This window comes from Clostridium sardiniense, from assembly GCF_050584765.1.
GTDB lineage: Bacteria > Bacillota > Clostridia > Clostridiales > Clostridiaceae > Clostridium > Clostridium sardiniense_A.
Map to the genome: position 1 here is coordinate 173015 of NZ_JBNOOR010000001.1, position 57671 is coordinate 230685.

The following is a 57671-nucleotide window of genomic DNA, read 5'->3' on the forward strand; positions in this document are numbered from 1 at the left end:
AGGACTCTATCTCAGTATAAAGTATTTTGAGATTTTATAATCATGATGTACAATAAATATATAGACCTTTAGAGAAGGGGTGGCATAAATGATTAAGTTAACCAATTACGCAAAGACTGCCGGTTGAGCAGCTAAAATAGAGCCGGGTGCTCTTTCAGATATTTTAAAAAGTATACCAAGTATGGTAGATGACAACTTATTAGTAGGAATTGATACCTCAGATGATGGGGCAGTATATAAATTAAGTGATGATATAGCACTTATTCAAACTTTAGATTTCTTTACACCAGTTGTAGATGATCCTTATACCTTTGGACAAATAGCAGCTGCAAATTCGTTAAGTGATGTGTATGCAATGGGAGGAGAGCCAAAAGTAGCATTAAATATTGTATGCTTCCCTAATTGCTTAGATAGAAGTATACTTGGAAAAATCCTTAGAGGTGGTGCAGATAAGGTATTAGAAGCTGGTGCTGTTGTAATTGGAGGTCATTCTGTTCAAGATGATGAACCAAAGTATGGGCTTTCAGTTTCAGGAGTAGTGCATCCAGACAAAATCTTAAAGAATTGTGGATCTAAACCAGGTGACATATTAATCCTTACAAAACCTTTAGGAGTAGGAATTATAAATACTGCAGCTAAAGGAGAGATGGCATCAAAGGAAGGCTTAGATGAAGCTATAAAATGGATGGCACTTCTTAATAAATATGCTGGAGAAGTTATAAGAAAATATGATATTACAGCTTGTACTGATATAACTGGATTTGGTCTTATGGGTCATGTAAATGAAATGGCTGAAGGATCAAATATTACTTTTGAGATTCACAAAGAAAGTATACCTTACATAAAAGAAGCAAAGGAATATGCAAACTTTGGGCTTATACCACAAGGTGCTTATCAAAATAAAGCTTATATTAGTAATAGCTATAAGCTTTATGATGTTCCAAATTGGCTTGAAGATATATTATTTGATCCTCAAACATCAGGAGGACTGCTTATATCCTGTAGTGAAGAGGTAGGAAATAATATTCTAAAAGAATTCAAAGAAAAAGGTATAAAATCTTGGGTAGTAGGGCGTGTAATAGAAAAAGAAGAATACAATATAGTTGTCAAATAAAAGTTTAACGGAGGAGTTTTATATGGAGCTATTAAGAAGATTACCAAAGGTTGATACTCTTTTGAAAGAAGAAGAGGTTCAAAAGTATCTTAATAGATTACCAAGGGATTTAGTTGTAGAAAAATTAAGACTCTCCATAGACATTATAAGAAAAAGAATTTTAAAAATGGAGGACACTTCCTCCATTTTTTCTTTGAAAGAAGAATGTTTAATGGAATTTCAAAGGAGTATTAGTTTATTAGATGATATGAATTTTAAAAGAGTTATAAATGGAACAGGAATAGTTATACATACAAACCTTGGGAGATCAATATTATCAGAAAGTAGTAAGGAAGCTTTAATTAAAGCAGCAAGTCATTACTCAAATTTAGAATATGATTTAGAATCAGGAAAACGTGGAAGTAGATATAAGAATGTAATTGAAGATATAAAGTATTTGACAGGTGCAGAGGATGGACTGGTTGTGAATAATAATGCAGCAGCGGTGTTACTAGTCTTGAATACAATATGTAAAGATAAGGAAGCAATAATCTCAAGAGGAGAACTAGTTGAAATTGGAGGTTCCTTTAGGATACCAGAAATAATGAAATTAAGTGGGGGAAAGCTTGTAGAGGTCGGAACTACAAATAGAACTCATCTTAAGGATTATGAGGAAGTAATAAGTGAAGATACAGGTGCAATACTTAAAGTGCATACATCAAATTATAAAATATTAGGTTTTACAAAGGAGGTAAAATCTAAAGAACTTGTAGATATTAGCTTGAAATATAATATACCTATAATCGAAGATTTAGGAAGTGGTCTTATTGAAAGGCTAGGTATATACGGAGCATCGGATGAAAAGACAGCTAGAGAATGCATAGAAGATGGCGTTGATATTCTTACCTTTAGCGGGGATAAACTTTTAGGTGGTCCGCAGTGTGGAATAATTGTAGGTAAAAAGCTGTGGATAGAAAAGATTAAGAAAAATCAATTAAATAGAGCACTTAGAGTTGATAAATTTACATTAGCTGCTCTTGAAGGAACCCTTAAGGAATATGTTAAGGGGTGTAGTTTTAATATACCAACTATAAATATGTTAACTATGCCACTTAAAGATATAGGAAATAAGATTGATTTATTAATTAAAGAATTATCATTTTTAGGGGATAAGTTTAATATAGAAAAAGGCTTGGAAAAGTCTTTAGTTGGAGGAGGTTCCCTGCCACTTTTAGAGCTTGATACATATGTTTTAAAGATTAATAGTGAGTTTTTAAAGGAACATGTAATAGAAGAAGAACTTAGAAAAAATCATATACCAATAGTTGTTAGAGTTAGCAAAGGAAAGATTATTATTGATGGAAGATGTCTTATACTTGATGATATAGAAGTAATAAAGGACGCCTTTAAAAATATAGGAGAAAAGATATGAAGACATTAATGATAGGAACTTGTGGACATATAGATCATGGAAAGACATCCTTAATTAAAGAACTTACAGGTGTTGATACTGATAGGTTAGAAGAAGAGAAAAGAAGAGGAATAACAATAGATTTAGGATTTACTGATTTAATACTTAAGTCAAATAGAAGAGTAGCATTTGTTGATGTTCCAGGTCATGAAAAGTTTATAAGAAATATGATTGCAGGTATAACTGGAGTAGATACAGTATTATTTGTAATTGCAGCTGATGAAGGGGTAATGCCCCAAACTATAGAACACTTACAAATAATAAATGGACTTAATATAAAAAATGGAGTAATAGCCTTAACAAAGTGTGATAAAAGCGATGAGGAGCTTATTCAGTTAATTATTGATGATATAAGGGAAGCCTTTAAAGGGAGCGTATTAGAAAATTCAAGAATAATAAAAACATCAACAAAAACAAAAGAAGGTATACAAGACATAATAGAGTTTTTTGAGGAAACCTTAGATAATAAGAAGGAAAATAATTTAGATAATCTCCCATTTAGAATGTGTATAGATAGAGTATTTACTGTAAAAGGTTCTGGAACTGTAGTTACTGGAACGGCTCTTGAAGGTAAAGTAAAAGAGGGAGATATATTAAAGCTATATCCATCAAAAAGAATTGTAAGAGTTCGAGAGATTCAAAGCTATGGGAAGAAGGAGATAATAGGAGGATCAGGGACAAGATGCGCAATTAATCTTACTGGAGTAGCAAAAGATGATATTAAGCGTGGCGAAGTAATAAGCAGTGAAGAAGATATGGAATCATCATTTATACTAGATTGTTCCTTTAATATAACTAATAATAAAGTACATAATATAAAGAATGGACAGAGAGTTAGAGTCTATCATGGAACAAAAGAAGTTATGGGAAGAATATATATTCTTGATGAAAATAAAAAGTATGTACAAATACGATTAGAAGAAGGGGTAGTAAGTAAAAAGGGAGATTACTATTACTTAAGAAATTATTCTCCTATGTATAATATTGGTGGAGGAAGAGTAATTGAGCCTAATGGAAATAAGATAAGAGGAAATAATCATTTATATTTAAATAATATTATATTAAAAGAAAAGGGGAGCCTTGAAGATAATATATTAGATAGATTGAGAAAAGAAGACTTTTTATATACAAGTGAACTAATTAATATGAATGATTCTAATAAAACTAATATAGAAAAGGCTATAGAAAAATTACTTTCTAGGAAAAAAATAGAAGTTATTGAAAATTGTAAGGAAAATATTATATTCTCAGTTAAGCAGTTAGGTATAATAAAAGATGAATTATTAGAGTCACTCTCAGATTATCATAATAAAAATCCATTAGAAATTGGAATGCCTAAAGAATCATTAAGGAAAATCATAATAAAAAAGGATATTAAATCTAAAGAATTCAATGAAATTTTAAAGTTATTAAATAAAGACGAAGTTATGACAATTTCCGGGGAAATAATCTCATTATCTAATTTTAAGAGAAGATTAAATTTAAATCAGAAAAACTTTAGAAGAGATTTATTAAAAGAGCTTGAAACTGGATTTATAAATGTTAATTTAGATTTTATAAAACAGAGCAATAATATTAATGAATTAGAGTACAAGAAAATTATAAATATTTTAGAGCAAGAGGGGGAGATACTTCAGTTAAATGATGATGTGATAATAAAAGTGGAAGTCTTTAATTATGGAGTATTAAAAGTAAAAGAGTATTTAGAGGATAAAGGCGAGATAACTCTTGGAGAATGTAGGGATATCTTAAAAACAAATAGAAAGATAGCTTTAGCTTTTTTAGAAGAGTTAGATTGTAGGAAAATAACAAAAAGAGTTGAAAATAGACGCGTAATGTTGTAAGAATAGCAGCAAGAATGTTATAATTAAAAAATATGAACAAATTTCAATAATAGAGGGTCTATTTAGGAGGTAAATATATGACTAAAAAGATTATAGGTCTAGTGATAACAACTACATTATTATTTTCACTAGCAGGATGTGGTAGTAATGAAAAGCAAAAGACTGCAGATGAAAGTACAAAAAAAGCAGAAGTTAATATAGATAATCAAGAGCAATTTAAAGATTTAAAAGGGGATTGGATTAGAGATTTCACTCATGATGAATTCGTTGATAAGAGTAATAGTTTAATGACTTCTATTGAAGATAAAACTAAAGAATTTGGTTTAGATTATAAAAAAGAAGATAAGGTCGAACAAATAGATGGAGTTACAGCTAATGTTAAATCAATATATCTAGATAACAAAGATCCAGAAGCGAATAAACTTGAGAGTATGCAGTTCCAATCACAACTTTTAGGAGACGCACAAGATTCAGGAAGATTACAATTAAAACTTTCACTTAAATTTGATGGTGAAGGGGCAATAAAAGATGATAAATTCAATCTAGGAGATACTTCAATAGCTCAATATGCAGCTATTATGACTGGTGCTCAAGATAGAAATTATGATGATATAAACAAGCAGATAATGGATATAATTAAGAGTGATAAAAAAGAAGGCATAATAAAAGATAATATTAATGGATTAGCTGAGGAGTTTGCAGTAAGTAAAGATTATATAGTATATACTTTATCAACTAAGGTATATAAATTCACTCAGAATACAGATGATGGAATAAAATAATAAAATAATTAAACAAATTTAATTTAGGAGGACTATCATGAGTAAAAAAGAAGGTATGGATATTAATAATCAAGAAGATACTAATGTAGAAGAAGTAGTAGAGAGTTTAGAATTAAAGAAAGAAGAAGGTTCTGAAGAAGAAGAAGTTAAAGAGGATATCATAGTTGAATCAACTGATGAGGAAGAAACTGAAGAAAAAAATAATAAAAAAGGTAAGAAAAATAAAGAGAAAATTATTGTAGAAGTTGATGCAAATCCATCATTTATAAAGAAATTATTTTCAAATATCTTAGATCAAGCAGTAATATTAGGAGTATCAGCAATTCTATTATTAGTATTTGATTTATTAATAGGATTTATAGGTTACATGGTAGCTGAACCAACACCAGTCTTACTTATAATTTATGTAATAGTTAATGTATTCTACTTACCTTTATTTGAAGCAAAGAATAAAAGAACTATTGGAAAGAGAATATTAGGAATCGGATAATTTAAAGAATAGGAGAAACAAAGAGTGGGCAGAAGAAGAGCAAGAGAAATTACAGTTAAAATAGAAAAAACTGAATTCCCATCAGTAGGTGTAGGAACTCAGGAGGATAAGAAAGTATATGTTAAGAATGCTTTCACAGGAGAAACAATAAAGGGAAGAGTTAAAAAGAGCAGAGCAGATTTTATAGAACTTAAACTTTTAGAAGTTTTAGAAAAGGCACCTTATGAAATAGAAGCAAAATGTCCCCACTTTGGAATATGTGGTGGATGTTCATCACAGAACCTTACTTATGAAAAACAATTAGAACTTTTAAGTGAAGAAGTTCTTGAATTATTTAAAGATGCTGAAGTTACAACTGGAGAGTATGAGGGTGTAACTGGAAGTGATGATCAATGGGAATATAGAAATAAAATGGAGTTTACATTTGGTGATGAATATAAAGGCGGAGAACTTTGCCTTGGTATGCACATGAAAAATGCAAGCTTTGGTATTATAACCGTTGATCAATGTAAAATAGTAGATGAAGATTTTAGAAAAGTTATAAAAGCTACAGTAGAGTACTTTAGAAAAACTGAACTTCCTTACTATAGAGTAATGAAGAGAGAAGGATTCTTAAGACACTTAGTTATTAGAAAAGCTAAAAATACTGGTGAATTATTAGTAAATCTTGTAACAACAACACAAGTTGATTTTGATTTAACAGAGTGGGTTAATATAATTAAAGGATTAAACTTTGATGGTGAATTAGTTTCAATTCTTCATACTGAAAATGATTCATTATCAGATGCAGTAATACCTGAAAAAGTTAATCTTCTTTATGGCAAAGATCATATAATGGAAGAACTTTTAGGATTAAAGTTTAAGATATCACCATTCTCATTCTTCCAAACTAACACTAAAGGGGCAGCAAGCCTTTATAGTATAGTTAGAGAATTCATGGGAGATTCAGAAAATAAAGTAGTATTTGACCTTTATTGTGGTACAGGAACTATAGGTCAAATAGTTGCACCTAAGGCTAAAAAGGTTATAGGACTTGAACTTATCGAAGAAGCAGTTGAAGCTGCACGTGAAAATGCAAAGCTTAATGGACTTGATAACTGTACTTTTATAGCTGGTGATGTTGCTGAGACTATAAAGCAAGTTAAGGATAAGCCAGACATTATAATCTTAGATCCACCAAGAAGTGGAGTAAGTCCTAAGGCATTAGAATATGTAATAAGATTTAATGCAAAGGAAATTGTATATGTATCATGTAATCCTAAGACTCTAGTAAATGATCTTAAGGGATTAACTGAAGCTGGATACAAGATAGAAAAGACAAGAGTTAAGGATATGTTCCCTAACACTCCTCACGCTGAGACGATTGTAAGGCTAATTAAGAAATAGGAATTAAAAACTTAGTAAAGTGATAGCTGAACTTAGTATGAAAGTCTATCTCATGCAGAGCAATGGAGTAAGATGATACTTTAAAAATAGAAGGTTTAACGGATTTTAAGTGAATATTGAAATGTGTTTTATCCTAAAGGATAAGAATTTCTAGGTGATAAAACACTAAGAACTCTATTAATGCTCCCTAAGACTAAGGTCTTAGGGAATTTTTTTATACAAATGTTTAAAATAATCGTATTTAGGTATAGAAAAGTATAGTATGTACTTTTATTATAAATTGTTTGTTTTCAGCTTTAGTATTATTTTAAATCTAATTGCTAAAATTAAACATAAAAAATAATTATATAATATTGACACTAACACTATTAAGTTATACTATATAGTAGTAATAAGTAATACTATATAGTGAAGGGGCGATTTTAGTGGAAAATATAACAGAGATGTTAAAAGGGGTACTTGAAGGCTGTGTTCTTGAAATTATCAGTCATGAAGAAATATATGGTTATGAGATTACTAGGAGGCTGAATGCTCTCGGATTTTCAGATGTTGTAGATGGGACAGTATATACTATCTTGGTGCGACTTGAGAAAAATAAATTGGTGGACATTACAAAAAAGAAATCCGATATAGGACCGCCGAGAAAGTTTTTTACCCTTAATGATGCGGGACGTGAAGAGCTAAAGAGGTTCTGGGCAAAATGGGAATTTGTTTCAACAAAAATTAACGAATTAAAGGAGAGGAAATAATGAATTTTTGGGAAAAAATTACTGGGAGTGACATGACTAAAGAACTTAAAAATTTTGACTTGAGAGCCGAAAAGCTACCAGCTGACTATCAAGTGGCATGGGAAAAAATTAAGGCTAATCTTTGGCAGTACTCAGATTTCAGCGGTCGCAACCTCATGCCAATCCTTGATGGTGTGCTTGGCTTGCTAGAAGAAACTGCTACTGACGGGCAGAGTGTACAAGAGGTTTTGGGTGATGATATCAAAGGCTTCTGCTCTGCACTGGTTGGAGAAGAAGGAGCAAAGACTTTTAGAGACAAGTGGCGCAAGCAACTCAATAGTAATATCGCTAAAAAATTAGGTGAATAGGAGGATAAAATGGGAATACAAGATATCATCGAAGGCAAAAAAGAGTGGCGAGCACATATGGCACGTGTCAAAGCGCTCCCAAAAGATTATCAAATTGTTTATAAAGAGATTCAAAAATATCTATTTAAGGTCGGTCCTGTTGAGCTAAATGAAGGGATAGGTTTGCTATCTGGGATTGTTGATCTTTTTGAAGAAGGTGCAGCCTTAGGAAAAGGTGTGCTGGAAGTGACTGGCAGTGATGTAGCGGCTTTCTGCGACGATCTAATTAAAGATTCAAAAACGTATGCTGACATCTATCAAGAATCTGTTGACCAAGAAGTTAACAAGGCTATAAAAAAGGCTACTGATAAAACAAAGTAAAGGGAGTTATAGATATTAAAATAATAGTGCTTAACAAAAATATTAACTAGAGGGTAGAGTGTATAAATATCATGTTCTCACGCATAGTAAGATTATAGTTAAGCTAAGTAAATGGGTTAAGCAAGTAGAATTTCTACTTGCTTTTTATTTTAAATCACATTATTTTTTTATACCTGTAGTTATAATGATGACAAATGCGAAAAAGCAGTGAAATATAATTGGAGGTACTTAAAATGGAAAGCTTAAAGTGGAAGGGATTTAAAGAAGTTAAAGTAGTAGAGAAAATTGAGGAAAGCACTGGAATATACTCATTTTACATAAAAGATTTAGATAATAATAAATTACCTAAGTTCTTAGCAGGTCAGTTCATAGCAATAAGAGTTAAAAATAAAGATAATACATATACAAAGCCAAGGCAATATACTTTATCTATAAATCACAAAGATGATTTTTATAGAATTAGCGTAAAGAGAGAAGAAAATGGATACGTCAGCAAAGTATTAGTTGATGAAGTAAATGAAGGGGATACAGTTGAGATTACTATGCCACTTGGAAACTTCTTTTTAAAAGATAACGATAGAAATGTTGTTCTAATTGGAGGAGGAATAGGTATAACACCAATGCTGACTATGGCATATGAAGCAGCTAATACTTCTAAGAATGTAAAGTTTATATATAGCACACAAAACTTAGAAAACCATAGTTTTAAAGATGAGATAGAAAAGTTATGTGAGGAAAATACTAATATAGAAAGTACTATATTCTATACAAGAGCTAATGAAGAGGAAGCAAATAATTCTGGGTGTATATCCGGAAGAATAAGTAGAGAGTGGATGGAAGAGAATTTAGATAAAGATAGTGAGTTCTACTTCTGTGGACCAACAGAATTTATGAGATGTGTGTATAGGAATTTAGTATCTATGGGAATAAATAAAGAAGATATAAACTTTGAAATGTTTGATAAGGGTGATGATATAACAAAATAATACTGTAATATATGTTACGTAATTAAAACTAAATAAAGGATATAATTAAAATATATGATTAAGGATAAAGAGTAATTAGGAATTAAATCTGATTACTCTTTATGTGATTTTTAAAATAATTTATGAAAAGGTGGTTAATATGAATAGTAATTGTGTGAATTGTTGTAATGAATGTAGAGGAAAGTACTGTGCAAGCAAAGTCCCTATATTTGAAAATTTAGATTGTGATGAACTTTCAGAGATAGTAAAGAGTATTAATCATAAGGAATATTCAAAAGGTGAAATATTGTTTGATGAGGGAAGTATAGCAAACAATATGTTTTTTGTTAATGAAGGAAAAGTTAAATTATATAAATATACAAGAGATGGCAAAGAGCAAATATTGCATATATTATCTGAAGGTGAATTCTTTGGAGAACTGAACTTAGTAAATAGCTCTATCCATAACTTTAGTGCTAAAGCAATAAAAGATACTAAGATATGTATTCTTAGCAATGAAGAAATGAAAAAGATAATAATTAAGAATCCTCAAATAGGAATAAAGTTATTACAAAGCGTAGGAGAAAGGTTAGCTAATATGGAAAATTTAGCACAAAACTTAGCTACAAATGATGCAGACTCAAGAGTTGCATATCTATTAATAGATTTATTAGAAAAAAGTGATAAAGTTAATGGAGATAAAAATGAAATTAAAATCCAAATGTCAAGAGAAGATATGGCAAACTGTGTTGGTGTAACTAGAGAAACTTTAAGTAGAAAGCTTAGAAGTTTTGAAGAAGAAGGCTTAATAAAAATAGTGAAAATAAAACAAATACGTGTATTAGATGAAGATGGATTAAGAAATTATATATAAATTTTCAGTTTTTATTTTGGATCATATTTTTAAGAAAGATTAGCATTTATAATTAGCTCATAAATTAAGTTTTGGAAAAAACATATCAGTACAACTTAAGAAGAAAATTATAAATGGAGTGATAAATATGATAAACACGATAAAAGAAAATGGGGATACATTTAAGAATTTATTAAATGGGAAATGGATTCCAAGTGAAGGTAGCTTAATTGAGATAAAGTCACCTTTAAATAAAGAGGTGATAGGAAAAGTTCAAGCTATGTCAAAAGAAGAAGTTGATAAAGCTATAAAAGGAGCTAAAGACGCACAAAAATCATGGAGTGATATGCCTTTAAATGAAAGATGTGAAATTCTATATAAGGCTGCAGATATATTATTAGAAAATCAAGAGATATTAATTGATCTTATGGTAATGGAAATCGGAAAAGATAGAAAGAGTGCAAAGTCAGAGATTGTTAGAACTTCTGATTTCATAAGATTTACAGCAGATTCAGCTAAAAATATTGAAGGAGAAAGTATTCCAGGAGATAGCTTCCCAGGATACAAGAAGAATAAAGTACTAGTTGTAAATAGAGACCCAGTAGGTGTAGTACTTGCGATATCACCATTTAATTATCCAGTAAACTTAGCAGCTTCTAAGATAGCACCAGCTATAGTTTCAGGAAATACTGTAGTATTTAAACCAGCAACTCAAGGAGCTTTAAGTGGATTATATTTAGCAAAAGTTTTTGATTTAGCAGGAGTATCAGCAGGTGTTATAAATACAATAACAGGAAGAGGTAGTGAAATAGGAGATTATGTTGTATCTCATAAGGATATAGATTTTGTAAACTTTACAGGTAGTACAGAAATAGGGCAAAGAATTTCAAAAATAACTACTATGAAGACACTTCTTATGGAGCTTGGGGGTAAAGATGCGGCTATAGTTTTAGAGGATGCTGATTTAGATTTAGCAGCTAAAAATATAGTGGCTGGAGCATTCTCATATTCAGGGCAAAGATGTACAGCTGTTAAGAGAGTTTTAGTTCTAGGCAAAGTAGCAGATAAGTTAGTAGATAAGATATCTAAAGAAATGGAGAAATTAATAATAGGAAATCCTCTTAGAAATGGAGGAAGCTTAGATGTAGTACCATTAATAGATTCAAAATCAGCAGATTTTGTTATGGGATTAATTGAAGATGCAAAGAAAAAAGGGGCAGTCTTACTAAAGGGTGGAGAAAGAGAAGGAAACTTAATTACACCTACTTTATTTGATAAAGTAACATTAGATATGAGATTAGCTTGGGAAGAACCATTTGGACCAGTATTACCAATAATAAGAGTAAGGAATGTTGAAGAGGCTATAAAGACAGCCAATGAATCAGAGTATGGACTACAAAGTTCTGTATTTACACAAAATATGAATGATGCATTCTATGTAGCTAATAAGTTAGAAGTTGGAACTGTACAAGTTAATAATAAAACTGAAAGAGGACCAGATCACTTCCCATTCTTAGGAGTAAAGAATTCTGGTATGGGAACACAAGGAATAAGATATTCAATTCAATCAATGACTAGACCAAAAGCAGTTGTTATAAATTTAAATTAGAAATTAAGTAAATTAAGTAGGAGAGAAGAAGAATGAAAATAATTTATTGGAGTCAAACAGGAAATACAAAAAGAATGGCAGAATTAATAGCAAAGGGTATTAAGGAAGAAGGAAAGAAAGCAGAATTAGTTGAACTATCAGAAATATCAGTTGATTATTTAAAAGACGAAGAAGTTATTATATTTGGTAGTCCAGCATATGGAGCAGAAGAACTAGAAGATACAGAAGTTGAACCTTTTGTAGCATCTTTAGAAGGTAAGATAGCAGGAAAGAAAGTTGCACTATTTGGCTCATGGGGATGGGGCGACGGTGAATGGATGAAAGATTTAGAAGAAAGAATTGAATCTTATGGTGCAGAACTTATAGCTGAAGGTCTAACAGTTAAAGAATTACCAGAAGGTGAAGATGAAGCTAGATGTATTGAATTCGGAAGATTAATAGCTAAATAAAATTTAAATACATATTATAAAAGGCAGGCTTACAGCTAGTGTAGGCCTGCCTTTTATTTAAATAACCATTAAATTATATTTTGTTAATTTTGAATATACATAATAACTAAACTTTTCTTACAGTACAAAAATATTTTAATCTAAAATAGCTCATGAATTTCTAGGTTTTAATTTTTTTATCATAATATTAGCTTTTGATATCTTTATTTTCTTTGAAATTTATGAAAATTAGTTGGTATAAGCTCACTTTTAATAGTTGATATTAAATATTAATTATTTTATGTATTTTATTTTGAATCACATAAAGTATAAATAGCATTAACTATAATAAGGACATAAGATTGATGCATGAGCAAATGAATTTGCTCAGTTTAGGAGGAATAGTAATGGAAAGACAAGTTAAATTAAAAGATAATATTTATTCAGTAGGGGTTATAGATGATAGAAAGGTACCATTTCATAGATTAATATTAGAAGATGGAACTACATATAATAGCTATTTATTAAAGACAGAAAAACCAACAGTAATAGATACAGTAGACTTAATATACACAAAAGAATATATAGAAAATTTAAAAACACTTATTGATCTAAAAGATATAAAATACATAGTAATAAATCATACAGAACCAGATCATTCAGGTGCTTTAGGTGGACTGGCAAGACAAGCTATTAATGCAACTATAGTTTGTAGCGAAGAAGCTGTTTATCACCTAAAAGAATTATACAAATTACATGATAGAAACTTTATAGTTGTAAAGGATGGAGACACTCTTGATATTGGAGGGAAAACATTACTATTTAGAATGACTCCATATCTTCATACAGAAGAAACAATGATTACTTACTGTATTGATGATAAAATATTATTCCCTTGTGATATATTTAGTACACATTTAACAGCTAAAGAGTATTTTTTAAGCAAAACAGAGTTAGATATAACAGAAGCTTTCACTGTATATTATGATCTTATAATGTCACCACATAAGAAGTATGTAAGACCAATGATTTCTATAGTAAAGAATTTAGATATTGATATGATAGCTCCATCACATGGATATATAATAGATGAAAATGTTGAAAAGTATATTTCAATATATGATGAAAGAAGTAGGGCGACTAAAAAAGGTAAGAAGGCTACAATAGTTTATACAACAATGAGAAATTCTACAAAAGGAATTGCAGAAAAGTTTAAGGAAGAATTTGAAGCAGAAGATATTGAAGTAACTATATTTAATGCTGATAAGAGCAATGAAGAAGAAATCATAGAAGCTATTAAGGAATCAGATGCAATACTATTTGGTACATCAACAAGATATGGTGACTTAATAGGTTCAATTGAAGATATATTAAAGAAATTACCTGAAATGAACTTAGAAGGTAAGGCAGCTTGTGCATTTGGATCATTTGGATGGAGTGGTGAGCCTATTGAAATCATTCAAGACTATTTAAATACTACTAATGCCGATGTTTTAAGTACATCTTCAATAATAAAATCAACTGGTATGATAGATGTTAATTTACCAGTAAGAATTAGATTCTCACTTAATGAAGAATCAAAAAAGGACGTAATAAAAGCAGCAGATTATATAAGCTCAATATTATAAAATTTCAAGGGACTGTCTTAAAACAGTCCCTTTGTGATATTTAAGTTATAAAGTTTGTATCTAAAAGAAGTTTGAAATTAAATCTTTATTAATAAAAACAGTTATATTATTTTTAAGCTTTAATGCAATTACAGAGTCGAGATTGAATACAATATTTCCTGTAATTACTCCTAAATCACGAACTACAATAGAGACAGTTGAACCTCTATAGTATTCATTTAATATAGATGCGATTTCATTAGTTTTAAGTTCATTACTTGCAATATAGTTATTTTCAATATAATTATGTTTAGAATTTGATTTAGTCGTGAAATCAGAATTCAATGTAGTTTTCTCAGAAGTATTTTTTAAGTTATTAACTGTAGGATTCTCAGAAGTATTTTTAAAGTTATCAATTATAGGATTATTAGAAGCTTTTTTAGAGTGTTTATCTAATGTAGGTACAAATCTATTAGAATTAATTTTATCATTTTTATTTTTACTATAGTTAGTTTGAATTTTATTATTCACAGAGTCTGACTTAATTACAGAGTCAGAGCTTAATATAGATTTTTTATAAGTATTTTTAAAATTATCAATTTTAGGGTTAATAGAAAATTTTTCAGTATGTTCATCTAATGTGGACATATAGTTATTAGTATTAAATTTATTATTTTTACTATAGTAATTTTGAGATTTATTATTAATAGAATCTGATCTACTTATAGAATCATAATTAGATGCAACAGTCTTAGAAATATTTTTTGAATTATTAATTTTGTTATGGGTATTCTTATTTTTATTAACTGATCTTATGATTTCATTTTTGGTTTGGTTAATAGCTGTTTTTTTATTTTGTTTAGTGGTTCTTTTTTTATTTTGGGCATTAGCATTAAATTTATTAGAATTGAAGGAGGTAGTATTAGAGTTAGTTTTTTTCTTTAGGGATGAAGAAGAAATATTTCTATCTTTAGTATTTAAAAGTAATAGAACTAATAAAAAGAAAGAATTATTAGTTCTATTAAATAAGTTATGGCTTAATTTATTATTTAATATTAATATTAACAATACTATGATATCCATATTTTCACCTTATTTCATTTAAATTTATTATAATTCTTTTATGAAGTTAGAAAATATTTAATTATAGGAAGAATTTGAAAACAACTTTTAATAACATCCTTTAGGTTCTTGATATATTTCTTTAATATTAAAAATATCAAAATTTGAGTCAGTTTATTTACAAATCTTCCTTATCATAAAACATTTTTTAGTAAATATTAATTAGTAAGTTAATACATTAAATTTTATAAGCATTAATAATTACTAAGGATTTATATAATAATATATATAATTCATCAAAGGTTTGTTACCTTTTGGATAGACTTTATATAGATATATATACTATTAAATATAATGCACTGCATATTAACATAAGAAGTGCAAATGGTATTGAAAAAGATACATACTTTTTCAGATTATAAATTTCTTTTATTTTCACTTCTTCTTCATTTGATATATCATAATGATGCAAATATCTATCCACTTCACTTAGCATTATCGGGCCACCAGTGGCAGACCAAGGCAACATACTGCTTCCAGCTAATATACCTAAAGCTAAAGCTGCAAATATAAAATTGCTACCTACTACAGGAAGTAGTTGCACGCATATAGGAAGAATAGTTGCAGTAGCAGGACCAGCAGAAAGGAATGTAGATATAATAAATGCAGATAATAAAATACATAAAAGAATTAAAATTTTGCTATCACCTGTAAAAGATAGAATATAAGTTACTATAATCTTTAATATTCCAAAGTGCTCTAAAATTCCTGATATCATAAATAGTGAAGAAATAAACACTATAGAGTCATTAATAGAAAGTGAGTTTAATATTTCTTCAGGATTTGTTACCACAGAAATTATAGTAAGTCCCATGAAAAATATACAGATATAAGAGATTGAGATATTGAAAAAAGGTGCAATACAAATACCAGCAATAAGTCCAGCAAATAATATTAAAGGTAGATAAACATTCTTAAAGTTAGAATTTTTCATTTGAATCTTTATATGAGGTGCTGGCTCATAAGGTGGAGGTGGAGGTGGAGGGGGAATATCAACTCCAGACTTATGATGTGGTGGTTTAGGGAATTTCTTTGGCTTATGGTAACGCATAAAGCTCTTGGAATTAGAATCACAGCAAATTTCTGAATTTTTATTAGAAAATTTAGTCCATATAATGGTATATAGTATAAGAAGTACAACATAAATAGCACAAGGTACAAATAATTTAGTTAGAAAGTCAATAATAGTAAAGTCTGTATATAGTGTAATAATTACCGCTGGAGTATCAGCCCAAGGAAGAGGACATCCTCCAATATTAGAAGCAATAAGCCCTGATACCAAAACAGGTATAACTGGGAGATTAAGTTTTCGTATAAGGGTCAAAGAAATAAAAGTAAATAAAAGTACTACACTTAAATTATTCATAAATAGTGATGTTGCATACATAACCAATGGTAGAACAATTATAATAAATAGTTTTTTACCTTTTGATAATTCACTGAGTTTATCTCCTATAAATTTTAAAAATCCATTATTTTCAAATATTTTGGAGAATAATGCAAGAGTAAGGATTAATATTACTATCTCAAAAGGAAATGACTTAAAAGCATCTGCAAAAGAGTATCCCTCAAATATAGTTGTATATAAAAGTAAAGCTCCTATACCTAAGGTAGCTATCGCAGTACGATATTTAACTGAGAATATCATAGCTAGATATATAGCTATAACTATTATTAATATAACAGCCATAAAGTGACTACCTCCAATCTTTTGTTTAATACATATATAGATATTTAAAATATAAAATATATGTAGAGTTTCAGAGAAGTTTTTTGTGAATATAATAAAAAAGTAAGTACTATATGAGGTTATAAGCGATTGAGATATAATAAGATATGTTAACTAGATAGGCAGAATAATACCTATAAAAATAATAATTGTTAAAGGACTGTGGTTATTATTAACAGCCCTCTAACAGATTAAAGATATAATATTTAAAAGAAAAATATATAATATTATAATGGATATCCTTTTATCAATTAAAGTAACTTTTATTGAAGTAATTGAAGCTTGAATATTGTTACTTCACCTATCGTAGCAAGAAATTTCGCTATGATTAATGTCAATCACGTTCTTTATAAATGTTATTATATTTCTCTTAATGTTAGTGCTCTTTTCCTTTTTTGTCATTGTCTTTATCCTCGTGATCTTTTCCTTTACCATCTTTGCCATGCTCTTTGTCTTTACTGTCTTTAGCATCTTTACCATGCTCTTTGTCTTTACTGTCTTTACCATCTTTATCAGTGTCTTTTTCTTTGCCGTCTTTAGCATCTTTATCATGGTCTTTTTCTTTACCGTCTTTAGCATCCTTATCATTGTCCTTGCCTTTACCGTCTTTACCATCTTTATCATTGCTGTCTTTGCCGTCTTTAGCATCCTTATCATTGTCCTTGCCTTTGCCATCTTTGCCATCTTTGCCATCTTTGCCAGGGCCAGGTTTAGGTCCAGGGCCAGGTTTAGGTCCAGGTTTAAGATCTTTAAGAGGAGCAAAACCTTCTTTTAATGAAGATAATTCATTAAAAGAATCGTCTTTTGTTAATTCTTTTAATGGAGTTATAACATCTTTTATAGAAGAAAGATCCTGAAAACCACTATTAGAATCATTAAATAATTCTTTTAGAGGATCTCCAATATTTTTTAAATCATCGAAATCATGTGGCATTTTATTTATAGTCCTCCTAATATTATGAAAATAATTTATTTTTATAAATTTAAGTACATATAAATTTATAGAAACTCATATATACATAAATTTATCAATGGGCTGATAGGTTAAATAACAGCCCAATGATTATTAAACACAGTATATTATTTAATAGAAGAAAGCGATAAGATTTGCTGCTATAGTAACTAATCTTCCATCTTTTAATCTAAGTGTTACTGTATTAGCTTGTTGTCCTCTTACAACCTCTCCAGTAATTGTCATTGGTAAGCCAGTTAAAGCTAGTGTAATATTCGCTCCTTGGTAATTATTTGTAATCAATTCAGCCATTTTTGTTCCACCTTTTCATCGTATTATTTAATCTAATAAATTTTAATGTTTTTTAGTTTTACATCTCGTTAGCATCTCTAATGTTGCATTTAAAATACATAATATATTATATAAACTTAAGTAGAATTTAGTTACAAATTGAGTCAAATTTTTACAGGTATATTCAATTATTTAGAGATTTAAATAATTGAAAAATAATAAAATCTCTAAGGCCATAAATAATCCTTAGAGATTTTATTTAAATAAGATATATTATTTAGATGAAATTATAAAGAAGGTTGAAGCTTTATTTCTATGCTCTTAAATATTTTTCTTGAGAATGCAACAATAATAATAAGTAGAGCAACTGTTACAAAAATAATTATATAAATATTATTTGATGCTTTATCAAATAATGCTCCATATATAGATTGGCCTATAGGTTGAGCACACATACTAAGAGTTGTAACAAAAGACATAACCTTACCAATCATATCGTTTGGAGTTACTTGTTGTACTAAAGTTATAGCTGTAATTGAAAACATTGTGGCACAAGCCATAACTAAGAATGCAGATATGATTATTACAAAGTATGAAGTCATAGTGGATAGATTAAGCATTAATACAATTCCTATTGGTAGAATAAATATACTTGCAAGGAATAGTGGAATATGAAATTTATCATGAGTTAATTTCTTTGAAAATACTCCAACTGATATACCACCTACTAATGCACCGATTCCTATAGCACTTTGGGCAATACCATATAATTCACTATTTAGATTTAATGTAATATTTATGATATATGGGATGCCTATAATTAATGCTGAAGAAAGGGTAAGGTTCATAAATGCAGCGACCCCTATAGTTTTTGCTATGAAAGGTTTCTCTTTTGTTATAAATAAAATACTTTCTGAAAAGTCATTTTTTACAGAAGCAAAAATATTTGTAGTAATTTCTTTCTTTTTGAAAGGCATATTTATAAATAGCTCCATAATAGCAGAAAGTAAAAATGCAACAGAAGCTAAAAGTATAATTGGTGTAATTCCAAAAAGCCCATATAAAAATCCTCCAAGGATAGGTCCAATTAACATAGATACTGCGTTAACCATATTTACTAATGAATTAGCCTTTAATAAATTATCAGAAGAAGTTATTGTAGGAATACTTGCTTGTACTGCTGGTTGATAAAATGATCTGATTATAGATAGTAATATAAGTGTTGCAGCAGCTGCAAAGATTGGAGTGTTTTTAATAAATGCAATTGATAATAAAACAATAATAAAAGTAATAAAATCTAAGATAACCATGATATTACGGCGGTTAACTCTATCTGCAATTATTCCACCTATTGGTGATAATAAGATAGTAGGAATAATTGAGATAGCCATAACTACGCCAAAGATAGTACCAGATCCAGTTCTATCTAAAAGATATAGAGGAATTGCAAAGCTTAAAGTTGCATTTCCAAGTAATGAAATGATTTGACCTATAATGATTAGTGTAAAATTTCTGTGAAATAATTTGTTTTCGACCATATAAAAATCCTCCTAAAATATAAAAAAATATTATTTACATAATTTATATACCGACGTTTGGTATGTATAAGTTTAAAAAATATACTGCCCAAAAAAGGACAGGATATCTTGTTTATACTAGGATATAGAAACAAGCTCTCTATATTTATCTATAAAATTAAGCATATCTTCATTAAATATAGGAAGACCTAAATTATCAGTAAGCTCTTTTAAGAATAAAAACTTTTGTTTTAACTCTTCTGATGTATTAGAGAAAATCATTGGGTTTAACCATATATTTGATAATAATGTCAACATTTCTGATAATTCTTTTGGATGTTCTGCTTTAATTGATCCATCTTCAATGCCTTCTTCTATTAAATCCTTAAGTAGTGGAGCAACATCTTCTATACTTGTTATAACTTGCTCTGCAAGAAATTTTGGATTTTTTAAAAGTGTTGGGGCTGCTGTAATTAGTTTTTCTTGATTAGGGTTTTGAATTGATAAGTAATATATACGACGAATCTTTTCAAGTCCAGTCAAACCTTTTTCGGATTTTATCCTAAGTATTTCTTTATTTGTACCCTCATAAAGTCGTTCTGACACAGCATCAATTATATCTTCTTTTGATTTAAAGTGATGGTATATAGCACCTTTACTTAAATCACCAAGCTCATTGATTATATCTTGAATAGTAGTTTGTTCATAACCTTTTTCTAAAAAAAGTTTTAATGATGCATCAAGAATTCTCTTAACGGTAACTTCAGGGTGTTTATTTCTTGCCACATTATCACTCCTTTGTTTTCATACATACTGTCGGTATGTTTATGGTAACATTATCCAAATAACATGTCAATAAAAAATTTGAAATTTATGTAATTGCTTTAAGTTAATATTAATGACTTATACTTATTTGAAGTGATAATGCAATATTATTAAATAAGCTATATAAATTTAATGATATTTAAAATAAATATAGTTTTATTTTTATTATAGGATAATAAATTAATTAAATATAAATAATTTATGGAAAAATAAGGGAAATATGATAATATAGAGTCATAAGGGAGACAGAGTTATAAGGGGGGATTAATATCAAAGGGATAGAAGAACTAAAAATAAAAGAAAATGGTACAGAATTGAAGAATGTAAAGCTAGAGAGAGTATTAAAAGATGATGCAGAAAAAATAAGAGATATGATGGTCAAAATTTTTAAAGATGAGACTTTAAGGTGGTTTAAAGATGGTAAGGAACCTTTTATTCCAGGATATAATTCTATAGATATGCAAAGGTATCATACTTGGGATAATAAATATTATAAGATAATATATAATGGAAATTTAATAGGAGTAATTCTCATATCTTATACAGGAAAAGAACATGCAAGAATTGATAGATTATATATTATTCCAGAATATCAGGGGAGAGGTATAGGTAAAAAAGTGATTAACCTTATAGAAGATATCTTTCCTATGGTAAAGATATGGACTTTAGATACAATAAAAGAGAGTACAAGAAATCATAAATTCTATGAAGAGATTGGATATAAGCTAATTGAAGAGGATGATGAAGAGAGATATTATATTAAAATACTGGATAAAAATATATCTGATTCATCTAAATATATACGTTATAAAGATAGTAGTTATTTTAATTTTAGAGAATGTAATATGGAATCTTCTGATTTATATGAATCTAACATAAGTAATTCAAGATTTTCAAATACTAATTTATTTGGGAACATATATTCAAATTCATATCTTGGGAACAATCGTTTTACAAATGTAAATATGAATGGGTCAATATTTGCAGACTCTAGAATGAATGAAGTTGAAATATGCCATGTTTCATTACTGAGAGCTCATATACATGATGTTAATTTAGATGTAAAAGAAGAAGATAATAATATAACTATAGAGCGATGTAGATTAACTAATAGCAAAATAGTTGATTCGGATCTAAGAGATTTAAAGATTGAGAATTGTAATATAGATGGAATGACTATAGATGGTATAAAAGTATCAGAACTTATAGATTTCTATACTAAAAATTATATTAAGAACAAATAAACTTAAGAATTAAAATTAAATACTGTTACAATAAATATGAAATTATTGTGAATTATTCTATTGAGATATATACTTTAAATATAGAATAAAATTATGAAACAATTAAAATATATTATAAGATAATTAAAGTGTAAAAATATATTATATAAATAATATGTTTTAATAAATTAAAAAAGTAAGGCAGTATTATAATTAGTGAGGTTAAACGTATGAAAAGAAAAATAATTTTATATATAGGAATAAGTTTAGATGGTTTTATTGCAGATAAAAATGGTGGAGTTAGTTGGCTTGATGAATCAAGTGCATCAAATGAAGTAGATAATAGTTATTCTGAATTTATAAAGAATATTGATACAGTTATTATGGGAATGACTACATATAATCAAGTAGTAACTGAGCTTTCTCCTAATGAGTGGCCATATGAAGGATTGAATAGTTATGTATTTACATCCAAAAATATTAATGATACAAATAATGTTAAATTCATTTCTACAGACATCTCAGATTTTGTTAAAGAATTAAAGGAAAGTAGTGGAAAAGATATTTGGATTGTAGGAGGAGCAAATATTGCAAATCAGCTTATTAAAAGCAATCTTATAGATGAATATCATATTTCGACTATACCAGTTATTTTAGGTAGTGGAATATCATTATTTGATAATGATAATCCTAAGATACCTTTAAATTTAGATAAATGTAGTGAAGTCAATGGAATAGTTACTTCAATTTATTCAAGAAGAATATAATATCAGGCGTTATAAAACTCTAAGATAAGGGTTGTACAAAATTTTGTAAAAAAGCAGGTATACTTAAAACTAAGATTAGTTTTATGGTACACCTGCTTTTATAATTATTATCCTAAATACTATAGATATTTAGGATAATATAATATTTTTTCTATGAAACTTTCTTAATTCCTTTATATATAGAGGTAAATACTCCAAAGAGAATTCCTACTATAGGGAAAATAATCCAAGATATAGCCCAAGCGTTAAAAACAAAACTTATAAATAGATATAATGCAGCTGTTAATGGCCAAACAACTGAACCTACGGTGCTGATAGCATTATTGGCTTCATGATGTTTAGGAGTATATTCATCTAACTTTAAAAGCATCCTATAACTTTCGTACATAACGCCTAAATTAATAAATAAAACTACTGCTAGTGAGACTATGAAAAGTAGTATAACAACTCCATAAATAGCTGCACTTTCGCTAATTATATTACCTACAAAAATAGAAATTGGAGATATAACACAAAGGCACACCCCTAAAGTAATTCCTTTAGTACATTTAGGTTTAAATAAATAATAATCTTCTTTAAGAGAAAATTTAGTATCATTAGAAAGGGTAAATTCACCTTTTTCAATAAAGTTATATTGTTCAAGTTTAATACCTGAAGAGATAAATAATGCTATTGCAGGAGCAACTAATATAAATAATAGTATTAGAGGTAGAGTATTTACAGTATTTTCAGAAACTCCTTTTAAAATAACTTGGTTTTCTAAAAGTTGATAAGCTAATATTAAAAGAGCTACTCCAATTATACAAAGGAATACTCCAAGGCTTATAGATTTAGCTGCTTTCTTTTTTATATTTAAATAATCAATAACTTCATTTCGCTTCATAAGTGGATATTCCTTTTTCATACCATCTTGTGTAGAAGTATTAGAAGTGTTATTAATAGTATTATAATCAGTATTAATATTTAGCTCATTTAATAATTCATCAATGTTACCAAATTCAGATATAACAATACCAATAGCTTCATTTTCAGATTTTCCATCTTGTTTTAGTTCATCATATTTATCTTCCATATTTGATAAAAGATCATATTTTAATGTTTCTATTTCTTTTGTTTTAGGTAGTCTAGAAAACATATTATCTAAATAATTTTTTATGGTTTCCATTCTAATCAATCTCCTTTATAAATTTATTAATAACGTCTTTAGTAACTATCCATTCATTACATTTTTCTTTGTAGTACTCGGCTCCAAGTGGAGTTATCTTATAGTATTTACGACGTTTTCCAAAAGTTTCATCTCCATAAAATGCTATTATATAGCCATTTTTCTCAAGCCTAGTAAAGGCGGAGTATAGTGTGGTTTCTTTTATTATATATTTATCATCAGTAATAGATTTTATATTTTTTGATATCTCATAACCGTATGAATCCCCTTCAAGAAGAATACTTAAAATTATTGTGTCGTTATAACCGCGAATAATATCACTGCTAATCAATATAAACTCTCCTTTCAATTACTTTATCTGTCGTAGTAATTATATAATATCATAATTACTACGACAGATAAAGTAGTTTTTTAAATATAGTATGAATTTAGTATTTAATATTGACACAGGATAAAAAAGGGAATAGTATATAGGTATAAATTTAATAAATCTTCAGGGCAGGGTGTGAGTCCCTACCGGCGGTAAAGCCCGCGAGCTATTTTTAGCATGATTCGGTGAAATTCCGAGGCCGACAGTATAGTCTGGATGAAAGAAGATAAGTATAATAAGTTAGTAATATATTATAAATATAATTACGTTTATTTAGTATATTTAGCTCTGAAATATTATGTATTTCAGAGTTTTTTTATTTTATTAAGAAAGTATTTAACTTATGATTTTTTATTAAGTAAGTTTAAGGATTCTATAAAATATTTTCTAAATATGTGAATTATTTTTATATTAGATTACTATATGAAAATGTATATTTTTAGCTATATAAATATTTAGATTTAAATATTGAATAAATATTTTATAGATAATTTGTGCATGAAAGCCCTGAGTTTTTAAACTCAGGGCTTTTATTTTTCTAATAATACTGAAGGTTTGTTAAAAACAAATTATTAGAAAGTGAGTTGATTTGGATGGATGAAGATTATATGGGATTAGCTTTAGATTTAGCTAAAAAAGGTAAAGGGAAAGTTAATCCTAATCCATTAGTTGGAGCAGTTATTGTAAAGGACGGGAAGGTTATAGGAAAAGGATATCATGAAAGATATGGCAAAGAGCATGCTGAAATAAATGCTTTTAACAGTCTAAAAGAAAATCCAAAAGGTGCAACTATGTATGTAACATTAGAGCCTTGTTCCCATTATGGCAAAACACCGCCTTGTGTGAATAAGATAATTGAAAATAATATAAGAAGAGTTGTAATTGGATCAGTTGATGATAATCCTTTAGTATCTGGAAAAGGAATAAAGAAGCTTAAAGATGCTGGAATAGAAGTAACTGTAGGAATATTGGAGGAAGAATGTAAAAGGCTTAATGAAGTTTTTATTAAGTATATAAGTGAGAAAAAGCCTTTTGTAGTTTTAAAATCAGCTATGTCATTAGATGGAAAGATATCCACAAATTCAGGAGAATCAAAGTGGATTACAGGGGAAAACTCAAGAAAAGAAGTGCATAACTTAAGAAATGAATTATCAGGAATATTAGTAGGAGTTAATACTGTTATAAAAGATAATCCTAAATTAACTTGTAGACTTGAAAATGGAAGAAATCCAATAAGAATTATTGTAGATAGCACTCTAAGGATTCCTATGAATTCAGAAGTTATAACAGATGGGGAAGCTAGAACAATTATTGCAATAACAGAATTTGCGGATAAAGATAAGATTTTAGAACTAGAAAAGAAAGAGATTGAAGTGATAATTACTAAGTCAAAAAATAATAGAGTAGATTTAAAAGATCTTATGAGTAAGTTATATGAATTGAATATAGATAGCATTCTCTTAGAAGGAGGAGCTACATTAAACTTTTCAGCCCTTAAAGAAAATATTGTAGATAAAATACAGGTTTATATAGCACCAAAGATAATTGGAGGAGAAAAATCTAAAACACCTGTTGGTGGACAAGGCATAGAATCATTAAAAAAAGCTTTTAAAATAAAAGACTTAACATCAAGAATAGTAGGAGAAGACATATTACTTGAAGGCTATATAGATAAGGAGTGAAGGGTTTGTTTACAGGAATAATTGAAGAAATAGGAGAAATTCAAAGCATAAAAAAAGGAGATAAATCTTCAAGACTTTCAATTAAAGCTAATAAGGTTTTAAGAGACACAAAGATAGGTGATAGTATATCCACTAATGGAGTTTGTCTTACTGTAACAAGTATAAGCTCTAGTAAATTTGAGGCCGATGTTATGGCAGAAACTTTAAGAAAAAGTAACTTAGGAGATTTAAAACCATTAGATAAAGTCAATTTAGAGAGAGCATTATCTATTAAGGGTAGATTAGGAGGACATATAGTAAGTGGACATATAGATGGAGTAGGTAAAATTTTATCTTTTACAAAAGAGGATAATTCAGTATGGATAACAATAAAAGCTCCATTTGAAATATTAAAATATGTTGTATTAAAAGGATCTATTGCAATAGATGGAGTAAGCCTTACAGTAGCTTATGTTGATGATGAAATATTTAAAGTATCAATAATTCCACATACAGGAGAAGAGACAATACTACTTAAGAAAAAGGTTGGAGAAACAGTAAATCTTGAATGTGATGTAATAGGAAAGTATGTAGAAAAACTTTTAAAGCTAGATGGAAAAAAGACAGAAGTAAAAGAAAATACCATAACAGAAGACTTTCTTAAAAATAATGGATTTTTATAAATAATAATTTTAAAAAATAAAGGGAGGATTAAATATGTTTAAATTTAATAGTATTGAAGAGGCAATAGAGGATATTAAAGAAGGGAAAATAGTTATAGTAATTGATGATCCAGATAGAGAAAATGAGGGAGATTTATTAATGGCAGCAGAGAAGGTTACTCCTGAAGCTATAAACTTTATGGCTAAGTACGGAAGAGGACTTGTATGTATGCCAATAGAAGAAAAAAGAATTAAAGAATTAAATATAGGACCAATGGTACATAACAATACAGATAACCATGAAACTGCTTTTACAGTATCAATTGACCATATAGATACTGAGACTGGAATTTCAGCTTTTGAAAGAGCATTAACAATACAAAAGATATTTGAAGAAGATAGTAAAGAAGAAGACTTTAGAAGACCTGGACATGTATTTCCTTTAGTAGCTAAAGATAAGGGAGTTTTAGTTAGAAAAGGGCATACTGAGGCAGCGGTGGATTTAGCTAAACTTGCAGGACTTAAACCAGCAGGAGTAATATGCGAAATAATGAATGATGATGGAACGATGGCAAGAACAAAGGAATTAATAGAATTTGCAAAAATACATAGCTTAAAAATTATTACTATAGCAGATTTAATTGAATATAGAAAGATGCAAGAAAATTTAGTTGAAAGAGTAACTGAAGTTAAAATGCCAACAAGATTTGGGGATTTTAAAATGTATGGATTTATAAATAAGGTAAATGGAGAACACCATGTAGCTTTAGTTAAGGGAGATATATCAAAAGTAGACTCAGTACTAACAAGAGTTCATTCAGAATGTTTAACAGGTGATGCACTTGGATCTAAGAGATGTGATTGTGGAGAACAATATAATGCAGCAATGAATAGAATCGCAGAAGAAGGTAATGGAATATTACTTTATATGAGACAAGAGGGAAGAGGCATAGGGCTTATAAATAAATTAAGAGCATATGCACTTCAAGATGAAGGCCTTGATACAGTAGAAGCAAATATTAAATTAGGCTTTAAGGCAGATATGAGAAGTTATGATGTGGCAGCTTCTATACTAAAAGATTTAGGAGCTACAAAGGTTAAGCTTATGACTAATAATCCAATGAAAATAGATGGATTAGAAAGTTATGGAGTAGAAATAACTGAGAGAGTTCCTATTCAAATGAATCATAATGAGAAGAATGAATTTTACTTAAAAACTAAGCAAAGAAAATTAAATCATATATTAAATTATTAAGATTACAGGAGGAAAGAAAGATGAGAGTGGAGGAAAGAAAAATGAGAATAATAGAAGGAAATTTAGTAGCAGAAGGTATTAAAGTTGGAATTGTAGTAGGAAGATTTAATGAGTTTATAGTATCAAAATTATTAGGCGGTGCATTAGATGGACTTAAAAGACATGGAGTATTAGAAGAGAATATAGATGTTGCATGGGTTCCAGGTGCTTTTGAAATTCCACTAGTAGCTAAAAAGATGGCAAAGAACGAAAAATATGATGCAGTTATATGCTTAGGAGCAGTAATAAAGGGAGCAACTCCACATTTTGATTATGTATGCGCAGAGGCATCTAAAGGTATTGCAAGTGTATCACTATCTACAGAAAAACCAGTAGTTTTTGGAATACTAACAACAGATACAATTGAACAAGCTATAGAAAGAGCGGGTACAAAGGCAGGAAATAAAGGGTATGATTCAGCTGTTACAGCTATTGAAATGGTGAATTTATTGAATAATATATAAGGTTTATATTATCTAAATAAAGGTTATATATTATCTAAATATATGTAAGATGATACGTATATTTAGATAAAAATAAATAATATAAAAAACAGTAGGTAGATTTATTTTACACAAATCTATCTACTGTTCTTTTTAAAAGGTTTATCTAAAGTTTAAGCTTAGTCTATCTAATACGTGAGCTTACTTAAATTAAAAATCATAAATATAATTAGACTATATTATTTTCTCTTTTTTATCATTAGAATTGTACCAGCAACTGTCATTAATCCACCTAGTGCAAGTCCCCCAGTTGGAATTTGGCCACCAGTGTCTGGAAGATTGTCAGAATTACTTCCATTACTTGAGTTGTTTCCAGTGTTAGTATTATTGTTATTAGGTTTGTTTACGGTACTAGAATTATTGTTATTACCTTGATTGTTGTTATTATCACCAGGCTTATTAGTATCACTTGGTTTGTTATTGTCATTTGGTTTATTAGTGTTATTTTGTTCAAGTTCTTTTAATTTCTTTTCAGCTTGTTCTATTAACTTAGCCAAATCTTTGGAAGCTTTATCAACTTCAAGCTTTGTTGCTTCATCATTTTTGCAAAGATCTTCAGCAGAAGAAATAGATTTTTCTATATTTTTTATTAAAGTATCTGTTTTAGGATATTTCTTTAATTTAGAAATTATTTCTTTAGCCTTCGTAATCTGAGATTTTAAAGAATCCTTACTAACAATTAAAGATTGCCTAAATTTTTCTTGCGCCTTTAATAATTCATTTACTGCATTATCTATTTCAGCTTGAGTAGCATTTTCATTATTAAATATTGCAGTTGCTATATTTACAGCTTCTGTATACTTTTTAATTGATGAGGGAGTGTAGACACCTTCAGCATTTTTTAATTCTTTATTAGCTTCACTTATTAAAGTTTCTAATTCACTTTTATTAATTTCAGGTGGAGTTATATCACCTTTAAGTTCTTCTAATTTTTCTTCGCCTGTCTTTATTAATTCAGTTAATTTATCTAATACCTCTTGAATTTCAGCTTCTGTTGCATCATCATTAACATAAACTTTTTCTGATTTTTCAAGAGAAGTTTTAATTAAGCTTACTAATTCAGAAGTTCCATCATATTTCTCAAGTTCATTAATTATTTCTTTAGCTTTTTCAATAGATATGCCTAATGAATCCTTATTTATAATTAATGATTTTTGAAATTCCTTCTGAGCTTCTAAAAGAGAATTTAAAGCAGAGTCTATTTGTTCTTGTGTTGCATTTTTATCATTTAAAATCTCAGTTGCTATGGCTATAGATTCTTTATATGATTTTATTGAAGATGGAGTATTAACTCCTTCAGCCACTTCTAATTCTTTATTAGCTTCATTTATTAGAGCTTTTAAATCTTCTTTATTAATAAGATTTATAGATTTTATAATTTTAGCATCAGCCCAATCTGCATGGTCAGAACCTACACCATTTCCACCATCACCAGCAACTAATTTTAGTTCTTTCTTACCTTTAATATCAAGTTTAATATGCTTTTGTGGATTGTTTAGAGTCATTAATCCTGAATCAAATACTTCTTCACCATCTAGATATACTTTAAAATCTACTGATGCATTTGCAACCATTTCTTGATCCACACCAACATAAGCTTCAAATGAATCATAGTATTTATAATCAGATAAATCATAAATTATAGTAGATACTGCATGAACACCAAGTCCTTTCTCATAAGTTGTATTAGAACCAGCTTCATTCTTTAAAGTTAATTTATTTCCATCAATACTTACGTCTTTACCTATAGTTCCCCAACCGTTTGTTGCAGAAGTCCAGTTAAGATCACTTAAGTATAATAATTTCTGCTCCGATACGAAATCAGAAGCTTCACCTTCACCAAGAGAATTTGCGGCTTTTATATAATAAACGTAATTAAAAGAATCATTTGTAGGTGAATTTTCATCTATAAATGATGTTTCAGTAATATTTTCAGCTATCTTTACAAAATCATTACTATCAGATTTTCTATAAATGTTATAAGATTCAGCAAATTTAGTGTTATTCCAAGTTAGTTTTATAGAGGAATCATCAGTTCTTAAAACTTTTAATCCAGTTACCTTTTCTACTGGTTGATTTGAGATATTTTCAATAGTATAAGTCATACCTTTTTCAGTTTTAAATGTGATTCTTCCTTCTTTAGTTACAGTAGTATCTACAGCATTTCCATTTGAGTCTTTAACTACTGCATTTTTAATTCCAGGATAATCTACAGTACAGTCATTTCCAGAACGAGATAAGATGGTAGCGGACTTTAAATTGCTATTTTTCCAAGTTGCGGAAACTTCAAAGTTACCTCTAGCTTTTAATCCAGAGAATGAACCATCAGACCAAGCTGCTGGAAGTGCTGGTATTAAGCTTATATAATCCATATGACTTTGGATCAGCATTTCTGCCATACCAGAAGTTGCACCAAAGTTACCATCTATTTGGAATGGTGGGTGAGTATCAAATAAGTTATCTAAAGTACCATTTTTTAATAAGTTACCAAGTAGCATATGAGCTTTTTCACCATTTAATAGTCTAGCCCAAAGATTAATCTTATTGGCCATTGACCAACCAGTTCCACCGTCACCTCTTTCTTTCATTGTAACTTTAGCAGCTTCAAATAGATCAGGTGTATCTTTATTTATTTCTTTGCCAGGATATAATCCTACAAGATGAGAAATATGTCTGTGTTGTGGCTCTCCAGCTACTATATCATCTTTCCACTCTTGTATTTGTCCACGACTACCAATTTGAGTAGGTAATAATCTATCTCTTTTTTCTATTAATTCTTGTTTGAATTCTTCGTCAGACTTTAAATCTAAAGTATCAATTGCTTTAATTGTATCATTAAATAATTGTCTTATTAATTGCTGATCAAAAGTTGTTGCAACGGTTCTTGGACCATGTTCTGGTGAATAACTTGGAGATGAAACTAAATAAGTTTTTCCATCAGAGTGAGTATACTCAACTAAGAACTTGCTCCAGAATTTAGCTGCTTCTTTCATAATAGGATATATAGTAGATCTTAAGTATTCCTTATTGTCAGTAAATTGATAGTTTTCCCAAAGGTTTTGTGAAATCCAAGCATTTGAAGTAGGAGCCCAACCCCAGTCAAAACCCCAACCCATTGCAGTAAAGCCAAATGGGTTATTCATTGTATTAACTGTCCATCCAGGTTCGCCAGTTCCATCATCAGAAATTCCACAGTGCATCTCTGCTGTAACTCTACCAGGTTCCCTAAGACTATCAACATATTCAACTAATGGAGTGGCACATTCAGATAGATTTGTTACATCAGCAGGCCAATAATTCATTTGAAGATTTACATTAAAGTGATAATCTGATTGCCATGGAGCAGCATTACTATTATTCCATACCCCTTGTAAGTTAGCTGGAAGTGATCCTTCTCTTGAAGATGATATTAATAAATATCTACCATATTGAAAGAATAAGACTTCTAAACTATTAGAAGGATTTTTTCTATAGTCAGCTAAAAGGTCATTAGTTGGTTTATCAAGTTTTAATTCACCTAAGTTTAAAGAAACTCTATCAAATAAATTTTTATAATCATTTTCATGAGAAGATCTAAGTTTAGTGTAACCTTTATCTTTAGCATCATTTATTCTTTTAGTAACTGCATTATGAGGATCTTCACCTCTATAAGTTGGATATTCATTTTTATAATCTGTTCCAGAAGACATTATTAAAGTCACAGAATTAGAGTCACTTACTTGAACTCTATCATCTTTATCTAAGATAGTACCGCCTTCATTAATTACTTTAACTTGAGATTCATATTTCATACCATTACCAACATTACCGTCACTACCGTAAACAACACCAGGAGTTAATGCTCCTTTTAAAGTAATAGTATTGTTAGAAACTGTTACTTGCTCATTGGATTTATTTCCTTCATGAACGCCTTCATTTCTAACATTTAATGAAATAGAGCCAGGTTTATCAGAAGTTAATTTAACAACCATTACATTGTCAGGGTAACTAGTGAAATATTCTCTTGTGTAATTTACATTATTATAAGTATATTTAACTCTTGCAACAGCTTCTTCTATATCTAATTCTCTTCTATAATTTGATATAGATGCATCATCTGGCATGTCAAAATCCATGAATATATTACCGAAATTTTGATATGAGCCATATCCTTTAACATCGCCACAAACAGCTTGATATAAAGCATCAGATGGAGTTTCTCCATTGGCTAGTTTTTCTCTTATTTGTTTAAGCGCTTCATAAGCACCTTCTTTATTTCCACCATTATAGCCTTCTACAGAACCAGGTCCTCCAGACCATAATGTTTTTTCATTATATTGAATTTGTTCAGTTTTAACACCACCAAATATCATACCGCCCATATAACCGTTTCCTATCGGAAGAGCTTGGTTTTCCCAATTAGTAGCAGGCTCATCATACCATAACATTAATTTATTACCTTTAACATCAGTATCAGCAGAAATAATATTATCTCTTTTACTTTTATCAATTGTAGCTGCATAAGATACCAGAGTTTGTGTAGTTAAAGATACAGTAAGAACAAGCGCTAGCTTTTTTAAAAGATTAGCTTTCATAATATTCCCCCATTTAAAATTTTCTTTTTAAAAATGAGTAAGGTTTATAAAGTAAATTTAAATGAGTTTAGTAAAATATATTTAATTAACAATACTAATTTTAATTAAATAGTATAAAAACTCCCTCCAATCTTTAAAATATAGATTAACGATACTAAATTATTAATTAAATATTAGAACAATGTATAAATTCTATATATTTACTATTTTTCCTCTAATTTGGAGTAAGAAAGTATTTTTTAGATATATATGAATAAATATAAAAAATATAGCTAGTTTTATGCAAAATTACTATAGATAAAAAATGTAATAATAGGTATGATATAATAAAAAATAAAATATAAGGGGGCTTTAATATGAATAGGAAAATATTATACAGAATATTAGCAGTGCTATTTTATGGATTTTTAGCTGGAATTGGAATAAACACATTTTTAACGCCTGCTCATGTTTATTCAGGAGGAGTTACAGGTTTATCACAATTACTATCATCAATAGGTAATAACTTTCTAAATATTAATATTAGTATTTCTGCATGGGTATTACTTATTAACTTACCACTTGTTTATTTATCTTGGAGAAAGCTTGGTAAGAAGTTTACTTTTTATACATTACTTGCAATTGTGTCATCATCATTCTTTATTAGGTGGCTTCCGGTACATCCTATTACAGATAATCCACTTTTAGCTTCAATTTTTGGGGGCGTTTTAACAGGCGCTGGAGTTGGAATTTGCTTTAGACTTGGATTTTCTACAGGAGGAACTGATATTATAGTTCTTGTTGTACAGAAATTAACAGGTAAATCTGTAGGTCAATTAGGATTAATACTTAATGGAATTATAGTATCAATAGCAGGAATAGCATATGGATGGGAACTTGCATTATATAGTTTAGTATCTATCTTTGCAAGTACAAAAATTATTGATTTACTTTATATCCAACAATATAAATTAACAGTTACAATATTTACAAGAAAAGAAAAAGAAGTAGTTCAAAGTCTTATTAAAAATAGTGTTCGTGGAGTAACAGTTAATCCTGGCTTGCATGGAGGATATACAAATGAAGGGTTAACTTCAGTAGTAACAGTTATATCAAAACATGAATTATTTTTTGTTAAGAAAAATATATTAGATATAGATCCAGATGCATTTGTAAATGTGCAGCCAACAATTGAGGTTATTGGTAAATTTGCAGATAATTCATTATTATAATATATAATAATTATTATAGAAAACACCCAGAAATCTTTAATTAGATTTCTGGGTGTTTTTAAATCAAATATATGTGAAAAATTTATTTAAATAGCTTATATTATTAAATCTCCATTACTTTAGCAGTTACGCCATCTAGAGAATTTAAATCTTCTTTTAAAGTTTCAATTTCTTCTGGATTTTCGTTTAAAAGATCTAAAATTACTAATCCTGATTTAGAGCAGCTATTAACGCTTGCTTCATGAATACCAAGTCTTGTTTTTATAATGCAACCATGCTTAGTTAAAATCTCTTGAACCGTTGGTGCTATTTTATTTCTTGGGGATATTTTTATTGCCATAATTGAAAACATATCAATTCCTCCTAAGGTTTATTTATAAACTTTATAAAAATTCTCAATATTACCTTGTTAATATTTTATATTCTATATTATTGATTAAAATCCTTCAATTAATACTAATTTTAAACATAAAAAATATAATTTTTACAAGAACAACTTATATTATAATTAATTTTTATATTTTATATATGGAATATTGATTAAATTTTAGTAAAGTATAGATAAAAAATTCCTATATAAGATCATAATTAGAAGGAGGAATTATCATTAGATATTATATAATAGAGCATAGATAATAGTGTCATAATATCTTAATTATTATAGAAGGAAAATAAAAAGTTTTTATTAACGTTTGTCAAAGCTAAAAGACTATGATATTATATAAACCTATAAGTAATTCCCTATATACATTTTGTAGACTTTAAGCTTGTAATTACTGACATTACAAAGCTTTATAAAGGGAAGAGGAAAATTTATATATTATAATTGAAAAGAACGAATGGAGGAAATTAAATTATGGTTAATTTACCAAATTGCCCAAAATGTAATTCAGAATATACTTACGAAGATGGAAGTCTTTTTGTTTGTCCAGAATGTGCTCACGAATGGAATGCAAAAATGGAAGCAGAAAATAATGAAGATACACTTGTTGTTAAAGATTCAAATGGAAACATATTAAATGATGGTGATTCTGTAACAATAATAAAAGATCTTAAAGTAAAGGGAGCTTCATCAGCCCTAAAAAAAGGGACAAAGGTTAAAAATATCCGTTTAGTTGATGGAGATCATAATATTGATTGTAAAATTGATGGCTTTGGAGCTATGCAATTAAAATCAGAATTTGTTAAGAAGATATAATATAGATTTAAGTAGTATTAAACTTAAGAATTATTAAGTATAGTGAGCTAGGCATTAAGCCTAGCTTTTTTTGTTTATATAAATATAAGAAGAGTAAAATTAAAAAAATATAATACTATAAGTAAATTTGATTTATAAGAAAATAATATATTAAAAGAAATATGAGAAATAATTATATTAGGTAATAATTTTGTAATAACTTCCATTTAAAATAAAAATATAGAAATTGATTTTAAGGGGTATGAATATGAAGAAAAGAAAAATAGTGTTTTTAATGAGTTGTGTTATGGGGGTAAGTATTATATTTAGTGGATGTAGTAAAGAAAAGACTATAGTATTGGATCAAAATGTTCAAGAAATCAAGGAGATTGGAGTAAATATAAAGGAAAAGATTATAAATTTAGATGTAGATGTTAATCAATTATTTACTCCAATTTATCTTGAAGGAGATAAGATATATGGAACATTTGGATTAAATCAAGGAACATACGGAGGAGAAGGTACGAAAGAATATCCAGTTTACGATATTTTTAAAAAGAATTTATATACCTTAGATAGTAAAGGAAATCTAGAAGAAAGTAATAGGGTTCAATTAAATTATACTTGGGATATAAATGTTAAGAATGAAGGGGTGTCATCATATATGCTTAAAGAAAATCCAAATGATATATATTACTATAATAATAAGACTAAGGAGAAGAAAAAACTTGGAGAGTATACAGAGGATTGGCATGATAAAACAGATAAAAATGGAGTTCCTTATTATGAAGGAAAGGGAAATTATGATGCTAAATGTCAGATCATCGAAGGAAATTCAGATTATGCATATATAGTAGAAAATGAAGAAAAAGGTGACGAAGTAGGAGAAAATAAATTATTAAAATTAGAAATTATAAACATAAATGATAGCAAAAAATATATTTATAAAGGAAAAGATGTATCTAAGATAGAAGAGATTATTTATAGTAATATTACAGATGAATTTTATGGTCTAGATTGTAATGGTATACTTTATAGAATAGAACTAAATGGAGATGAAGCTATCTTAAAAAAGAAAAGTGAAATAGATTTAAAAGGTCTAGATAGATTAAGAAAGGAAGGAATATCTGTTACTAATAATGGTGAGATAGTTGTGTTGGATACAGAAGGAAATGGAGAAATATTTGCTATAATATATAATCCTAAGACAAAGGAAAGTAAATATATAAATAAAAGTAGTGATGAGAATCTTAAAATAAATAAGTTTTTTAATGAAAATAATAAAGTTATTTTAAGTAAGCAAAAAGAGAATAAAACTGCAGATATATATGTAGGAGAAATAGAGAATGATTCAGTGAAAATACTTAAAAAATTAGATATTAAATTAGAAAAAGATGAAAAATCATTACTATCATCAGCTATTATGAGTGAGGATGGGAAAAAAATATTAGTTGGGACACACTTATATATATATGATGAAGATAAAAAACAAAATATTAAAGATAGATATCAATTTAACTTATTAGAAATAAATTAAGCAAGTGAGGGATGCTCATAATGGATAAAAGGGTTTTAATAGTTGAAGATGAAGCTAGTATAAATGATATTTTATCAAGAGCTTTAAGTAAAGAAGGTTATATCATAAAATCAGCATATACAGGAAAAGAGGCCTTAGAATATATGCAAGATTTTAAACCGCATTTAGTTCTTCTAGATATTATGCTTCCTGATACTACAGGATTTGAATTAGCTAAACATATTAGTAATAATTCATATGTAATAATGATTACAGCAAGGAATGAAATATCAGACAAGCTTAAGTGTATGGAATTAGGGGCTGATGATTATATCACTAAGCCATTTGATATAAGAGAAGTTAAAATGAGGGTAAAGGTAGTTCTTAGAAGAGAAGAAAAAATAATAGAAAGAGAAAAAGAATTGGGATTTTGTATTAATGCTGAAAGTAGAAGTGTAGTCATAAATTCAAAGGTTATAGATTTAAATAGAAAAGAATTTGATTTACTATATTATTTATATAAAAACAAGAATAGAGTATTTTCAAGATCAGAACTTTTAGATAAAGTTTGGGGAATAGATTTTGAAGGGGAAGATAGAACAGTAGATGTTCATATTAGAAGAATAAGAAGTAAGCTAGGGGAATATAAAGATACTTCAAAAATTGAGACTATATTTGGTATAGGATATGTAATGAGGTAAATAGTAATGAAGACAATAAAACAAAGATTAGCTTTAACTATTGGACTCATAATTTTAATTACTGCTTGTATAGGACTTATAGGAATATATATCATTATAGATAATAATGAAGAGAAATATATAGCAGAAGATATAGGACAAATAGCAGAGTTCTCAAAAAATTATATATACACAGATAAAGTTCTAGGCACAGAAAAAGATGATTTTAATATAGTAAAAACCATAAATAATCTATTTAATGTATATGCGTCTATTGATTCAAGAAATAATACAGTATCAATTGGAAAGCTTATTTCAAATAAAGATATTGAAGATTTAAAGAATAATGAAGACAAAACAAAGTCAAAATTAAAATTATATAGAAAAGATAATTTAATGATAGGTACATTATATCAGCCAATTTATATTGATGGGAAATTTTATTGTAGATTAATTGTGCAGAAAGATTATTCAAAAATATATAAATTAAATAAATCAATATTAATAAGTATAGGTATTATTTTAGTGTTAATGACTATAATATTGATGGCTTTTGTATACTTAATAATTAAAAAGACAACTAAACCTTTAGAGAGTCTTACAAATTCAATGAGACGATTTGGAAGAGGAGAAGAAGTAAAGCATTTAGAAGTTAAATATAATGATGAGGTAGGGGCATTAACAGAAGAGTTTAATGAAATGAAAGAAAATATATCAAGTCTTCAGGATTCATCAAAGACATTCTTTAATAATGCAACCCACGAACTTAAAACACCTTTGACAGTTATAAGAGGTTATACTCAGTTGTTACATGAAGAAAAATTTGATGATAAAGATATAGTTGAGATGTTAAATAACATAGAAGATGAGACTGTAAGGATGAATAATTTAATACAAAATATTTTAACTTTATCAAAATCTGAAATGATATTGAATAAAGAAAAGGAAGAGATAAGTTTAAAAAATGAAATAGAGAATATATTAAACCTATTTGATGTAATTATTCGAGAAAATGAATATAAGATAAATTTAATATTGGAAAATATAAATATATTTGGAATAAAAGAGGATATAAGGACTTTAATATCTAATTTAATAGATAATGCAATAAAATATTCAGAAGGAAATGAGATAAATATAAGTCTTACTAATAATAAAGAATTAATTATATCCAATAAGTGCAAAAATATAGAAGATAATATCAAGAATAGATTATTAGATCCATTTATAAAAGGAAATAGAAATCAACATGCAAATGGAACTGGGCTTGGATTATATCTATGTAAGAAAATAAGTGAAAAAAATAATTTTAAACTAACATATAAGATAAATGAAGATAAGATTATTTTCATTATAAAATTTTAAGTTAAATGAAAATTTAAATAAATCTGTGTAAAATAAATTATTAGTAAGATTAGAATTTAGAAAGATTAAAAATAATATATAATTAGGGTGGGAATATGGGAAAAAAGATAGTAGACATTGAAAGATACTTAGATAATGAGAAGAAAATAGTGGTGTGGCCTTCAAAAAGAAATGCTAAAAATTTAATCCTAGAGCATTTAATAACTAAGTTTGAAGATGAAAGATACTATAGTGAAAAAGAAGTCAATGAGGTAATAAAACTATGGAGTAATTTAGATGATTTCGTTTTGCTTAGAAGAGAACTTTTTGATAACAAATTTTTATCAAGAGAATCAGATGGTTCGAGATATTGGAAAAACATAGAGTAGAATAAATAAAAGCTAGATTTAAATATCTAGCTTTTTTATTATTTTATATTAAGTTATTTTTAACCTTATCTGGTAAGCCTTTTGAAGTAAATTCTTCATAATTTAATACCTTATCATATTTTATCTATGCTACTGTTACTTAAAATTAAATTAGTAATTATAAGAACTCATCCAATAATTTTTGTGCATCTTTAGGATTCCACTGCCTATCAATAAGATTGCATCCTGATTTTAGGACTGGATGGGATTCATTATAAGTTTTCTTCGTTTCATCAAGATATAGTATTCCTATTGGAATACCATCATCTCCAAATTCTTGAGCCTTCTTAAAGGCTTCAAACTTATCTTTAGGATTATAATTTTCATCTAATTTATATACTCTATCTTTATACCATTTAAAAGTATTTACTTTATTAAAAGAAACACAAGGTTGTAAAATATCGATTAAGGCATAGCCATTATGATTTATAGCTTTTTTAATAATTTCCTTTAGATGTTCTTTTTCACCAGAAAAGCTTCTAGCTACAAATGTTGCACCAGCACTTATAGCAATTGCTAAGGGATTTAGTGGATCTGTATAAGTACCATCAAATTGCATAGAAGTTTTTTGTCCTCTTAATGTAGTAGGAGAGCCTTGTCCTTTTGTTAAACCATAAATTTGATTGTTATGAACTAGCTGTACTATATCAACATTTCTTCTAATGTTGTGTAAGAAGTGATTTCCACCTTCTCCATAGGCATCTCCATCACCAGAAGTTACTATAACTTTAAGGTCTTTATTTACAATTTTAATAGCTTGAGCTGGTGGTAATGCCCTACCATGAAGTCCATTAAATACATTTGCTCTTAAATAATGAGGAGTTTTAGCAGCTTGACCTATACCTGATACCATAACAACTTTTTCAGGGGATAATCCTAACTCATACAAAGATTCTTTTATACAAGCCAATATAGCAAAATTACCACAGCCAGGGCACCAAGTATTCTCATCATTACTGTTAAATGATTTTAATTCTATCATCTAAAAGTCCTCCTTTTTGAATTTATCTGAAATTTCACTACCTATTATTTGACGACCATCGTATTTTAATATACTAGAATCCATTAAAATACCTGTTTCTTGAGTTATTAATTTACCTAATTGACCTGTGAAATTTTGTTCAACATTAATTATTTTTTTAGATTTCTTTGCATAGGTTAGTAGTTTTTTCTTTGGAAGAGGATAAATATCTCCAAAGCTTAAAGCACCTGTTTTGATACCTTTAGCATTTAATAATTTTACTGCATCTTTTAATGCACCATAAGTTGAACCCCATCCTACAAGAAGAATATCAATATCTTCATCACCAAAATATTCAGGTTCTTCTAAATCATCTTCAATTGAATTGACTTTTCTAAATCTCTTTTCCATCTGAGCATTTCTAACTTCGGCTTTTTCTGTAATGTGTCCCCATTCGTTATGCTCATCACTATCAACTATAACAACCTGATCTTTTAGCTTTCCAGGTATTAATCTCTTGGATATACCACTTTTAGTAACTTCATATCTTTTATACTCTTCATTAGGAAGAAGATCTTTTTCAGTTGAAATATATCTATCTATTTTAACTTTATCTAAATCATACATAGGAATTGTCACATTAGAATCTGCTATGTATTGATCAGTTAGTAATAAAACTACAGTTTGATATTTATCTGCAATATTTAAGGCTTTAACAGTTTGGGTAAAGGCATCTTTAGCATTTCTTACACTTAATACAATCCTAGGAAATTCTCCATGTGATGCAGTTAAAATAAAACTTAAATCACTTTGCTCTGTTCTAGTAGGAAGTCCAGTAGCAGGACCAGGTCTTTGAGAATCTATAACAACTAAAGGAATTTCAGCTATACCTGCAAATCCTAAAGATTCTACCATTAGAGAAAAGCCTCCACCAGAGCTACCGGTCATTGCACGAGCACCAGCATATGATGCACCAATAGCAAAATTTATTGCACTTATTTCATCTTCAGCTTGATCAACTACTATGCCAACATCTCTTTGCTTCTTAGATAAATAAGTCATTATACTTGTAGCTGGAGTCATAGGATAAGCTGAGTAAAAGTCTAATCCTCCAGCAATAGCACCAAGAGCAATTGCATTATTACCATTTATTAAAATATGATTTGATAAATCATTTCCTTTTAGAGAATATTTTGAATCTAATAAAGTATACCCTAGATGTATTGCTTCAATATTTTTGCTTCTTACTGGTTCCTTTAATTTTTCACTAAATAGTTCATCAACATCACCGTGCAGTGAAAAATATTTAAGGATTGCTCCAGCAGCTACAGAAGTAAATCCACGTAAAATACCAAGGTTAGTGGCTGTTTTTATTAATGGTAATTTCAAATCCCTTTTCTCATTAAATTTAATTGATTCATCCATAATAATTATGCCAGTTTTACTTAAATCTTTTATATGAAGAAGGGCAGTATTTTCGTCTAAAGCTAAAATTAAATCTAACTCATTTTTGTGCGAATATGCAGGTTCTGTTCCAAATCTTATTTGAGTATAATTATGACCTCCTCTAACTCTTGACATATAGTCTTTATTTGAAAATATATAAAAACCTTTTTTCTTTAGAGCTTTTTCAAGAAAATCACTTACTGTATCCATTCCTTGACCAGCACTACCACCTATTAAAATATTATAGTCCAAGTTTTTCACCTCATTTTAGTGTTTTTTAACAATATATGAAATTAATAAAAATAATTGAATACAATAAAAATATAAAAATTAGATTTAAAGGAGCAGATATGAAAGTAGTAATTATAGGTGGGGGATGGGCTGGGTGCCAAGCAGCACTTCAAGCAATAAAATGTGGAGTAGAAGTAGAACTTTATGAGAGAACAGATTTGTTACTAGGTGTAGGAAATGTTGGAGGGATAATGAGAAATAATGGGAGGTTCACAGCAGCAGAAGAACTTATAAATCTTGGTGCTGGAGAATTTATTAAAGTTATGGATTCTATAACCCTTCATAAAAATATAGAATTTCCAGGACATAATCATGCATCATTATGTGATGTAAATAAGGCAGAACCTATTATAAGAAGATATCTTTTAGATAAAGGGGTAAAAATATATTTTAATAGTAGAGTTGTAGATGTAGAAAGAAAAAAAGATAAAATAATATCAATAATATTAGCTGATAAAAGAGTTGTAACTGGAGATGTATTTATAGAAACTACAGGATCTACAGGGTCTATGCCTAATTGTGTTAAGTATGGAAATGGATGCACAATGTGTATATTAAGGTGTCCAAGTTTTGGTACAAGAGTAAGCATAAGCGAAAAAGCAGGAGTAGAAGATTTAATAGGAGCAAGAAAGAATGGACTTAATGGAGCAATGAGTGGTTCTTGTGAGATATCTAGGGATTCATTATCAAAAGATTTAATTGATACTTTAAAAAAAGAAGGTGTTGCTATTATTACTATACCTAAAGAAGATATACATTTAGAGAAGTTAGAGAATAAGGTATGTCAGCAATATGCAACATTAGCATTTGGGGAGAATGTTATATTATTAGACACTGGACATATAAAGTTAATGACATCCCACTATCCTATAGATAAATTAAGAAAAATTAAAGGATTAGAAAACGCAGTATATATTGATCCACTAGCAGGTAGTAATGGTAATTCAATAAGATATCTTGCAGCTGCAAAGAGAGATAATACAATGAAAGTAGAAGGATTAGATAATCTGTTTTGTGGAGGGGAAAAGTCAGGATTTTTTGTTGGACATACAGAAGCGATGACAACAGGAGCTTTAGCGGGGTTCAATGCAGCACAATATTTAAAAGGAAAGAAATCGTTAGAATTACCACGAGAACTAGCTACTGGTGATATTATTGCATATGCAAATGATAAAATAACTGAAGGAAATTTATATGAGAGACCTACATTCTCAGGAGCTGAATACTTTGACAGAATGAAAGAAATAGGGCTATATACTACAGATGAAGATAAAATAAAGGACAGGGTTAGAAAATTAAATCTTACAGATATTTTTAATGGAAAGTAAGATGAAGTTATTTTTATAGTTTTAGATATTAAATAGACTTAAAAATAATATTTTGTAGATTTTATAAAAAGAGCTAAATTATTTTGTTGAATGGTGATAAGGAAGTATTGAAACCAAATTATCATAACGGCTGACAAGCAGAGTGTTAGAAACGGGCGTATCGCTAAAATGGCGGTACGCTCGTTTTGTCACGCAGTAGAACAGTGCTTTTGAGGGAAAAGGTATAAACACCTTACCACTTGCAAATCGAGTGTCTGCAAGCCGCATAAACAAAGGCTTTTTCGTCCCCTATTTGGTGACTTATGCCCTGTACTTATCCATAATTTTAAGAGGGTGAAAGCGGTTTACTGCTTTCACCCTCTTGACTACCAAACAGCAAGGACAGGAAAAGCCGTCAAGGGCGCGTAGCGCGAAGTTTACCCTTGACGGCTTTTCGTGGCTTTGCTACTTGCTCGGTGGCTGATAGTCTAGCTTGAATTTCAAAATGGCTTCTAACAGCTTAGAATTTAGTAGGTCATTCAAATCCGTGTCACCGTGGCTTAAATAAGCTATGTACGGATTGTAGTGTTGCTGTATGGCAAGAAGTGACGCAGTATCACCACCAACCGCCTTTTCAATGATTTCATAGGGTATAAATTTAGATTTCATCTTTCATTCCCTCCATTTCTTTACGCAACTGTTTTAGTGCCGCTTGCCTTTGATAATTGACCGTTGTGCGAGGACTTCCGTACAGTGCCGCTATTTTCACATCGTTGAAACGCAGATAGTAGCGCAGCAAAATAATCTCTCGTCGCTTTTCTGATAGCCGCAATAAAGCAGTAGTTAAACGCTCGTTGTCAACCGTTACAAGCTGTCCGCAAACAGTGAAGTTCGTAGGCGTGTCAAAGCGAACAAAATAATTATCTGTGCTATGTGCTTAAAAATGCGTTTGCTCTGTAAGATATTCAAGAGAAATTTCTCGCTTGCGCTTTCTGCCTAAATCTCTAAAGTAGGTACAAACTGCGTTGCGAAACACCACCGTACAAAATGCTGCAAATCGGCATTGTGTACGCTCTTTTTCCTCTATGGATAACATCATTCTCACCACCTCTCCGTTTGGAATGGGGGTATAACAAAAGCCGCCTGTGCAGCATGAAAAAGCTGAACGGGCGGCTTATTTCGATTAGGAGTGTTATGTTATGATTCGAATATGCTTACTCCCACCTAAAAAATTTCAAAGAAACGCCTATACAAATAATTGCAATCGAAGCCATAACCAAGAGTGGAACAAAGATGTTTTCGCTTTGCAACCCTAACGAAGCCGATTTAAGCAGTTTAATTCCTTGTGTCAAGGGCAGGATATTAGCAATTTTTTGCAGTGCTGTGGGCATGACCTCATAAGGCAGAGTTGCTCCCGAAAATATCAGCATAGGAAAGTAGAGAATACTTGCGATAGCTCCCGCCATTTTGGTATTTGGGGCAATACCGCCTACCATCATGCCAATGCTAAACATAGATACAATTACCAAAAGATACCCACCAAAGAATGTTACTATTGAACCATGAAACTGATACCCAAAGAATAGCGTTGCGGTAAGGTACAGCAACACAAGGGAAGCAATCGCATACAGGGTGTAGATTGCCACTTGCACCAATAAAATCAGGGCAGGGCTAATAGGGGTTACTTTGTATCGCTTTAATATGTTTCTGCTGCGGTACTCTGATACAACCAGCGGCAACCCCATTACGCCGCCCGCACAAATGGAGATTGTTGCGAGTGCGCTAAATGACTGCTCCAGAAAGGTATATCCTGCGCCATCAAATGCAGGCTTATTACCGTAGATAATTCCGAGGATAACGAGCACCACTAGCGGAACACAAATTGCAAAAATAAACATATCCATGCCCCGTAGTGACAGCTTTAGTTCTGTTTTGAGCATTGTATTAAAGGTTTTCATCAGTTTGACCCTCCTCGTCTGTATACCAAAGATAAGCGTCCTCGAATTTGTCATGAGGACTAGTTTTGACCGCTTCTGCAACCGTGCCATAAAATACAATTTCACCTTTTTTCAAAATGCAAATTTGGTCACATAAGGCTTCTACTTCGTCCATAAAGTGAGAAGTTAAAAGAATGGTTAACCCTTTTTCCTTTAGGTCGGAAAGAATTTTCCAAACCTCCCGTCGTGCCTTTGCATCAAGTCCCGTTGTCAGCTCGTCTAAAAACACGACCTCGGGGTTGGGAATGAGCGCAAGGATGATAAACAGGCGTTGCTTTTGTCCACCGGATAAATCTTTGACAAGACTTTTCTGTTTATCAGCAATCCCAAACCTGGTAAGCAACTCCAATGGGTTTGCAGCATCATGGTACAGACAGGCTGTCACATCGCATAACTCTGCAACGGTAATTTGCTCTTGATAGTTGGTTTCTTGAAACTGTACCCCCACTTTTTCAAACAATTTTTTGCGGTTTTCCAGTGGGTGCATTCCCAAAACGGATACTTGTCCGCTGTCCGCTTTTTTCGTTCCTAAGATGCACTCAATCGTTGTGCTTTTCCCTGAGCCATTTGCTCCAAGCAATCCGAAAACTGTGCCACGGCTCACCGAAAAGCTCGCATTGCTTACTGCAAGCAGATTGTTATATGATTTGGTAAGCTGCTCGACTTGAATAATTTCCTGCATAGTAATCCCTCCTATTCTTCTTTACAAAAAAAGAATACCACCAATAAAAAGATTGGTGGTTAAGTGGAGGGTTATTAAAATTTAAGTTTCATTTCTTCGAGTATAGCAATCATTTTCAACGCGTTGTTTTCTGCCGCAAAAAGGGAGGTAATCAGCTTGTCACAAACAGCAATAATATCTGTGTTCTCTTTGGGTGTGTTAAGCACCTCCAATATATCCACATTCGGATTTTGAGATAACTGTCGAAGCAGGTGTAAAATCGCTTCCAAAGAGTAGTTCGCACACCGTAAAGACCGAATGATTTTGAGTCGCTTCATATCATCGTCCACATATACACGATACCCATTTTCTTTGCGCTTCACTGTGAGCAAGCCGTTCATTTCCCAATTTCGCAAAGTATCCATTGAAATATTAAGGTACTCAGATACTTCTTTGCGTTTTAAGGAATGAGAATGTATCGTGTTTCCGCCAGATAAGATTTCTCGTACCAGTGTAGTTGCTTCCTCTGCGTTAGCACGTTCTTTTTGTAACTGCTCTAAATATTCTCTAGCAAGAGAAAGAGCCTTGTCAAAATCACCCGTAGCCGATACCTTTACCATTTGAACAATTTTTTTACGCAAGCCATTTTGAAGCACTTCAATCTGAAAAGCAAGCCGCGCAAGTTTGAATTGTTCGATATGAAAATCAGTAAAGACACGGTATCCGTTGGGCTGTCGTTTTGCTTTGGGTATCATCTCCCATTCCTCATAAAGTCGTACCGTATTAGGGTGTACCCCAATTATTGCTGCAACATCAGCAGTTTTATAAGTATTCATTTTTCCTACCTCCCATTACAGAGATATTACCACAAATTAAAAGTCTGGTGTTATACTGGAGGGTTTTGTTATATCAAAAAATGAACTGATATTCAATACTTGATAAAAATGTGTTGTAGTCTTTCGAGATTGCAACGCTTTTTTTGTCCTCTGCGTTTGGAAGATTTCAATTTTCACTGTATTTATTCATGAGAGAAAAAATTTCAAAATCTTTGGTATTTTTGGGTTTTGTGGTGTTGTAGGTAGTGAGAGGTAAAAGAGGGTTTGGGAAACTTCCCAACAAGCATTTTGCAACGCAAAATACGGAAGTGTGGCTACACTTCCTATGCTTGCTCCGAAAGTAATAACCTCATTAAACAGGGAAAGGACGGGAACGGAATGGAATGGAAACACCGAAAGAACAACAGCTTGTTTTCCGAGATACACACGAAGCGATTGTTGACGAAGTGGTTTGGGAACGAGTGCAAGAACTCCGAGAAAATAGGCGCAGACCGACAAAGGCGGAACGACAAGGCTTTTTCTCCGGCTTAGTATTTTGCTCTGATTGTGGAAGCAAGCTACACTTTGCTACTTGCAAACGCTTTGACCAAACGCAAGACCATTACCGTTGTTCCAATTACAAGAGCAATACAGGCAGTTGTACCGCACACTTTATCCGTGAAGAAACGCTAAAAAGGCTTGTGCTTAGTCGCATTTTTGATGTAACGGCTTTGTTCTATGATAACGCTGTTTCCTTTCTCAACCTTGTGAGAAATCAGCGGTTTGACGAGCAAGAAAAGGCAATGAAAAAGCAGCGGCGTGAAGTAGAAAAAGCGAAAAAGCGGATTGCCGAACTTGACCGTATTTTCAAGCGGATTTATGAGGATGACATTAGCGGCACAATCAGCCATGAACGGTTTTTGAAACTGTCTGCGGAGTATGAAGCGGAGCAACGGGAACTGACAAGCAAAGCGGTAGAAATGCAGCAAGAGGTTGATACCTATGAGCAGGACAAGGTGGATTTTAATAGCTTTGCTGCGGTTGTCCGTAAGTATGAGGGTATCAAGGAATTAACGCCGACTATCGTCAATGAGTTTGTAAAGCGGATTGTTGTACACGCTCTCGACAAGAGCAGCGGAAAGCGTGTACAAAAAGTAGACATTGTTTGGAACTTTATCGGTATGGTGGATTTTCCAAATGAGCCGCAAACAAAAACAACTACAAAGGAAAAGACGGCATAGCCCTTTTGAGGGGCTATACCGTCTTTCACGAATTACTTCCTTATGACCGCTAACCTTTTATGTTTAGCTCTTTTTTATTAAAAAACTATTTGGAAGGTTGTATTTTAGGTTAACTTTATACAATTCTTTAGCATTTTAATAGCTTTTAAATACATTCAAATTGAGGTATATGTTTTTATTAAATAACACTGTGAATATATAATAAATAAATTGTTTATTTTAGTTAATTAATTAAAATAAATACATAATATAAAAGTTATGGGAATCGGAAATGCAATTATGATTAAGAATCAAAATAATTAAAAAGTTGATTAATGGAACGCATAAGCAAATATTTTAACTTTATTATATTAAAAAATATATATATTTAATGATTTTGGGGAAATATAAGTTTTGTAAAAATAATAATACGATATCTTAGGAGGTACATATGAAGAATTTTTCAAAAGGTTGTTTAGTTGTAGCTGCCACTCTAGCAGTTCAATTATCATTAAGTAGTGCTGTGAATGCTCAAACTATTAAGGAGAATAATATTAATTCTAAAATATCTATCCAAGATGATAAGGATAATAAAAATGAAAAAATTAAAGAGAGTAAAGAGAGTAGCGCTTTAGAAGCTCCAGATAATAAGAGTGAAAAGTCAGAGAATAGTAAGAAAAGTAATGCTACAAAAGTTCCAGACAATAAGGTTCAAAAGTCTGAAGATAAAAAGATAAAAGATAGTAAAGAGAGTAGCGCTTTAGAAGCTCCAGATAATAAGAGTGAAAAGTCAGAGGATAGTAAGAAAAGTAATGCTACAAAAGTTCCAGATAATAAGGTTCAAAAGTCTGAAGATAAAAAGATAAAAGATAGTAAAGAGAGTAGCACTTTAGAAGCTCCAGATAATAAAGCTAAAAAGCCTGAAGATAATAAGGGAGATAAGGCCCAAAAGCCTGGAAAAAACGAGGCTGATAAATCTCAAAAAACTAAGGAGAATAATATTCCAAAATTAATGAAGGTTAATCAAATATCACCTAACCAAATAGAAATAAGCTATGATAGAGATGTAGATGTTGAACTTGGATCTAAAGCAACTAATTATTGGGTTCAAGACACTATGAATGATAAACCAAAAGGAATAGCATCCCTTGGTAAGAATGATAAAGTAGAGGCTAAAAATTCACTTACAGATGATAAAGTTAGAATAGAAGCAAAGGAAGATTCACAAAGAACATTTGTACTAACTTTCAGCAAAGATATTCCTAAGGGAGCAGAATATAAGCTTATAATTTGTTATGTAACAGTTGAAGGTGCACCTCCTTATACTGGAGATAACGGAATGATGACTTTTGTAGGTAAATAATATTAAAAAAATTAGTTTAAGGCTAATATAAGTATATAGATAAAAGGACTTTTTCACATAATGAAAAAGTCCTTTTTAATATTCTAAGAAAAGCTATTAGATATATTTAGTAGGAGTTTTAGGTTCATTTATATTGTTCTATGGAAAAAAGAAATCTTTAATTTTAAGTATATTTAACCTATAAGGCTAGGCTGTTTTTTATTAAATATAATAAAATTTAAAAATAATAGAAAATATATATAAAATCTTATTATATGAATATAATTAAACCCTAGCAATCTATAATAGCTAATTAGAAGAAATTACTAACATTTACAATGATAATGATTACATATATAATCAAAATATAATAGTAGGAGGTCATACCAATATGAGAGTATTATATTATGATTGTTTTTCAGGGATAAGTGGAGATATGAATTTAGGGGCATTAGTTGACTTAGGAGTTCCTAGTGAATATCTAATAAATGAGCTAAGTAAATTAAGTATAAACAATGAATTTAGAATTAGTATAAAAAAATCAGTAAAACAAGGAATAACAGGAACTAGTGTAATAATAGAAGATGATATTTTACATAACAGTTTGGAAAATCATAATAATCATCATCATGGTAGAAGTTATAGTGATATAAAGAATATTATTTTAGAGTCAAATCTAAATGATAACATAAAGATGATGGCTTTAAGGATATTCGATCAAGTAGCTATAGCAGAAGGTAAAGTACATAATAAAAATATAGATGAAGTTCATTTTCACGAAGTAGGAGCGGTAGATTCTATAGTTGATATCGTAGGTGCAGCAATTTGTATTGACTATTTAAATGTAGATTCAATAATATCATCTCCAATAGAACTCGGATATGGAGTATTAAAATGTGCCCATGGTATATTACCAATTCCAGCTCCAGCTACAGCAGAGATATTAAGAGGTGTTCCTATAATTGCTAAAAATGCTCCTTTTGAAGCAACTACACCAACAGGAGCAGCAATATTAAAAGCTCTTTCATCTAAGTTTACATATGAAAAAGATTTTGAAATAAAACATATAGGGTATGGCTTAGGTTGTAAAGAAGGAGTAAATATGCCTAATGTTTTAAGAGCTATGATAGGTGAAAGTAAAGAAACTTCTTCAAAAGAATATGTAATAGAATGTAATATTGATGACATGATAGGAGAAGAATTTGACCTACTTATGGAAAGATTATTTCAAAAGGGTGCTTTAGATGTATTTTATACACCAATATTTATGAAAAAAGGAAGACCTGCATATAAACTATCAGTTATTTGTAATAATAAAAATCTAGACGAGCTAAAGAAAATAATTTTTCTTAATTCATCAACAATAGGACTTAGACAATATGAGGTATTAAGAGATAAATTAAAGAGAAAAGAAGAAATTATTAAATGCGAATTTGGAGATGTACCAGTTAAGGTTGCTTTTTATGATGGAAAGGTATCAAATGTAAAACCAGAATATGAAGTATGCAAAAAAATAGCTAAAGCAAAATGTGTTGCATTAGGAGAAGTTCGTAGAGAGGTAATAAAATCATATTCAAAAAATAAATCTTCAAATATTAAATCAGTTGATAATAATAAAATAAATAATTTAAAAGAGTACATAAAAGATTTAGGAAAGGTAGCTATAGCATTTTCAGGAGGAGTTGATAGTACATTTCTTGTTAAGGTATGCAAAGATGTATTAAAAGAAAATGCTGTTGCAATAACAATTGCATCTCCATATATTCCAAAGTGGGAAATTGAGGAGGCTAAAGAACTAACTGCTTCTTTAGGAATTGAACATATAATTATAGACATGCCTATTGCAGAAGAAATTAAATTCAATCCAAAGGATAGATGTTATAAGTGCAAAAAGAAGGTGTTTTCTAAAATTATAGAAAAAGCAAATAGTCTTGGAGTAGTTAATATAATAGATGGAACTAATAAAGATGATGAGAGCGATTACAGACCAGGAATGGTGGCGTTAAAAGAGCTAAAAGTAAAAAGCCCACTATTAGAGTTAGGGTTTGGAAAAGATGATATAAGAAGCCATTCTAAAGAATTAAATCTTCCAACTTGGAGTAAGCCAGCATATGCTTGCTTATTAACTAGACTACAAATTGGTGAAGAAATCACAGAAGAAAAATTAGATAGAACGGAAAAAGCAGAGGTGTTTATTTCATCCTTAGGAATTAAAGGGATTAGAGTAAGAAATCATGGAGAGCTTGCAAGAATTGAAGTTCAGCCAAAGGATATTGAAAATATTTTAGACAAAGAGACATTAGAAGCTATAGCACTAGAGTTAAAGGCTCTTGGATATAAATATATAACATTAGATATAGAAGGATATAAGGTTGGTAGTTTAAATTAGAAGAAATAGAGGTAGAAATATGGACAAACAATCTTTAGAAAATTTACTTAAAGCTATAAAAGAAGACAAAGTTTCTATTAATGATGCTTTGGAAGAACTTACAACACTACCTTTTACAGATTTAGGATATGCAAAGATAGATAATCATAGGGAACTTAGAAATGGTTATCCAGAAGTTATTTACTGTGAAGGTAAATCTACAGAACAAGTTGTTGGGATAATTGAGAATATGCTTTTAAGGAATAAAAATATACTAGCAACTAGAGCAAATGAAGAGATGTATAATGCTGTTCTTTCAATATGCGATGATGCTAAATTTAATAAACTAGGAAGAACAATAACAATAGAAAAATCTACTAAAAAGGTTAGCGATTCTTATATCGCAATAGTAACTGCAGGGACATCAGATATACCAGTAGCTGAAGAAGCAGCTATTACTTGTGAGATATTTGGTAATAGAGTAGAAAGGGTATATGATGTTGGAGTTGCGGGTATACATAGATTGTTTGATAGATTAGATATTTTACGTGGTGCAAAGGTACTTATAGTAATTGCTGGAATGGAAGGCGCTTTAGCTAGCGTAGTGGGAGGACTTGTAGATAAGCCAATAATAGCTGTACCAACTAGTGTAGGATATGGAGCTCATTTTAATGGACTAGCCCCATTACTTACAATGCTAAATAGCTGTGCTAGTGGAGTTACTGTTGTTAATATAGATAATGGTTTTGGTGCAGCCTATACTGCAAGCATGATAAATAAACTTTAATAAGATACCCATAAAATTTATTTAATATAAAAATACATAATAATAAGGAGTTGTTAATATGGCAAACTTTAAAATACCATATCATACAAGAATGATGAGTATAGAAGTGGATGATAACAATCTTGTTGGAGTTCTAGAATCTAAGGCAGATGAATACAAAACAGAACTAACTCAACAGGAAATAGTCGAAAAGGCTTTGGATAATCCTATTGGAAGCGAAAGACTAGAAGATTTAGTAAAAGGAAAGAAGGACATGGTTATAATAACTAGTGACCATACAAGACCTGTTCCTAGTAAAGTTACAATGCCTATTCTCTTAAGAAGGATAAGAGAAGTAAATCCAGATATAGATATAAAAATATTAATAGCTACAGGATTCCATAGACCTACTACAAGAGAAGAGCTTATAAATAAGCTTGGAGAAGAGATAGTAGAAAATGAAAATATAATTATTCATGTATCAACAGACGAAAATATGTTAGTAAATGTGGGAAAACTTCCATCAGGTGGAGATTTAGTTTTAAATAAGTATGCAATGGAAGCAGAACTTCTTATTGCAGAAGGATTTATAGAATCTCATTTCTTTGCAGGATTCTCAGGTGGAAGAAAAAGTGTATTACCAGGGGTAGCCTCTGCAACAACTATAATGGCAAATCATTGTGGAGAATTTATATCAAGCCCTCATGCAAGGACAGGTAAACTATGCCACAATCCAATTCATAAAGATATGCTATACGCAGCTAATAAAGCAAATTTAGCATTTATATTAAATGTTGTAATAGACAGTGAAAAGAAAGTTATAAATGCTTTTGCAGGAGATAGTGAAGAAGCACATAAAGAAGGATGTAAGTTTGTACTTGATCTTTCAGAAGTTAAAAAAGTTGATTGCGATATTGCCATAGTAACTAATGGAGGTCATCCTTTAGATCAAAATATATATCAAGCAGTAAAAGGAATGACTGCTGCTGAAGCTACATGTAATCCAGGTGGAGTTATAATTATGGTAGCAGCCTGTGATGATGGTCATGGTGGACAATCATTCTATGATAACTTAGCAAATGCAAAATCACCTAGAGAACTTTTAGATAGAATAGCTACAGTTCCTAGAAATGAAACTGTACCAGATCAATGGGAATTCCAAATACTAGCTAGAATTCTTGATAAATATACAGTTTATATAGTAACTGATATGTGTGACCCTAAGATGATAGAAAGTATGCATATTAATCATGCATATACTTTTGAAGAAGCATTAGAGAAAGCTTATGAGCTTAAAGGAAGAGATGCTAAGGTAGCATTAATACCTGATGGAGTATCAGTTATAGTTAGATAAAGATATAAAAATAAACTCATAATAATGTAAAATTAATATGTGCTTATTTTTAGATATATAATTAAAATTTAATTCTTATATAATTAAAAAATACCTCTTTAGACTTTATTTGAAAATAGATTCTAAAGAAAATAGCTTTTTAGATACAGACCAGAACCTTTACACTAATTTTTTAGAATGTTAAAAAGGACTTTTTCACTGAGTGGAAAAGTCCTTTTGCATATATGGAAATTTTAGTTTAAAACTAATTTATTTCTAATTATCTTTAAATAACTTTTTAGTTTTGTAAAATCTTATCAGTACAATAATTATTATAATACCTTTTAATATACTAGTTATACTTACAGCCCACCATACACCATCTATTCCTAGAATTTCAGGTCTAGATAAAACATAAGCTAAAGGAACTCTAGCGCCAGTTATAATTATGCTAATCAATGATGGTATATACGTTTTTGAAACACCATTAAATATTCCTGATGTAGTTATCTCTATACACATAAATATTTGAGAATATCCAAGTATTTTAAGATAAGATGTACCTTGTATTATAGCATTCTGTTCTGGTATAAAGATTGAGAAAATATAATTCCCAAAGAATATAAGCAAGATAGAAGCAAATATACCAACACCTAGTGCAATTCCGAGTATTGCTTTATATCCATCCATTATTCTATGATACTTTTTGGCTCCAAAGTTTTGTCCAACAAAAGCACCAAGCGAGATAGCTAAACCTTCTGTAGTCATCCAAGATATAGATTCAATTTGAGAACCTACCTTTTGAACAGCAATAGGCACAGGGCCCCAAACGGCTACGATTCTACCTAAGAACATTGCAAACACTGTAAATAAACCACTTTGGAAAGCTGTTGGTAGACCAATTTTACATATTGTTCTTATGTGATTGAAATTAACACCTTTTAAGATATTAACCTTTAAGAAGTCGTGATTACTTTTAAGTATATTTACTATAAAAAGTGCAGAAACGACTACCTGAGCAATAACTGTTGCAATAGCAGCTCCTAAAACCCCAAGGCCTTTAAAGTCGCCAATACCAAGTATAAGAATAGGGTCTAAAATAATATTAACAATAAGTCCACAAGTATTTACGAAAAATGGCATTTTACTGTTGCCAAGGGCATTAAATATTGAAGTAAATACAGGATTAATAAAATAAAAAGGTAGTCCAAAAACAATTGCAACTAAATAAGTTTCAGCCATATGTATAACAGTTGCATCTCCAAGGTTAAAGAATCCAATTAGAGGTCCTCTAAAAAGTACCATAACTAATGAATATATAATACCTAAAACTACGTTGATTTGGACTGATGCTTTAATGTAATTTTTAGCACCATCATAATCTTGTCTACCTACACTTTGGGCTACCTTTACCTCAGCACCCATTTTTGAGACAATAACAAATGCCATAGCAAGCCAAGTGAAGAAACCAGCAGTTCCTACAGCTGCAACAGCAGAACTACCAACTCTACCTACCCATATCATATCTATCATGTTGTAAGCCATTTGAATAAAAGAAGTTCCCATTATAGGTAATGAAAGCGCTATAAGCTTTTTTATAATAGGCCCTTCTGTAAGATTTAATTCTTTTCCCATAAATTGATTCACCCCCATATGTTGTAAATTAAAATAACAATATATTATAGCTTTTAATATGAATTTTATCAATAATATATTAGTATTTTTAATAAAAAGATTGTTGTATATATTTAAGGAGATAATCTATGAATGTAGTAGTGTATACAAAATAAAAAAGAAATGTAAGATGCCTTATATGGCATAGATAATTTAATATAGGATGGAGTACTCTAAAATAACTAGTAAATAGTCAGAATCAATATTTATTTATTTTAGATAAAAAGATGCTATTGCAAAACAGTTAATCAAAGTTAGCTTTGCAACAGCACCGTATGATTATAGCTTATATACTTATTTTTTATGATTAGATTCCATTTCCTTATTTAAGAAATAAGATATAAAGGTTCTTATAACAACAATTGATGCTAAAATTACCATATCATTAATTGTTGGATTTAAAATAGATTCAATAATATCTGCACAAATTAAAATTTCAAGTCCTAATAATATGTATGAACCCAAATCATTTTTAATAGCACCAATTTCTAGTACCGTATCTTCTTTATTTTTTGCAGTTACCTCTGATTTAATAAAGTTTATAAAAGCTAAGGCTGCTCCCCAGACTATAACTATTATAGATAAAGCATTCAATACTAATATTAAAATTTCTAAAAGATGTTTCATCTCTAATTTAATTACCTCCTATATTTGTATTTATATATAATAAATAACATTATTTATAAAATGTATTATATCATAACAAAGATAGTATATAGATAAAAAAAAGAGCTTTATTAATTACTAATAAATGCAAATAAAAATAATAATAGGTTACTAAAAAGTGCCTAATTGAAAGAAAGATTGTAAGTTGATAAAGTGTAAATATAATTAAAAAAGCAAAAGATAACAAATGAATTAACAGTATAGGAGTGAGAATTATGGAAGAAAGATTTGATGGAATAATAATAGGGTTTGGTAAAGGTGGTAAAACACTAGCAGCTAATATGGCGAATAAAGGTTTAAAGGTAGCGTTAATAGAAAAGAGTCCTAAGATGTACGGAGGAACTTGCATTAATTTAGCTTGTATACCAACAAAGAGCTTAGAAAATTCATCTAATGAAATTAAAAGACAAAACTTTGAAAGTTATGAAGATAAGAATAAAGCATATAGAGAAGCTATAGATAAAAAGGAAGCATTAATTACAGCTTTAAGAAAAGCTAATTTTAATAAAGCAGATTCTAATGAAAATATAACAGTTTTTACAGGGGTAGCATCTTTCGAAGATAATGAAACTGTAAAAGTTGTTATCGAAGATACAAAAGAAATTAAAGTATTAAAGGGAGATAAAATATTTATAAATACAGGTACACTTCCTTTCATACCAAACATTGAAGGAGCACACTCAGCAAAGAATGTATTTACAAGTGAAACATTAATGAATTTAAGAGAATTACCAAAAGAACTTGTAATAATAGGTGCAGGATTTATAGGGCAAGAGTTTGCATCTATTTATAGTGGATTTGGATCAAAAGTAACACTACTTAATAATCTTCCTCAAATTCTTATGAATGAAGATAAGGATGATGTAGAAGAAATATTAAAGTTATATGAGAAAAAAGGTATAAACCTAATAAATGAAGTTAATACAAAGAAAATATATAACAAGGGTGAAAGAGTAGTTGTAGAAACTGAAGAGGGAAGAACATTTGAAGGAGATGCTGTGCTTTTATCAACAGGAAGAAAAGCAAACACAGAAGGATTAAATCTTGAAAAGGCTGGAGTAGAAACTAATGAAAGAGGATTTATTAAAGTTTCAGATACTCTTAAAACTACAGTTGATAATATATGGGCATTAGGTGATATAAATGGAGGATTACAATTCACTTATATATCACTAGACGATTTTAGAATTGTTTTTGATAATTTATTTGGAGAAAAGAAGAGAAAAGTTAGTGATAGAAAGAATATAGCTACTTCAACATTTATAGATCCAACTTTCTCTAGAGTAGGGTTAACTGTAGAGAAAGCAAAAGAAGAAGGCTATGATGTAATGGTAGCTAAGATGCTAGTAAATGCAATTCCAAGAGCTAAGCAAATTGGAGAGACAGATGGGTTCTTAAAGGTAGTAATAAACAAAGAAAATGAAAGAATACTAGGAGCCAGCTTCTTATGTGTAGATTCAAGTGAATTAATTAATATTATAAAGATGGCTATGGATAATAATATTAGTTATAAATATTTAAGAGATAACATTTATACTCACCCAACAATAATAGAAGGATTAAATGAATTATTTTCAGGAGCATTTATGAAATAAATTTAGCTAAGTATAATTTAATAAAATTTTAAAGGTAAAGTCACTATTCTTAGGTAGGAAAAAATTAATATTACAAATAACAATAGAATAATAAATGAATATTTAAACTACTAAAAAGCTACTCTATAATAAAATGGGTAGTTTTTTATTTGCATAAGTATCTTTAAATTATTTCTAAGAATATAGCTATGGTTTTTATTTTGTTCAATTAATTAATATGAAAATTTGTTATAA

52 protein-coding genes, 3 pseudogenes and 1 riboswitch (1 of these 56 cut by a window edge) are annotated in these 57671 nt (G+C 29.6%); of the genes and pseudogenes, 36 read left to right on the forward strand and 19 right to left on the reverse strand.

Translation table 11 applies throughout. The features are described from left to right. From ACQPUW_RS00880 to ACQPUW_RS00950, 15 genes are all read left to right on the forward strand, one after another. Positions 1-20: the final stretch of a helix-hairpin-helix domain-containing protein gene (locus ACQPUW_RS00880; protein ID WP_430835616.1), read on the forward strand. 718 nt of this gene lie to the left of the window's left edge; 20 of the gene's 738 nt are visible here — the last part of the coding sequence; its start codon lies beyond the left edge, outside the window; the stop codon is at positions 18-20. Between the two features lie 68 nt (positions 21-88). Then, complete coding sequence (selD, locus tag ACQPUW_RS00885) at positions 89-1114, forward strand: selenide, water dikinase SelD (RefSeq protein ID WP_430835617.1); 1026 nt, start codon at positions 89-91, stop codon at positions 1112-1114. 22 nt (positions 1115-1136) lie between these two features. Next, positions 1137-2525 carry an L-seryl-tRNA(Sec) selenium transferase gene (gene selA, locus ACQPUW_RS00890; protein WP_430835618.1) on the forward strand — a complete coding sequence of 463 codons (1389 nt, stop codon included), beginning with the start codon at positions 1137-1139 and terminating at the stop codon, positions 2523-2525. After that, complete coding sequence (selB, locus tag ACQPUW_RS00895; protein ID WP_430835619.1) at positions 2522-4408, forward strand: selenocysteine-specific translation elongation factor; 1887 nt, start codon at positions 2522-2524, stop codon at positions 4406-4408. The genes selA and selB overlap by 4 nt, the downstream gene beginning before the upstream one ends. Before the next feature lie 77 nt (positions 4409-4485). Then, on the forward strand, positions 4486-5190 hold the full coding sequence (locus tag ACQPUW_RS00900; protein ID WP_430835620.1) for an LptM family lipoprotein: 705 nt from the start codon (positions 4486-4488) through the stop codon (positions 5188-5190). Between the two features lie 37 nt (positions 5191-5227). Further along, positions 5228-5680, forward strand: a complete 453-nt coding sequence (locus ACQPUW_RS00905; RefSeq protein ID WP_430835621.1) for an RDD family protein — start codon at positions 5228-5230, stop codon at positions 5678-5680. Between the two features lie 24 nt (positions 5681-5704). Beyond that, a complete protein-coding gene (gene rlmD / locus ACQPUW_RS00910) occupies positions 5705-7066 on the forward strand; it encodes a 23S rRNA (uracil(1939)-C(5))-methyltransferase RlmD (protein ID WP_430835622.1) in 1362 nt (453 codons plus the stop codon). Positions 7067-7491: 425 nt separating this feature from the next. Further along, positions 7492-7815 carry a PadR family transcriptional regulator gene (locus tag ACQPUW_RS00915; RefSeq protein WP_430835623.1) on the forward strand — a complete coding sequence of 108 codons (324 nt, stop codon included), beginning with the start codon at positions 7492-7494 and terminating at the stop codon, positions 7813-7815. Continuing rightward, positions 7815-8162 carry a DUF1048 domain-containing protein gene (locus ACQPUW_RS00920; protein WP_430835624.1) on the forward strand — a complete coding sequence of 116 codons (348 nt, stop codon included), beginning with the start codon at positions 7815-7817 and terminating at the stop codon, positions 8160-8162. Before ACQPUW_RS00915 ends, ACQPUW_RS00920 begins: the two co-directional genes overlap by 1 nt. 9 nt (positions 8163-8171) lie before the next feature. After that, positions 8172-8522 carry a DUF1048 domain-containing protein gene (locus tag ACQPUW_RS00925; RefSeq protein ID WP_204596261.1) on the forward strand — a complete coding sequence of 117 codons (351 nt, stop codon included), beginning with the start codon at positions 8172-8174 and terminating at the stop codon, positions 8520-8522. A 233-nt stretch (positions 8523-8755) separates the two neighbouring features. Continuing rightward, positions 8756-9508, forward strand: coding sequence for an FAD-binding oxidoreductase (locus ACQPUW_RS00930; protein WP_430835625.1), 753 nt, complete (start codon positions 8756-8758; stop codon positions 9506-9508). A gap of 139 nt (positions 9509-9647) precedes the next feature. Beyond that, positions 9648-10361 (forward strand): Crp/Fnr family transcriptional regulator, encoded by a 714-nt coding sequence (locus ACQPUW_RS00935; RefSeq protein WP_430835626.1) that lies wholly within the window; start codon positions 9648-9650, stop codon positions 10359-10361. A gap of 127 nt (positions 10362-10488) precedes the next feature. Then, positions 10489-11949, forward strand: a complete 1461-nt coding sequence (locus ACQPUW_RS00940; protein WP_430835627.1) for an NADP-dependent glyceraldehyde-3-phosphate dehydrogenase — start codon at positions 10489-10491, stop codon at positions 11947-11949. A gap of 32 nt (positions 11950-11981) precedes the next feature. After that, a complete protein-coding gene (locus tag ACQPUW_RS00945; protein WP_430835628.1) occupies positions 11982-12398 on the forward strand; it encodes a flavodoxin in 417 nt (138 codons plus the stop codon). A gap of 386 nt (positions 12399-12784) precedes the next feature. Next, the gene (locus tag ACQPUW_RS00950) at positions 12785-14005 is read left to right on the forward strand and encodes an FprA family A-type flavoprotein (protein WP_430835629.1); all 1221 of its coding nucleotides are present in this window, start codon (positions 12785-12787) and stop codon (positions 14003-14005) included. Positions 14006-14065: 60 nt separating this feature from the next. On the opposite strand, the gene ACQPUW_RS00955 is transcribed toward ACQPUW_RS00950, so the two are convergent. The 6 genes from ACQPUW_RS00955 to ACQPUW_RS00980 all read right to left on the reverse strand — a co-directional run bounded on the left by ACQPUW_RS00955 (position 14066) and on the right by ACQPUW_RS00980 (position 20381). Beyond that, positions 14066-15067: a hypothetical protein gene (locus tag ACQPUW_RS00955; protein ID WP_430835630.1), complete on the reverse strand. Its 1002-nt coding sequence runs from the start codon at positions 15065-15067 to the stop codon at positions 14066-14068. 304 nt (positions 15068-15371) lie between these two features. After that, positions 15372-16796: an SLC13 family permease gene (locus ACQPUW_RS00960; protein ID WP_430835631.1), complete on the reverse strand. Its 1425-nt coding sequence runs from the start codon at positions 16794-16796 to the stop codon at positions 15372-15374. Positions 16797-17211: 415 nt separating this feature from the next. After that, positions 17212-17769, reverse strand: coding sequence for a hypothetical protein (locus ACQPUW_RS00965; RefSeq protein ID WP_430835632.1), 558 nt, complete (start codon positions 17767-17769; stop codon positions 17212-17214). Positions 17770-17919: 150 nt separating this feature from the next. Beyond that, positions 17920-18099, reverse strand: coding sequence for a hypothetical protein (locus ACQPUW_RS00970; RefSeq protein WP_430835633.1), 180 nt, complete (start codon positions 18097-18099; stop codon positions 17920-17922). A 266-nt stretch (positions 18100-18365) separates the two neighbouring features. Next, positions 18366-19616, reverse strand: a complete 1251-nt coding sequence (locus tag ACQPUW_RS00975) for an MFS transporter (RefSeq protein ID WP_430835634.1) — start codon at positions 19614-19616, stop codon at positions 18366-18368. 117 nt (positions 19617-19733) lie between these two features. Then, positions 19734-20381, reverse strand: coding sequence for a TetR/AcrR family transcriptional regulator (locus ACQPUW_RS00980; RefSeq protein WP_430835635.1), 648 nt, complete (start codon positions 20379-20381; stop codon positions 19734-19736). Positions 20382-20734: 353 nt separating this feature from the next. Here ACQPUW_RS00980 and ACQPUW_RS00985 point away from each other — a divergent pair, with 353 nt between their 5' ends. Both ACQPUW_RS00985 and ACQPUW_RS00990 read left to right on the forward strand, forming a co-directional pair. Continuing rightward, complete coding sequence (locus ACQPUW_RS00985; RefSeq protein WP_430835636.1) at positions 20735-21664, forward strand: GNAT family N-acetyltransferase; 930 nt, start codon at positions 20735-20737, stop codon at positions 21662-21664. A gap of 209 nt (positions 21665-21873) precedes the next feature. Then, positions 21874-22410, forward strand: a complete 537-nt coding sequence (locus ACQPUW_RS00990) for a dihydrofolate reductase family protein (RefSeq protein ID WP_430835637.1) — start codon at positions 21874-21876, stop codon at positions 22408-22410. Positions 22411-22561: 151 nt separating this feature from the next. Here the strand turns inward: ACQPUW_RS00990 and ACQPUW_RS00995 are convergent, their stop codons facing one another. Together ACQPUW_RS00995 and ACQPUW_RS01000 are read right to left on the reverse strand one after the other, a co-directional pair. After that, entirely contained in the window at positions 22562-23575 is a 1014-nt protein-coding gene (locus ACQPUW_RS00995; protein ID WP_430835638.1) for a permease prefix domain 1-containing protein, read from the reverse strand. 1 nt (position 23576) lies between these two features. After that, positions 23577-23906 (reverse strand): PadR family transcriptional regulator, encoded by a 330-nt coding sequence (locus ACQPUW_RS01000; RefSeq protein WP_430835639.1) that lies wholly within the window; start codon positions 23904-23906, stop codon positions 23577-23579. Between the two features lie 154 nt (positions 23907-24060). Then, a riboswitch (FMN riboswitch) is annotated at positions 24061-24177 on the forward strand. A 361-nt stretch (positions 24178-24538) separates the two neighbouring features. Between ACQPUW_RS01000 and ribD the strand changes: the two genes are divergently transcribed. From ribD to ribH, 4 genes are read left to right on the forward strand one after another with little or no spacing between them, the layout of a single operon-like run. Next, entirely contained in the window at positions 24539-25627 is a 1089-nt protein-coding gene (gene ribD / locus ACQPUW_RS01005; RefSeq protein ID WP_430835640.1) for a bifunctional diaminohydroxyphosphoribosylaminopyrimidine deaminase/5-amino-6-(5-phosphoribosylamino)uracil reductase RibD, read from the forward strand. A gap of 5 nt (positions 25628-25632) precedes the next feature. Then, positions 25633-26289, forward strand: coding sequence for a riboflavin synthase (locus tag ACQPUW_RS01010; RefSeq protein ID WP_430835641.1), 657 nt, complete (start codon positions 25633-25635; stop codon positions 26287-26289). Between the two features lie 34 nt (positions 26290-26323). Beyond that, positions 26324-27523 (forward strand): bifunctional 3,4-dihydroxy-2-butanone-4-phosphate synthase/GTP cyclohydrolase II, encoded by a 1200-nt coding sequence (locus tag ACQPUW_RS01015; RefSeq protein ID WP_430835642.1) that lies wholly within the window; start codon positions 26324-26326, stop codon positions 27521-27523. Between the two features lie 41 nt (positions 27524-27564). Then, positions 27565-28026: a 6,7-dimethyl-8-ribityllumazine synthase gene (ribH, locus tag ACQPUW_RS01020; protein WP_430837252.1), complete on the forward strand. Its 462-nt coding sequence runs from the start codon at positions 27565-27567 to the stop codon at positions 28024-28026. Between the two features lie 218 nt (positions 28027-28244). Here the strand turns inward: ribH and ACQPUW_RS01025 are convergent, their stop codons facing one another. Next, positions 28245-32639, reverse strand: a complete 4395-nt coding sequence (locus ACQPUW_RS01025; protein WP_430835643.1) for a glycosyl hydrolase family 95 catalytic domain-containing protein — start codon at positions 32637-32639, stop codon at positions 28245-28247. A 356-nt stretch (positions 32640-32995) separates the two neighbouring features. On the opposite strand from ACQPUW_RS01025, the gene ACQPUW_RS01030 reads away from it, so the two are divergent. Beyond that, positions 32996-33850, forward strand: a complete 855-nt coding sequence (locus ACQPUW_RS01030; protein WP_430835644.1) for a YitT family protein — start codon at positions 32996-32998, stop codon at positions 33848-33850. A gap of 103 nt (positions 33851-33953) precedes the next feature. Here the strand turns inward: ACQPUW_RS01030 and ACQPUW_RS01035 are convergent, their stop codons facing one another. Then, positions 33954-34202, reverse strand: coding sequence for a hypothetical protein (locus ACQPUW_RS01035; RefSeq protein ID WP_221860697.1), 249 nt, complete (start codon positions 34200-34202; stop codon positions 33954-33956). Between the two features lie 504 nt (positions 34203-34706). Between ACQPUW_RS01035 and ACQPUW_RS01040 the strand changes: the two genes are divergently transcribed. The 5 genes from ACQPUW_RS01040 to ACQPUW_RS01060 all read left to right on the forward strand — a co-directional run bounded on the left by ACQPUW_RS01040 (position 34707) and on the right by ACQPUW_RS01060 (position 38956). Further along, a complete protein-coding gene (locus ACQPUW_RS01040) occupies positions 34707-35048 on the forward strand; it encodes a zinc ribbon domain-containing protein YjdM (protein ID WP_430835645.1) in 342 nt (113 codons plus the stop codon). Positions 35049-35295: 247 nt separating this feature from the next. Beyond that, positions 35296-36564: a hypothetical protein gene (locus ACQPUW_RS01045; RefSeq protein ID WP_430835646.1), complete on the forward strand. Its 1269-nt coding sequence runs from the start codon at positions 35296-35298 to the stop codon at positions 36562-36564. A gap of 20 nt (positions 36565-36584) precedes the next feature. Next, the gene (locus ACQPUW_RS01050; RefSeq protein ID WP_430835647.1) at positions 36585-37244 is read left to right on the forward strand and encodes a response regulator transcription factor; all 660 of its coding nucleotides are present in this window, start codon (positions 36585-36587) and stop codon (positions 37242-37244) included. Positions 37245-37250: 6 nt separating this feature from the next. Beyond that, entirely contained in the window at positions 37251-38588 is a 1338-nt protein-coding gene (locus ACQPUW_RS01055; RefSeq protein ID WP_430835648.1) for a HAMP domain-containing sensor histidine kinase, read from the forward strand. Between the two features lie 95 nt (positions 38589-38683). Further along, the gene (locus ACQPUW_RS01060; protein WP_430835649.1) at positions 38684-38956 is read left to right on the forward strand and encodes a DUF2087 domain-containing protein; all 273 of its coding nucleotides are present in this window, start codon (positions 38684-38686) and stop codon (positions 38954-38956) included. A gap of 157 nt (positions 38957-39113) precedes the next feature. Here ACQPUW_RS01060 and ACQPUW_RS01065 read toward each other — a convergent pair whose 3' ends face one another. Next, a complete protein-coding gene (locus ACQPUW_RS01065) occupies positions 39114-39977 on the reverse strand; it encodes a thiamine pyrophosphate-dependent enzyme (RefSeq protein WP_430835650.1) in 864 nt (287 codons plus the stop codon). Then, positions 39978-41654 (reverse strand): 2-oxoacid:acceptor oxidoreductase subunit alpha, encoded by a 1677-nt coding sequence (locus ACQPUW_RS01070; protein ID WP_430835651.1) that lies wholly within the window; start codon positions 41652-41654, stop codon positions 39978-39980. 98 nt (positions 41655-41752) lie between these two features. On the opposite strand from ACQPUW_RS01070, the gene ACQPUW_RS01075 reads away from it, so the two are divergent. Further along, complete coding sequence (locus ACQPUW_RS01075) at positions 41753-43021, forward strand: FAD-dependent oxidoreductase (RefSeq protein ID WP_430835652.1); 1269 nt, start codon at positions 41753-41755, stop codon at positions 43019-43021. 444 nt (positions 43022-43465) lie between these two features. Here the strand turns inward: ACQPUW_RS01075 and ACQPUW_RS01080 are convergent, their stop codons facing one another. The 5 genes and pseudogenes from ACQPUW_RS01080 to ACQPUW_RS01100 all read right to left on the reverse strand — a co-directional run bounded on the left by ACQPUW_RS01080 (position 43466) and on the right by ACQPUW_RS01100 (position 46494). Continuing rightward, the gene (locus tag ACQPUW_RS01080) at positions 43466-43669 is read right to left on the reverse strand and encodes a helix-turn-helix domain-containing protein (RefSeq protein ID WP_430835653.1); all 204 of its coding nucleotides are present in this window, start codon (positions 43667-43669) and stop codon (positions 43466-43468) included. Further along, a pseudogene (locus ACQPUW_RS01085) lies at positions 43659-43841 on the reverse strand (sigma factor-like helix-turn-helix DNA-binding protein); the annotation flags it as partial. The gene ACQPUW_RS01080 and the pseudogene ACQPUW_RS01085, both read right to left, overlap by 11 nt. A 373-nt stretch (positions 43842-44214) precedes the next feature. Next, positions 44215-44958, reverse strand: a complete 744-nt coding sequence (locus ACQPUW_RS01090) for an ABC transporter permease (RefSeq protein WP_430835654.1) — start codon at positions 44956-44958, stop codon at positions 44215-44217. Beyond that, entirely contained in the window at positions 44945-45679 is a 735-nt protein-coding gene (locus tag ACQPUW_RS01095) for an ABC transporter ATP-binding protein (protein ID WP_430835655.1), read from the reverse strand. Before ACQPUW_RS01095 ends, ACQPUW_RS01090 begins: the two co-directional genes overlap by 14 nt. Before the next feature lie 74 nt (positions 45680-45753). Then, positions 45754-46494, reverse strand: a complete 741-nt coding sequence (locus ACQPUW_RS01100) for a MerR family transcriptional regulator (protein ID WP_430835656.1) — start codon at positions 46492-46494, stop codon at positions 45754-45756. A gap of 377 nt (positions 46495-46871) precedes the next feature. Here ACQPUW_RS01100 and ACQPUW_RS01105 point away from each other — a divergent pair. The 7 genes and pseudogenes from ACQPUW_RS01105 to larA form a co-directional block, all read left to right on the forward strand. Then, positions 46872-46967, forward strand: a pseudogene (locus tag ACQPUW_RS01105) (recombinase family protein); the annotation flags it as partial. Then, positions 46956-47714 carry a DUF4368 domain-containing protein gene (locus ACQPUW_RS01110; RefSeq protein WP_430837253.1) on the forward strand — a complete coding sequence of 253 codons (759 nt, stop codon included), beginning with the start codon at positions 46956-46958 and terminating at the stop codon, positions 47712-47714. The pseudogene ACQPUW_RS01105 and the gene ACQPUW_RS01110, both read left to right, overlap by 12 nt. Positions 47715-48144: 430 nt before the next feature. After that, positions 48145-49056, forward strand: coding sequence for a hypothetical protein (locus ACQPUW_RS01115; protein ID WP_430835657.1), 912 nt, complete (start codon positions 48145-48147; stop codon positions 49054-49056). 370 nt (positions 49057-49426) lie between these two features. Beyond that, positions 49427-50614 (forward strand): annotated as a pseudogene (gene larC / locus ACQPUW_RS01120) (nickel pincer cofactor biosynthesis protein LarC); the annotation flags it as partial. Positions 50615-50629: 15 nt separating this feature from the next. Beyond that, positions 50630-51424 carry an ATP-dependent sacrificial sulfur transferase LarE gene (larE, locus tag ACQPUW_RS01125; RefSeq protein ID WP_430837254.1) on the forward strand — a complete coding sequence of 265 codons (795 nt, stop codon included), beginning with the start codon at positions 50630-50632 and terminating at the stop codon, positions 51422-51424. 19 nt (positions 51425-51443) lie between these two features. Further along, complete coding sequence (gene larB / locus ACQPUW_RS01130; RefSeq protein WP_430835658.1) at positions 51444-52190, forward strand: nickel pincer cofactor biosynthesis protein LarB; 747 nt, start codon at positions 51444-51446, stop codon at positions 52188-52190. 58 nt (positions 52191-52248) lie between these two features. Next, positions 52249-53523: a nickel-dependent lactate racemase gene (larA, locus tag ACQPUW_RS01135; protein ID WP_430835659.1), complete on the forward strand. Its 1275-nt coding sequence runs from the start codon at positions 52249-52251 to the stop codon at positions 53521-53523. Positions 53524-53778: 255 nt separating this feature from the next. Here the strand turns inward: larA and ACQPUW_RS01140 are convergent, their stop codons facing one another. Together ACQPUW_RS01140 and ACQPUW_RS01145 are read right to left on the reverse strand one after the other, a co-directional pair. Continuing rightward, entirely contained in the window at positions 53779-55263 is a 1485-nt protein-coding gene (locus ACQPUW_RS01140) for an MATE family efflux transporter (RefSeq protein ID WP_430837255.1), read from the reverse strand. Positions 55264-55470: 207 nt separating this feature from the next. Continuing rightward, positions 55471-55803 carry a DUF1622 domain-containing protein gene (locus ACQPUW_RS01145; RefSeq protein WP_430835660.1) on the reverse strand — a complete coding sequence of 111 codons (333 nt, stop codon included), beginning with the start codon at positions 55801-55803 and terminating at the stop codon, positions 55471-55473. Positions 55804-56057: 254 nt separating this feature from the next. On the opposite strand from ACQPUW_RS01145, the gene ACQPUW_RS01150 reads away from it, so the two are divergent. Further along, on the forward strand, positions 56058-57437 hold the full coding sequence (locus ACQPUW_RS01150) for an FAD-dependent oxidoreductase (protein WP_430835661.1): 1380 nt from the start codon (positions 56058-56060) through the stop codon (positions 57435-57437). Positions 57438-57671: the final 234 nt, after the last annotated feature.

Bases quoted from the DNA above. Each gene is read 5' to 3' on its own strand.
- selA (WP_430835618.1), top strand. From the start codon at position 1,137: ATGGAGCTATTAAGAAGATTACCAAAGGTTGATACTCTTTTGAAAGAA.
- selB (WP_430835619.1), top strand. From the start codon at position 2,522: ATGAAGACATTAATGATAGGAACTTGTGGACATATAGATCATGGAAAG.
- ACQPUW_RS00900 (WP_430835620.1), top strand. From the start codon at position 4,486: ATGACTAAAAAGATTATAGGTCTAGTGATAACAACTACATTATTATTT.
- ACQPUW_RS00905 (WP_430835621.1), top strand. From the start codon at position 5,228: ATGAGTAAAAAAGAAGGTATGGATATTAATAATCAAGAAGATACTAAT.
- ACQPUW_RS00920 (WP_430835624.1), top strand. From the start codon at position 7,815: ATGAATTTTTGGGAAAAAATTACTGGGAGTGACATGACTAAAGAACTT.
- ACQPUW_RS00925 (WP_204596261.1), top strand. From the start codon at position 8,172: ATGGGAATACAAGATATCATCGAAGGCAAAAAAGAGTGGCGAGCACAT.
- ACQPUW_RS00930 (WP_430835625.1), top strand. From the start codon at position 8,756: ATGGAAAGCTTAAAGTGGAAGGGATTTAAAGAAGTTAAAGTAGTAGAG.
- ACQPUW_RS00935 (WP_430835626.1), top strand. From the start codon at position 9,648: ATGAATAGTAATTGTGTGAATTGTTGTAATGAATGTAGAGGAAAGTAC.
- ACQPUW_RS00940 (WP_430835627.1), top strand. From the start codon at position 10,489: ATGATAAACACGATAAAAGAAAATGGGGATACATTTAAGAATTTATTA.
- ACQPUW_RS00945 (WP_430835628.1), top strand. From the start codon at position 11,982: ATGAAAATAATTTATTGGAGTCAAACAGGAAATACAAAAAGAATGGCA.
- ACQPUW_RS00950 (WP_430835629.1), top strand. From the start codon at position 12,785: ATGGAAAGACAAGTTAAATTAAAAGATAATATTTATTCAGTAGGGGTT.
- ACQPUW_RS00955 (WP_430835630.1), bottom strand. From the start codon at position 15,067: ATGGATATCATAGTATTGTTAATATTAATATTAAATAATAAATTAAGC.
- ACQPUW_RS00960 (WP_430835631.1), bottom strand. From the start codon at position 16,796: ATGGCTGTTATATTAATAATAGTTATAGCTATATATCTAGCTATGATA.
- ACQPUW_RS00965 (WP_430835632.1), bottom strand. From the start codon at position 17,769: ATGCCACATGATTTCGATGATTTAAAAAATATTGGAGATCCTCTAAAA.
- ACQPUW_RS00970 (WP_430835633.1), bottom strand. From the start codon at position 18,099: ATGGCTGAATTGATTACAAATAATTACCAAGGAGCGAATATTACACTA.
- ACQPUW_RS00975 (WP_430835634.1), bottom strand. From the start codon at position 19,616: ATGGTCGAAAACAAATTATTTCACAGAAATTTTACACTAATCATTATA.
- ACQPUW_RS00990 (WP_430835637.1), top strand. From the start codon at position 21,874: ATGAAAAGAAAAATAATTTTATATATAGGAATAAGTTTAGATGGTTTT.
- ACQPUW_RS00995 (WP_430835638.1), bottom strand. From the start codon at position 23,575: ATGGAAACCATAAAAAATTATTTAGATAATATGTTTTCTAGACTACCT.
- ribD (WP_430835640.1), top strand. From the start codon at position 24,539: ATGGATGAAGATTATATGGGATTAGCTTTAGATTTAGCTAAAAAAGGT.
- ACQPUW_RS01015 (WP_430835642.1), top strand. From the start codon at position 26,324: ATGTTTAAATTTAATAGTATTGAAGAGGCAATAGAGGATATTAAAGAA.
- ribH (WP_430837252.1), top strand. From the start codon at position 27,565: ATGAGAATAATAGAAGGAAATTTAGTAGCAGAAGGTATTAAAGTTGGA.
- ACQPUW_RS01025 (WP_430835643.1), bottom strand. From the start codon at position 32,639: ATGAAAGCTAATCTTTTAAAAAAGCTAGCGCTTGTTCTTACTGTATCT.
- ACQPUW_RS01030 (WP_430835644.1), top strand. From the start codon at position 32,996: ATGAATAGGAAAATATTATACAGAATATTAGCAGTGCTATTTTATGGA.
- ACQPUW_RS01035 (WP_221860697.1), bottom strand. From the start codon at position 34,202: ATGTTTTCAATTATGGCAATAAAAATATCCCCAAGAAATAAAATAGCA.
- ACQPUW_RS01040 (WP_430835645.1), top strand. From the start codon at position 34,707: ATGGTTAATTTACCAAATTGCCCAAAATGTAATTCAGAATATACTTAC.
- ACQPUW_RS01045 (WP_430835646.1), top strand. From the start codon at position 35,296: ATGAAGAAAAGAAAAATAGTGTTTTTAATGAGTTGTGTTATGGGGGTA.
- ACQPUW_RS01050 (WP_430835647.1), top strand. From the start codon at position 36,585: ATGGATAAAAGGGTTTTAATAGTTGAAGATGAAGCTAGTATAAATGAT.
- ACQPUW_RS01055 (WP_430835648.1), top strand. From the start codon at position 37,251: ATGAAGACAATAAAACAAAGATTAGCTTTAACTATTGGACTCATAATT.
- ACQPUW_RS01060 (WP_430835649.1), top strand. From the start codon at position 38,684: ATGGGAAAAAAGATAGTAGACATTGAAAGATACTTAGATAATGAGAAG.
- ACQPUW_RS01065 (WP_430835650.1), bottom strand. From the start codon at position 39,977: ATGATAGAATTAAAATCATTTAACAGTAATGATGAGAATACTTGGTGC.
- ACQPUW_RS01075 (WP_430835652.1), top strand. From the start codon at position 41,753: ATGAAAGTAGTAATTATAGGTGGGGGATGGGCTGGGTGCCAAGCAGCA.
- ACQPUW_RS01080 (WP_430835653.1), bottom strand. From the start codon at position 43,669: ATGAAATCTAAATTTATACCCTATGAAATCATTGAAAAGGCGGTTGGT.
- ACQPUW_RS01090 (WP_430835654.1), bottom strand. From the start codon at position 44,958: ATGAAAACCTTTAATACAATGCTCAAAACAGAACTAAAGCTGTCACTA.
- ACQPUW_RS01095 (WP_430835655.1), bottom strand. From the start codon at position 45,679: ATGCAGGAAATTATTCAAGTCGAGCAGCTTACCAAATCATATAACAAT.
- ACQPUW_RS01100 (WP_430835656.1), bottom strand. From the start codon at position 46,494: ATGAATACTTATAAAACTGCTGATGTTGCAGCAATAATTGGGGTACAC.
- ACQPUW_RS01115 (WP_430835657.1), top strand. From the start codon at position 48,145: ATGAAGAATTTTTCAAAAGGTTGTTTAGTTGTAGCTGCCACTCTAGCA.
- larB (WP_430835658.1), top strand. From the start codon at position 51,444: ATGGACAAACAATCTTTAGAAAATTTACTTAAAGCTATAAAAGAAGAC.
- larA (WP_430835659.1), top strand. From the start codon at position 52,249: ATGGCAAACTTTAAAATACCATATCATACAAGAATGATGAGTATAGAA.
- ACQPUW_RS01145 (WP_430835660.1), bottom strand. From the start codon at position 55,803: ATGAAACATCTTTTAGAAATTTTAATATTAGTATTGAATGCTTTATCT.
- ACQPUW_RS01150 (WP_430835661.1), top strand. From the start codon at position 56,058: ATGGAAGAAAGATTTGATGGAATAATAATAGGGTTTGGTAAAGGTGGT.